The 57,671-nt window shown below is 65.0% G+C and carries 42 protein-coding genes, 1 tRNA gene and 1 pseudogene (1 of these 44 running past the window's edge); 24 read left to right on the top strand and 20 right to left on the bottom strand.

Annotated elements, in window-relative coordinates; genetic code table 11:
* The 9 genes from uxaC to kduD all read right to left on the bottom strand — a co-directional run.
* A protein-coding gene (gene uxaC, locus ACE191_RS14735) for a glucuronate isomerase (protein WP_400192998.1) crosses the window boundary here: on the bottom strand, positions 1-1,310 show its 5' portion. 133 nt of this gene lie to the left of the window's left edge; the window shows 1,310 of its 1,443 coding nt (coding positions 1-1,310); the start codon lies at positions 1,308-1,310; the stop codon falls past the left edge of the window.
* 103 nt (positions 1,311-1,413) lie between these two features.
* Complete coding sequence (locus ACE191_RS14730; RefSeq protein ID WP_400192997.1) at positions 1,414-3,066, bottom strand: UxaA family hydrolase; 1,653 nt, start codon at positions 3,064-3,066, stop codon at positions 1,414-1,416.
* Entirely contained in the window at positions 3,063-4,589 is a 1,527-nt protein-coding gene (locus ACE191_RS14725) for a tagaturonate reductase (RefSeq protein ID WP_400192996.1), read from the bottom strand. Before ACE191_RS14725 ends, ACE191_RS14730 begins: the two co-directional genes overlap by 4 nt.
* Positions 4,590-4,599: 10 nt before the next feature.
* A complete protein-coding gene (gene pelA / locus ACE191_RS14720; RefSeq protein WP_400192995.1) occupies positions 4,600-6,654 on the bottom strand; it encodes a pectate lyase in 2,055 nt (684 codons plus the stop codon).
* Positions 6,655-6,689: 35 nt separating this feature from the next.
* Entirely contained in the window at positions 6,690-7,034 is a 345-nt protein-coding gene (locus ACE191_RS14715; RefSeq protein ID WP_400192994.1) for a cupin domain-containing protein, read from the bottom strand.
* A gap of 4 nt (positions 7,035-7,038) precedes the next feature.
* A complete protein-coding gene (locus ACE191_RS14710; RefSeq protein WP_400192993.1) occupies positions 7,039-8,895 on the bottom strand; it encodes a RagB/SusD family nutrient uptake outer membrane protein in 1,857 nt (618 codons plus the stop codon).
* A 22-nt stretch (positions 8,896-8,917) separates the two neighbouring features.
* Positions 8,918-12,181 (bottom strand): SusC/RagA family TonB-linked outer membrane protein, encoded by a 3,264-nt coding sequence (locus ACE191_RS14705; protein WP_400192992.1) that lies wholly within the window; start codon positions 12,179-12,181, stop codon positions 8,918-8,920.
* A gap of 54 nt (positions 12,182-12,235) precedes the next feature.
* Positions 12,236-13,054 (bottom strand): 5-dehydro-4-deoxy-D-glucuronate isomerase, encoded by an 819-nt coding sequence (kduI, locus tag ACE191_RS14700; RefSeq protein ID WP_400192991.1) that lies wholly within the window; start codon positions 13,052-13,054, stop codon positions 12,236-12,238.
* Positions 13,055-13,164: 110 nt separating this feature from the next.
* Positions 13,165-13,935: a 2-dehydro-3-deoxy-D-gluconate 5-dehydrogenase KduD gene (gene kduD, locus ACE191_RS14695; protein WP_400192990.1), complete on the bottom strand. Its 771-nt coding sequence runs from the start codon at positions 13,933-13,935 to the stop codon at positions 13,165-13,167.
* Between the two features lie 285 nt (positions 13,936-14,220).
* On the opposite strand from kduD, the gene ACE191_RS14690 reads away from it, so the two are divergent.
* Positions 14,221-15,234 (top strand): LacI family DNA-binding transcriptional regulator, encoded by a 1,014-nt coding sequence (locus tag ACE191_RS14690; RefSeq protein WP_400192989.1) that lies wholly within the window; start codon positions 14,221-14,223, stop codon positions 15,232-15,234.
* Positions 15,235-15,453: 219 nt separating this feature from the next.
* Here ACE191_RS14690 and ACE191_RS14685 read toward each other — a convergent pair whose 3' ends face one another.
* The 5 genes from ACE191_RS14685 to ACE191_RS14665 all read right to left on the bottom strand — a co-directional run bounded on the left by ACE191_RS14685 (position 15,454) and on the right by ACE191_RS14665 (position 23,428).
* Entirely contained in the window at positions 15,454-17,103 is a 1,650-nt protein-coding gene (locus ACE191_RS14685) for a glycoside hydrolase 43 family protein (RefSeq protein WP_400192988.1), read from the bottom strand.
* Between the two features lie 66 nt (positions 17,104-17,169).
* On the bottom strand, positions 17,170-19,023 hold the full coding sequence (locus ACE191_RS14680) for a glycoside hydrolase family 88 protein (RefSeq protein ID WP_400193418.1): 1,854 nt from the start codon (positions 19,021-19,023) through the stop codon (positions 17,170-17,172).
* A gap of 121 nt (positions 19,024-19,144) precedes the next feature.
* Positions 19,145-20,791, bottom strand: coding sequence for a glycoside hydrolase family 28 protein (locus ACE191_RS14675; protein WP_400192987.1), 1,647 nt, complete (start codon positions 20,789-20,791; stop codon positions 19,145-19,147).
* 237 nt (positions 20,792-21,028) lie between these two features.
* Positions 21,029-21,706, bottom strand: coding sequence for a response regulator transcription factor (locus tag ACE191_RS14670; RefSeq protein WP_400192986.1), 678 nt, complete (start codon positions 21,704-21,706; stop codon positions 21,029-21,031).
* 261 nt (positions 21,707-21,967) lie between these two features.
* Positions 21,968-23,428, bottom strand: coding sequence for a sensor histidine kinase (locus ACE191_RS14665; protein WP_400192985.1), 1,461 nt, complete (start codon positions 23,426-23,428; stop codon positions 21,968-21,970).
* A 145-nt stretch (positions 23,429-23,573) separates the two neighbouring features.
* Between ACE191_RS14665 and ACE191_RS14660 the strand changes: the two genes are divergently transcribed.
* The 4 genes and pseudogenes from ACE191_RS14660 (at position 23,574) to ACE191_RS14645 (ending at position 34,366) form a co-directional block, all read left to right on the top strand.
* The gene (locus tag ACE191_RS14660; protein WP_400192984.1) at positions 23,574-24,362 is read left to right on the top strand and encodes a GLPGLI family protein; all 789 of its coding nucleotides are present in this window, start codon (positions 23,574-23,576) and stop codon (positions 24,360-24,362) included.
* Between the two features lie 11 nt (positions 24,363-24,373).
* Positions 24,374-27,205, top strand: a complete 2,832-nt coding sequence (locus tag ACE191_RS14655; protein WP_400192983.1) for an outer membrane beta-barrel protein — start codon at positions 24,374-24,376, stop codon at positions 27,203-27,205.
* Positions 27,206-27,445: 240 nt separating this feature from the next.
* Positions 27,446-28,675: pseudogene (locus ACE191_RS14650) on the top strand (reprolysin-like metallopeptidase); the annotation flags it as partial.
* Positions 28,676-32,281: 3,606 nt separating this feature from the next.
* Positions 32,282-34,366, top strand: coding sequence for an ATP-binding protein (locus ACE191_RS14645; protein ID WP_400192982.1), 2,085 nt, complete (start codon positions 32,282-32,284; stop codon positions 34,364-34,366).
* Between the two features lie 109 nt (positions 34,367-34,475).
* On the opposite strand, the gene fbaA is transcribed toward ACE191_RS14645, so the two are convergent.
* From fbaA to ACE191_RS14630, 3 genes are all read right to left on the bottom strand, one after another.
* Positions 34,476-35,558 carry a class II fructose-bisphosphate aldolase gene (fbaA, locus tag ACE191_RS14640; protein ID WP_400192981.1) on the bottom strand — a complete coding sequence of 361 codons (1,083 nt, stop codon included), beginning with the start codon at positions 35,556-35,558 and terminating at the stop codon, positions 34,476-34,478.
* Positions 35,559-35,758: 200 nt separating this feature from the next.
* Positions 35,759-35,831 (bottom strand) — tRNA-Met (locus ACE191_RS14635).
* A 174-nt stretch (positions 35,832-36,005) separates the two neighbouring features.
* The gene (locus tag ACE191_RS14630) at positions 36,006-37,874 is read right to left on the bottom strand and encodes a POTRA domain-containing protein (RefSeq protein WP_400192980.1); all 1,869 of its coding nucleotides are present in this window, start codon (positions 37,872-37,874) and stop codon (positions 36,006-36,008) included.
* A gap of 138 nt (positions 37,875-38,012) precedes the next feature.
* On the opposite strand from ACE191_RS14630, the gene hemW reads away from it, so the two are divergent.
* The 5 genes from hemW (at position 38,013) to ACE191_RS14605 (ending at position 42,718) form a co-directional block, all read left to right on the top strand.
* Positions 38,013-39,167 (top strand): radical SAM family heme chaperone HemW, encoded by a 1,155-nt coding sequence (gene hemW / locus ACE191_RS14625; RefSeq protein ID WP_400192979.1) that lies wholly within the window; start codon positions 38,013-38,015, stop codon positions 39,165-39,167.
* Positions 39,168-39,745: 578 nt separating this feature from the next.
* Entirely contained in the window at positions 39,746-40,309 is a 564-nt protein-coding gene (locus ACE191_RS14620; RefSeq protein WP_400192978.1) for a carboxypeptidase-like regulatory domain-containing protein, read from the top strand.
* A gap of 335 nt (positions 40,310-40,644) precedes the next feature.
* The gene (locus ACE191_RS14615) at positions 40,645-41,142 is read left to right on the top strand and encodes a hypothetical protein (RefSeq protein ID WP_400192977.1); all 498 of its coding nucleotides are present in this window, start codon (positions 40,645-40,647) and stop codon (positions 41,140-41,142) included.
* Complete coding sequence (locus ACE191_RS14610; RefSeq protein ID WP_400192976.1) at positions 41,135-41,824, top strand: alpha/beta fold hydrolase; 690 nt, start codon at positions 41,135-41,137, stop codon at positions 41,822-41,824. Before ACE191_RS14615 ends, ACE191_RS14610 begins: the two co-directional genes overlap by 8 nt.
* A gap of 102 nt (positions 41,825-41,926) precedes the next feature.
* On the top strand, positions 41,927-42,718 hold the full coding sequence (locus tag ACE191_RS14605) for a cyclase family protein (protein ID WP_400192975.1): 792 nt from the start codon (positions 41,927-41,929) through the stop codon (positions 42,716-42,718).
* Positions 42,719-42,798: 80 nt separating this feature from the next.
* On the opposite strand, the gene rpmA is transcribed toward ACE191_RS14605, so the two are convergent.
* Positions 42,799-43,077, bottom strand: coding sequence for a 50S ribosomal protein L27 (gene rpmA / locus ACE191_RS14600; protein WP_400192974.1), 279 nt, complete (start codon positions 43,075-43,077; stop codon positions 42,799-42,801).
* Between the two features lie 101 nt (positions 43,078-43,178).
* Complete coding sequence (gene rplU, locus ACE191_RS14595; protein ID WP_400192973.1) at positions 43,179-43,487, bottom strand: 50S ribosomal protein L21; 309 nt, start codon at positions 43,485-43,487, stop codon at positions 43,179-43,181.
* 467 nt (positions 43,488-43,954) lie between these two features.
* Between rplU and ACE191_RS14590 the strand changes: the two genes are divergently transcribed.
* The 13 genes from ACE191_RS14590 (at position 43,955) to ACE191_RS14530 (ending at position 56,430) form a co-directional block, all read left to right on the top strand.
* On the top strand, positions 43,955-44,914 hold the full coding sequence (locus ACE191_RS14590) for a ribonucleoside-diphosphate reductase small subunit (protein WP_400192972.1): 960 nt from the start codon (positions 43,955-43,957) through the stop codon (positions 44,912-44,914).
* Positions 44,915-44,929: 15 nt separating this feature from the next.
* Positions 44,930-45,226, top strand: coding sequence for a hypothetical protein (locus tag ACE191_RS14585; protein ID WP_400192971.1), 297 nt, complete (start codon positions 44,930-44,932; stop codon positions 45,224-45,226).
* 121 nt (positions 45,227-45,347) lie between these two features.
* The gene (locus ACE191_RS14580; RefSeq protein WP_400192970.1) at positions 45,348-46,274 is read left to right on the top strand and encodes a DUF6624 domain-containing protein; all 927 of its coding nucleotides are present in this window, start codon (positions 45,348-45,350) and stop codon (positions 46,272-46,274) included.
* 182 nt (positions 46,275-46,456) lie between these two features.
* On the top strand, positions 46,457-46,834 hold the full coding sequence (locus ACE191_RS14575) for an endonuclease domain-containing protein (protein ID WP_400192969.1): 378 nt from the start codon (positions 46,457-46,459) through the stop codon (positions 46,832-46,834).
* 434 nt (positions 46,835-47,268) lie between these two features.
* Complete coding sequence (locus ACE191_RS14570; protein ID WP_400192968.1) at positions 47,269-49,647, top strand: ribonucleoside-diphosphate reductase subunit alpha; 2,379 nt, start codon at positions 47,269-47,271, stop codon at positions 49,645-49,647.
* Positions 49,648-49,705: 58 nt separating this feature from the next.
* Positions 49,706-49,957, top strand: a complete 252-nt coding sequence (locus tag ACE191_RS14565) for a hypothetical protein (RefSeq protein WP_400192967.1) — start codon at positions 49,706-49,708, stop codon at positions 49,955-49,957.
* Positions 49,958-50,175: 218 nt separating this feature from the next.
* Positions 50,176-50,502, top strand: coding sequence for a hypothetical protein (locus tag ACE191_RS14560; RefSeq protein WP_400192966.1), 327 nt, complete (start codon positions 50,176-50,178; stop codon positions 50,500-50,502).
* Positions 50,503-50,529: 27 nt separating this feature from the next.
* A complete protein-coding gene (locus tag ACE191_RS14555; protein ID WP_400192965.1) occupies positions 50,530-50,982 on the top strand; it encodes an SUKH-3 domain-containing protein in 453 nt (150 codons plus the stop codon).
* 240 nt (positions 50,983-51,222) lie between these two features.
* Entirely contained in the window at positions 51,223-51,657 is a 435-nt protein-coding gene (locus tag ACE191_RS14550) for a hypothetical protein (protein WP_400192964.1), read from the top strand.
* Between the two features lie 225 nt (positions 51,658-51,882).
* Positions 51,883-52,200 (top strand): hypothetical protein, encoded by a 318-nt coding sequence (locus ACE191_RS14545; protein WP_400192963.1) that lies wholly within the window; start codon positions 51,883-51,885, stop codon positions 52,198-52,200.
* A 328-nt stretch (positions 52,201-52,528) separates the two neighbouring features.
* On the top strand, positions 52,529-53,233 hold the full coding sequence (locus tag ACE191_RS14540) for a hypothetical protein (protein WP_400192962.1): 705 nt from the start codon (positions 52,529-52,531) through the stop codon (positions 53,231-53,233).
* 383 nt (positions 53,234-53,616) lie between these two features.
* Entirely contained in the window at positions 53,617-56,097 is a 2,481-nt protein-coding gene (locus ACE191_RS14535; protein ID WP_400192961.1) for a TonB-dependent receptor domain-containing protein, read from the top strand.
* A gap of 162 nt (positions 56,098-56,259) precedes the next feature.
* Positions 56,260-56,430, top strand: coding sequence for a hypothetical protein (locus tag ACE191_RS14530; protein WP_400192960.1), 171 nt, complete (start codon positions 56,260-56,262; stop codon positions 56,428-56,430).
* Positions 56,431-56,518: 88 nt separating this feature from the next.
* Here the strand turns inward: ACE191_RS14530 and ACE191_RS14525 are convergent, their stop codons facing one another.
* Positions 56,519-56,947 carry a hypothetical protein gene (locus ACE191_RS14525; protein WP_400192959.1) on the bottom strand — a complete coding sequence of 143 codons (429 nt, stop codon included), beginning with the start codon at positions 56,945-56,947 and terminating at the stop codon, positions 56,519-56,521.
* Between the two features lie 254 nt (positions 56,948-57,201).
* Between ACE191_RS14525 and ACE191_RS14520 the strand changes: the two genes are divergently transcribed.
* Positions 57,202-57,606 carry a hypothetical protein gene (locus ACE191_RS14520; protein ID WP_400192958.1) on the top strand — a complete coding sequence of 135 codons (405 nt, stop codon included), beginning with the start codon at positions 57,202-57,204 and terminating at the stop codon, positions 57,604-57,606.
* The last annotated feature ends 65 nt before the right edge of the window (positions 57,607-57,671 follow it).

Genomic DNA, 57,671 nt, shown 5'->3' with positions numbered 1-57,671 from the left:
TCCACGTCGCGGCCGAAGACGTTGCACAGTATGCGACGGAAGTACTCGTGGCGCGGGTACGAGAGGAAGCTGCGCGAATCGGTGAGCATGCCCACGAAGCGGCTCAGCAAACCCATGTTGGAAAGGGCGTTGATCTGCCGCTCCATGCCGTCTTTCTGGTCGAGAAACCACCAGCCCGAACCGAACTGCATCTTGCCCGCCACCGAGCCGTCCTGGAAGTTGCCGATCATGGTGGCGAACAGCTCGTTGTCGGCGGGGTTGAGGTTGTAGAGAATGGTCTTGGCCAGCTTGTCCTGGGTGTCGAGCCGGTCCAGAAACTTCGACAGCGCCGGGGCCTGCGCGAAGTCGCCGATGGAGTCCCAGCCGGTGTCGGGGCCGAGCTGGCGCAGCATGCGGGCGTTGTTGTTGCGCAGCGCGCCCAGGTGAAACTGCTGGGTCCAGCCTTTCTCCCAGTCCATTTCAGCCAGCAGCACCAGCACGGCCGACTTGAACTGCAGGATTTCCGCCGGCGCCAGCGCCTGCCCGCCCCGCACCTTGGCGAAGATGGCGTGGATTTCCGCGTCGGTGTAGTCAGCGGCGTACATCTGCTCCAGGCCGTGGTCGGAGAGGCGGCAGCCCAGGGCGGCAAAGTAGTCGTGGCGCACGCGCAGGGCGGTTTCCAGGTCGGGGAAGCTCACGATGTCGACCGCGGCGGCGGCGCCCAGCTTATCCAGGTAGGCGTTGTAGGCAGCCGGGTCTTCGGGCGACATGGCTTTGTCGGCGCGGAAGGTGGGCAGCACCTGCACGCCGAACGGATTGGCCGCAATAGCGCGGTGGTGCTCCAGCGAGTCGGCCGGGTCGTCGGTGGTGCAGAGGGTCTGCACGTTCATCTTCTTCAGCAGGTTCTGTACCGAGTACTCGGGCGTGCGCAGCAGCTGGGAGCAGTGGTCGTAGATGCGGCGGGCCGACTCCTTGCTGAGCAGCTCCGTCACGCCGAAGTAGCGCTGCAGCTCCAGGTGGGTCCAGTGGTAAAGCGGGTTGCGCAGGGTCTGGGGCACGGTTTCGGCCCACTTCTCAAACTTCTCCCAGTCCGAGGCGTCGCCGGTGATAAACCGCTCGTCTACCCCGTTGGTGCGCATGGCCCGCCACTTGTAATGGTCGCCGTAGAGCCAGATCTGCGTCAGGTTCTCAAACTGCTTATCCTCGGCAATCTGGTCGGGCAGCAGGTGGTTGTGGTAATCGATGATGGGCATGGGCTGCGCGTACTCGTGGTAGAGCACGCGCGCCGTTTCGGTTTGCAGCAGAAAGTCGGGGCCGAGGAAGGGCTTCATGGCTTGGTTTATCGTTTTTGGTTGTTGGTTTTTGGGCGATTAAGCGGGCGGTTGCGCGGTCTTTGTTTGGCCAAAAACCAACAACCAATCACCAAAAACCAGCCTACAGGCTCACGCCGCGCTTCCAGGGAATGAAGTCGGTCTGGCCGTGGCGCACGGCGGCCACTTCCTCGCCGCTGGCCACGCGGATGACGTACTCCAGAATCCGCTCGCCGGCCTGCTCAATGGTCTCCTCGCCATCGATGACGGTGCCGGTGTTCAGGTCGATGATGTCGGGCATGCGCCGGGCCAGCGGGGTGTTGGTGGCAATCTTCACCACCGGGGCAATGGGGTTGCCGGTGGGCGTGCCCAGGCCGGTGGTGAACAGCACCACGTTGGCGCCCGAACCGACTTCTGCCGTGGTCGATTCCACGTCGTTGCCGGGGGTGCAGAGCAGGTTCAGGCCGGGCTTGGTTACCGGCTCGGGGTAGTCCAGCACCGCCACCACCGGCGACGAGCCGCCCTTGCGGGCCGCGCCGGCCGACTTCATGGCGTCGGTAATCAGCCCGTCGCGGATGTTGCCGGGCGAGGGGTTCATGTCGAAGCCCGAGCCCACGGCTACGGCCGAGTCGCCGTAGGCCTTCATCAGGGAGCTGAAGCGCCGGGCCGTTTCCTCGTCCACCGAGCGGTCGACCAGCTCCTGCTCCACCCCGCACAGCTCGGGGAATTCGGCCAGAATAACCGAGCCGCCCAGGGCCACTACCAGGTCGGAGACGTGGCCCACGGCGGGGTTGGCCGAGATGCCCGAGAAGCCATCGGAGCCGCCGCACTCCAGCCCGATGCAAAGCTTGCTCAAGGGGGCCGGCTCGCGGTGCTGAGCGTTGGCCTGCATCAGGCCCGCAAACGTCTGGCGCAGGGCCGTGCTGATGAGGGCTTCCTCGGTGCCGATTTTCTGCTGCTCCAGGATGTAGAGCGGCTTGAGAAACTGCGGGCTGCGCTTGTTGATTTCGTCCTGCAGCATCGACACCTGCGCGTTCTGGCAGCCCAGGCTGAGCACCGTGGCGCCGGCCACGTTGGGGTGGGTGATGTAGCCGGCCAGCAGCCCGCACAGCGTCTGGGCATCCTGCCGAATGCCGCCGCAGCCGCCCTCGTGGGTGAGAAAGCGCACGCCATCCACGTTTGGAAACAGCCGCGGCTTGGCCTGCCCGTCGAGGGCCGTTTGCAAGTCGGCCTGCAGAATTTCCTCCACCGATTTGCCGGCCCGCATCAGCTGGATCAGCTCCTGGGTCTGGGGCTGGTAGCTTTTGCGGCGGCCGTAGCCCAGGTCGTCGACCAGGGCTTCTTCCAGCACTTGAATGTTGCGGTTTTCGCAGAATACCAAGGGAATTACCAACCAGTAGTTGGCGGTGCCCACGCGGCCGTCGGCGCGGTGAAAGCCCAGGAAGGTGCGCTCCTGCCACCGGCCCACGTCGGGCCGGGGCCAGTCGAGGCGGCGGGTGCCGGTCTGCTCAAACGAGTCGGTAGCGTGCTGGATGTTGGCCGTGGTGAGCAGGCCGCCCAGCGGAATCCGCTCGCGCACCTTGCCCACCAGCACCCCGTACATGTGCACCAGGTCGCCGGGCTCCAGGTCGCGGGTGGCTACTTTGTGCTTGGCCGGAATGGCCTGGGTGGTAGTAATCATACCGCCGTTCCAGGGCACGGGCGTACCCACGGGCAGGTCGGTGAGGGCGACCAGCACGTTGTCCTGGGGGTGAATCTGGGCTACGAGATGTTTCATTTGTCGAGAAAGACCTTTTCGTTGAGGTAGGCGCCCACCGTGGCGTACACACCCTGGGCCAGCATCTGCCGCAGGTAGGTGGCCACCTGCGCGGCGAAGCCCGGCAGCAGGGTCAGGTCGTGGCCCCACAGGGCGTGGCTTTGCAGCACAGTGCGGGTGAGTTCCTCGGGCTGCAGGCGCTGCCAGAGGTCGGCGAAGTAGCCGGCCTTGTCGTCCTGAATGGGGTAGGTTTCGCCGTTCGACTGCCCGTACCAGGTGCCGTTTTCCTCCTGCACGCCGCGCATGAACAGCAGGTAGGCCGCAAAGCCCAGGCTGATGTACTGGGGCACCACCACCAGCTGCTGGTAGTAGTGCAGCAGCGTGGGCACGTTGCGCATCTGCATCTTGGCCGAGTAGTTCATGGTAATCGACAGCCAGCGGTGGTCGATGTAGGGGTTGCGGAACCGGTCGAGCACCTGCCCGCCGAAGCGGTGGGCCAGCGTGGCGTCGACGGGGTAGGGAATGCCGGGCAGCAAATCGGCCAGCATCAGGTTGCTGATGAAGGCGGCCAGCGCGTCGTCTTCCATGGCGGCGCGCACCGTCTCGAAGCCGCTCAGGAAGGCCAGCCCGCAGCTGAGCGTGTGCGTGCCGTTGAGCAGGCGCAGCTTCAGCTCCCGAAACTCGTTGATGTCGGGCTGAATGATTACGCCTTCGTCGGCCTGGGCAAACGAGAGCACCCGGCGCACGTGCTCGTCGCCCTCGATGGCCCAGAGGCGGAACGACTCGGAGATGGTCAGCAGCTCGTCTTCGTAGCCCAGTTGCCCGGTCAGGGCGTTGCGCGTGGCCGCGTCGGGCCGGCCCGGCACGATGCGGTCGACCAGGGAGTTGCAGACCTGGTTGGCCGATTCGAGCCACTCCAGGAAGTCGGTGTCGAGGTCGTTGCGGTGGGCCAGCTCCAGCAGAATGCCTTCGAGCTTGCGGCCGTTGTCGGGCACCAGCTCGGTGGGCACAATCACCAGGCCCTTGGTTTTGTCGCCGCCAAAGGCCTGGTAGCGGGCGTAGAGAAAGGCCAGCAGCTTGCCGGGAAACGATACCGGCGGGCTTTGCCGGATGTCGTCGGCCACCAGCTGAATGCCCACTTCGGTGGTGTTGCTGATGACCACCGTCAGCTCGGGGTTGGCAGCGCACCGGAGAATTTCCGCCCACTGGCTTTTGGCCGACAGCACCCGGCTGATGGCCGCGCACACCACGTTTTCCTCGATGGTCTGCTCGTCTTCGACGCCGCGGATGCAGAGCGTGTACAGCCCGTCCTGGCGCTCGAAGGCCGAAATGTCGCCGCCGTCGGTGCTTTTCACCACCACGATGCGGCCGTTGAACAGGCCCTGGCGGTTGGCTTTGTCGATGAAGTAGTCGGGCAGGCCGCGCAGCAGCACGCCGGTGCCAAACTGCAGCACTTTTTCGGGCAAAGCCAGCAGCTGCGCGTCGGGCAGGCTGGCGGCCGGACTGGCAGCGGCCAGCGCGACGGTACGAGACAAGTAGCTCATGACAGGGTTCTTATAATCCGCTCTTTCCGTTCTCCCACTTTTTTTGCCACTTGGGATACTCCGTGGCTAATAGCTTGGCGGGCCAGGTGCCGGCGTAGGCGTAGCCGGCCCGTCGTTCGTTTTCGATGTCGGCCAAGGCGGCCTTTTTTTCACCGGCGCGCCCCACGTAAATGGGCTGGTTGGTGTCGAGGTCGTAGAAGCGCGCCCACAAGGTGGCGCCGGCCTCGGCCACAACTATCCTGTCCCGTCCTGTAGGCTGGCTGGGGTCCTGAATTTCTTTTATTGCGTAGCCCGGCATTTTCACCGCCTCGAGCCAGGCCACGGCGGCGGCAATGGCCGCGCGCACTTCGGGGCCGGGGTTTTCCACGCCCATCAGAAAGCGCACGATGCCCACGGTTTCCATGCCGCTGAGCGAAGGCAGCTCGAAGGCCCGGGCCTTGCAGGGCAGCAGGGTGCGGCGGTCGTGCTGGGCGCCCCAGGCCGTGAGGCGGCCGCGCTGCACGTACTGGGTGCGCAGCATGCACTGCACGCCGCGCGCCACGGCCTGCTTGGCCGGCTCCACCAGGGTGTGGTCGAGCAGGGCAAAGTCGCCCTGCTTGCCGGCCACCTCGCGCAGCACCTGCAGGGCGCGCACCATCGCGTCGTCGTTGTAGGTAATCTGCCCGCGGTAGCCGCTGCTGTCGGGGTAGAACTGCGGGAAGCCGCCGCTTTTGAGCTGCATCTGCAGCAGGTAGCGCACCCCGCGCTCGGCGGCCTGGCGGTAGGCCGGGTTGCTGGTGCGCTTGAAGGCTTCCGTCAGGTAGCGGATTTCGCGGGTGGTGGCGTTGTTGTCGATGGTGGCGTCGCGGCGCCCGGCATCGGCGCGGGTGGCGGCGCGCTGGGCCCGGCTCAGCGGCTGCTCGTAGTTCACCTTCACCTCGCCCACGGCCTTGGGCCAGCCGCCGATGGCGCGCTGAAACACCAGCATGTGCTCGGCCACGCTGTCGAGGGCCACGGCTACCCGAGCCAGGGGCGTGCCGGCCGGGGCCTCGGGGTTCCAGCGCCCGCCGAAGGTCCAGGCGGCGGTAATCTGCCGGGCCTGCGGGGCACCCTCGGCCGAAGCCAGGTTGTCCTGCATCCAGGCGAAGTTGCCGCCCTTGCGGCGCGCCTTGGCGTAGTACACGCGGCGGCCCCAGGCGGGCGTGCCCGGACCTGAGGGGGCGTGGTAGATGTCGGCGTCGGCCATGTTGCGCGGGAAGCGGCAGCCCACCAGGTAAAACTGCGACTCGCGGTGGTAGCGACCGAGCTTGAACTGGTCTTCGCCCTCGAACGAGCAGTTCTTGAGCACCGTCTTGGAGTCGCGGTGGCCCGAGCCGTCGTGCCAGATGGCGGCCGAGCGGTTGTGGCAGATGAAGCGCACGTTTTCGGCGTAGGCCCAGCCGCGCGGGCAGTAGAAGTCTACCCCGCCCTCCATGGTGCAGTCCTTGAAGTAGTACATGCCGCCCTCGGTATCCCAGGGGCTCACCGTGTCGCCGCCCAGGGCGCGGAAGGTGCAGCGGCGCACCATCAGGCGGGTGGTGCCGGCGAAGGTGCGCAGGGCCATCTGGTGGCCGGTTTTGCTGACCACCTTCTGCCCCCGCGGGTCACTGGGGCAAGGCAGGGTCTGGTCGCCCGCGGCCTCGAAGCCGTAGCTGTTGACTACCGTCAGGTTTTCCAGGGTGATGTCGGGGGCGTTGCGTAGGTTCACGGTGGCCACGCCCCAGTCGTCGGTGTTGCCGGCGCAGCGGGCCGCGTCGCGGGCCAGGGCGAAGGTCACCACGGTGCCTTTCTCGCTTTCGCCGCGCAGGGTAATGTGGTTTTTGCCGTCGATGAACAGCTGCTCGCGGTAGGTGCCTTTCCTGATCAGGATGATGCGCGGCCGGTCGGCGTGGTCGGGCAACGAGGCAATAGCGGCCTGGATGGTCCGGAACTCGCCCGAACCATCCGCCGCTACGCTCACCTGCTGGGCATTCACGGAGGAAGCATTTCCCCAAATCCCCACCGTGAGCAGGAGAGCGACCTTCTTAAACCACTTCCACTTCATCATCTGCACTATCAGCTGGTGCGCCCGAAAAAGGCGCGCTATACAAAGTCTTCGCGCATGGGCGTGAACACGTCAATTAGCTCGCCGGCCTGCCGGCACACTACCCCGTGCCACTCATTGGCGGGCACGTGAAAGGTGTCGCCGCCGCGCAGCTCGCGGGTTTCCTCACCGATGCTGACCGCGAACACTCCGCTGGCCACGTAGCAGGCCTGGGTGTGCGGGTGCTGGTGGCGGGTTCCCACGGCGCCGGCCTCGAAGGCCACCTTCACCATCATCAGGGCCGCGTCGTAGGTCAGCACCTGGCGGCGCACGCCGGGGGCCACGGTTTCCCAGGGCCGGTCGGGGCCCTGGGAAAACCAGTGGGAAGCAGAAGCCGTGGGCATGGGGCTAGTAACCGAAGTTCTGTTGGATGTTGCGGTTCACGTCGACCGAGCCGGCCGGGTAGGGCAGCAGCTCCTTGCCGCGGCCGGGCTGGTACTCGGCGGCCACGCCGCTGCCGTTGCTGGTCAGGCGCTGGGTGCCGAAGGTTTCGCTGGTGCCGTTGGGTTTGGTGTTGAGCACGTAGGCGTTGTTCACGGCCTGGCGCCAGTTGATCAGCGTAGTGCCGCTGGGCCGCGAGGCCGGGCTGGGGCGGTAGAACGAGCGCGCCCACTGAATTTTGCCGCTCACCACGCGGTAGTACATCACGCGCGGCACCTTGCTGTACACGCCGGTGCTGTCGCGCAGGTCGCGGATCTGGGCTTTCACCTCGTTGAGCTTGGCTTCGAGCAGGTTCCAGCGCAGCAAATCAAACTTGCGGATGCCCTCGCCGCCGAACTCCAGGAACCGCTCTTGCACAATGGCGTTGAACATGTCGGCCTTGCTGCCGGTGGCGCCCAGCGTAGCCGCGGCGCGGGCCGAGTTGCCGCCGAAGCCGCGGGTGCGCACTTCCATCAGGGCGCTCAGAGCAGCTGCGGTGGGGCCGTTCACTTCGTTCTCGGCCTCGGCAAACATCAGCAGCACGTCGGCGAAGCGGATGATGGGCCAGCTGTAGCCCAGGTAGTTGCTGGTGCCGGGCAGGGCCGGGGTACGCCAGTCGCGTCGGAACTTGCCGTCGTAGATGCTGATGAGCGTGGTGGCCGCCTGGTTGTTGTTGGCCGCAATGGTGTAGGGCGCCAGGGTGATGTCGCGGCGCACGTCCAGCGAGTCGAAAGCGTAGAAGTAAGTGGGCGTGGCCGTGACGGCGCCCTGGGTGGTGCCGTAGGTGGTCGAGTTGTTCAGGCGCGGGCCGTTGTAGTAGCCCAGCTTGCTGTCCGAGAGGGCCGTGCTGCCGCCCATGCCTACCTCGAAGATGATTTCGTTGGCCGACTCACGGCGCAGTTCGTTGATGCTCTTGAAGGTTTCGGCGAAGCTCGGGTTCAGGTTATGCTCGCCGCGGTGGGCCATCAGCTCCAGGCATTCCTGCCGGGCAATTTCGTAGTAGGTCAGGTAGTCGCTGGGGCGCTCCATCTGGCCGGTGCGCGGGTTGGCCGACCAGCCGCCGCGGGCCAAAGCCAGGCGGGCGCGCAGGGCTTTCACGGCCCCCTTGGTAATCCGTTCGCTGTTGGTGCCGGCGGCGCTGCGCCAGGGCACCAGCTTGGCGGCCGTGGCCAGGTCGGCCAGCAGCCGCTCGTAGGTGGCGTGGCGGGGCGCGTTGCCGGGGTTCAGGTTGTTTTCCAGGGCCAGCAGCGCGGCCGGCTCCCACTGGGTGGGCACGTCGCCCCAGTTCCGAATCAGCTCGTGGTAGAACTGGGCGCGCAGCGTCAGGGCCTCGCCGTGCAGGCGGTGCAGAGTGGCCGTGTCGGCAGGCGTGCCGCCGTTGTAGAGGGCCATGCGCGGAATGTTGTAGATGCACACGTTGGCGCGCTCAATGCCCTGGTAGAGGTTATTGAACGGGTTGGTGATGTCGCCGTTGGTGGGCAGGGCGCGGTAGCGGCCAATGCCGCGGCGGCCCGAGTCGAAGGTGCCGCTGCTGCCCTGCATCTCGTCCGTGTCGTAGGGGAAATACAGGCTGATGCGGATGCCGTAGGTTTGGTCGCCCGAGAGCAGGTCGTAGGCGCCGAGCACGGCCGTGGTGGCGCCGGCCGCCGTGCCGAACACGTCTTCGGTGGTGGAGTAGGCGTCGGGGGTTACTTCCAGGAAGTTCTCGCAGGAGGAGAGGGTGCCGGCCAGGCCGGCGACGGTGGCCGTGGCCCACACAGCCCGGCGAAGTGCATTGCGTTTCATATGCGGAGGAAAGCTGGGTGGGTTACAGGGAAAGGTTCACGCCGAACAGGAAGGCGCGGCTGCGCGGGTAGGCGGCGTAGTCGACGCCGGGCGTGAGCGGGGAGCCGCGGCGGGTGTTGGCCTCGGGGTCGTAGCCGGTGTACTTGGTGAAGGTGTACACGTTGTTGGCCGTGGCGTAGAAGCGCACCTGGGTCATCTTCACCCGGGCAATCAGCGCCTTGGGCAGCGAGTAGCCCAGGGTGAGGTTGTTGATGCGCAGGAACGAGCCGTCTTCGATGGCCCAGGAGTGCAGGAACAGCTGGCGGGTAGGCTGCCAGATGCGCGCGTTCTGGTTGGCGGCGCGGGCCGCTTCGGCGTTGGCGAAGCGCTGGCCGTTGGCGTCGAGGGTGCGCCACCGCTCGTTCATCACGTCGAGCATGTTGCTCACCGGGTTGATGGCCGAGGTAAACTCAATCTTGTTGGCGTTGTACACGTCGTTGCCCACCACCCAGTTCAGGAAGATGCTCGCGTCGAAGCCCTTGTAGGCAAACTGCTGGTTGAGGCCGCCCACAAACTTGGGATTGGCGTTGCCGATGACGGTGCGGTCGGCGTCGGTTACGGCGCCGTCGCCGTTCACGTCCTTGAGCTTGATGACGCCCGGCTCGAGGCGCGGCGCGCCCACAATGTTCAGGTTCGATACCAGCCCGGTTTTGGGCACCCAGGTGTTGGTGGCGGGGTTGTAGCTCTCGAAGTCGTCGACGGTGTAGAAGCCCTGGCGGCCGTTGTCGAAGTCGGTCACGTAGCCGTACATCAACCCCACCGGGTCGCCCACCCGCGCCAGGTAGTCCTGGGCAATGTTGTTGGTGCCGGCCCAGCCCGACGAGATGCCCGTGATTTCGTTGATCGGGCCCAGGCTTTCAATTTTGCCGCGGTTAAACGAGGTGTTGGCCGAGGCCGTCCAGGTAAAGTCGGTGGTTTGCAGCACGGTGCCGCTGAGCTGCAGCTCCAGGCCGCGGTTGCTGGTCGAGCCCACGTTCTGCAGCTGGCGCAAAAAGCCCGAGGTGGGCGACACCGGAACGTTCACCAGCAGGTCGCGGGTGGTGTTGTAGTACACGTCGGCGGTGAACTGCAGGCGGTTCTGGAACATGCCCAGATCCACGCCCAGGTTGCGCGAGACGGTGGTTTCCCACTTCAGGAAGGGGTTGGGCAGCACGTCGGCCACGGTGGCGCCGTAGCGCACGTGGTTGAGGTAGTACTCGCTGCCGCCCACCTGAAAGAGTTGCTCGCCCAGGAAGTCGGCAATGCGGTTGTTGCCGGCCAGGCCGTAGCTCAGGCGCAGCTTCAGGTCCGAAATAACGGCCACCGGCTTCAGGAAGTCTTCCTGCGAGATGCGCCAGGCCAGCGAGCCGGCCGGGAAGTAGCCCCACTGGTTGCCGGGCCGGAACTTCGACGAGCCGTCGGCGCGGAAGGTGAACGTGGCCAGGTACTTGTCGGCCAGCGCGTAGTTGAGGCGGCCGAAGCCCGAGAGCAGGGTGGACTTGCTGGGCTGCCCGGTGCTGGGCAGCACCGGCTGCGCGCTCACGCCGGGGGGCAGCACGCCCTGGTTGATGTTGGCAATGGCGCGCTCGGGCGTGATGTTCAGGGGCAGAAAGTTCGTCTGGATGTACTGCGTGGTGCTGTTCTGCTGGTACACCTCCTGGCCCAGCAGCGCGTCGAAGCGGTGCAGGCCCTTCTCCAGCGAGTAGGTCAGCACGTTCGAGTTGTTGAAGGTGGTTTGCAGGCCCGTGGTGAGCGAGGCAAACGGCAGGTTCTGGAAGCCGCCGGCGGGCTGGCGGATGGTGGGCGAGTAGCGCCCGTTGAAGGTTTCCACCCGCTGGTCGTTCAAATCGACGCCGGCCGTGGAGCGCAGCACCAGGTTTTTGCGGAAGCTGAAGCTGGCGTTGCCGGCCAGGTTCAGGGTGCGGCGCCGGTCGCGGCGGTACTCGCTGTCGATGGCCAGCACCGGGTTTACCAGGCTGGAGTTGGTGTAGAATTCCTCGTCGAACACGTTCGGGTCGAAGGCGCCCGGGAAGGGCACGGTCAGGGGCTGAAACTGCACCGCGTTGCGCAGGCGCGAGGTCACCGACGAGCCGGCCGTGGACGTGCCCGCGCCGTTGGACACCTGGTTGTTGAAGCGGGTGTTGAAGCCGAAGCGGAACTTCTCGCTCACGGTGTTGTCGAAGCGGAAGTTGATCAGCTGGCGGCTGTAGTCGGAGCCGCGCTGAATGCCCTGCTCCTCGTTGTCGGTCAGGCTCAGGGCAAACGTCGAGCCCTTGGTGCCGCCGCTCAGCGAGAGGTTATGGGTTTGCTGAAACGCGTCGCGGCCGAACACGCGGTCCTGCCAGTCGATAAAGGGCGCGTTGCGGCTGGCGTTGAGCGTGTCGCCGCCGAAGTTGCGAGTGCTGAACACGTCCTCGAAGGTTTCCAGGCCGCCGTTGCCGCCCGCGCCGATGTTGGCGGCGCGCTCGTACTGGTAGTTCACGTAGTCGGCGGGCTGCATCAGATCCAGCTTGCGGGCCAGGCGACGGAAGCCGGCAAAGCCGTTGTAGCTGATGACGGTTTTGCCCTCGCGGCCGCCCTTGGTGGTGATGATGACCACGCCGTTGGCGCCGCGGGCCCCGTAAATGGCCGTGGCCGAAGCGTCCTTGAGCACGTCGACCGAGGCAATATCCTGGGGCGAAATCACCGACAGCGCGTTTTCCACCTGAATGCCGTCGACCACGTACAGCGGCGAGTTGTCCTGGGTAACCGAACCGCCGCCGCGCACCCGGATCTGCACGTTCTGGTTGCCGGGCGTGCCCTCGGCCGAAGTCAGCTGCACGCCGGCCAGGCGGCCGGTCAGTGCCTCGGCGGCCGAGTTCACCGGAATGTCCTTGATCTGCTGGGCGTTTACCGACGACACCGAGCCGGTCACGTCGCGGCGCTGCACCTCCTGGTAGCCGATAACGACCACGTCGCTGAGAGTCTTGGCGTCTTCCTTCAGGCTCACGTTCACCTCGCTGCGGCCGCTCACGGCCACGTCCTGCGGCTCGAAGCCGATGGAGCTGATGCGCAGCGTGACCTCGCCGGCCGGCACGTTCAGGCGGAAGCGCCCGTCGGGGTCGGTGGTGGCGCCAATGGTAGTTCCCTTCACCACGACCGTCACGCCGGGCAATGGTTCCGATTTGTCGGCGGAGCGCACGGTGCCTTGCACCGGGCGCTGCTCCTGCGCCGAAGCTACCAGCGAGATGCTGGCCAGCGGCAGAAGCAGTAGTAAGGGTCGTTTCATGTGGGAAGGGGGTTGTGGTGTGGGAATCCTGAAGGGGGAGGAAGAAGCGGCGCGCTAGCGCAGCTGGGCAATGCCCACCGCGTCCATGTCGGTGTATTCGCGGTTTTCGCCGGCCATGCCCCAGATGAAGGCGTAGCTGCTGGTGCCGCAGCCGCTGTGCACCGACCAGGGCGGCGAGAGAATGGCCTGCTCGTTGGCCACCCACAGCGGGCGGGTTTCGGTGGGCTCGCCCATCAGGTGCAGCACGCGGTGCTCGGCGGGCAGGTTGAAGTACAGGTAGGCCTCCATGCGCCGGTCGTGGGTGTGGGCGGGCATGGTGTTCCACACGCTGCCGGGCTGCAGCTGCGTCAGGCCCATCACCAGCTGGCAGCTCTGAATGCCCTCCGAGTAGATGTACTTGTAGATGGTGCGGCGGTTGGCCGTTTCCAGGGCGCCCATCTCCACCGGCGTGGCCTCGGCCTGGGTGCGCAGCGTGGTGGGGTGGGCGTGGTGGGCCGGGGCGCTGAGCAGGTAGTAGCGCGCGCCTTCGCCGGCAAACTCCACCGCTTGCGCGCCGCGGCCCACGTACAGGCAGTCCTGGTGGCCCAGCTCGTACACCGCGCCGTCGACGGTCACCTGACCGGCCGTGCCCACGTTCAGGATGCCCAGCTCGCGGCGCTCGAGGAAGTACTCGGCTTTGAGGCTGGCGGGATTGGGCAAGCTCAGCGGCGCCGCGCCGGGCGTGGCGCCGCCCACAATCATGCGGTCGTAGTGGGTGTACACCAGCTCGATCTGGCCGGGCACAAATACCTGCTCAATGAGAAAATGCTCCCGCAGCTGGGCGGTGTTCATCTGGGCGGTTTCGCGCGGGCTGCTGGCGTATCGTTGAAGCATGAGGTCTTGTTCGTTTTTTCGTGGTTGGTTTTTGGTTGTCGTCTCTGGCTGCCGGCCATCCGCAGGACCTGGCAACTGTCAACTCGCAACTGGCAACTGATAACTGCCAGCTACCGCCCCATCCAGCCGCCGTCGACGGTGAGGATGGTGCCGTGCACGTAGTCGGCCGCGGCCGAGGCCAGGAACACGGTGGGGCCTTTGAAGTCGTCGGGACGGCCCCAGCGGCCAGCCGGAATGCGCGCCAGGATGCTTTGGGAGCGGTCGGGGTCGTTGCGCAGGGCCTCGGTGTTGTCGGTGGCGATGTAGCCGGGGGCAATGGCGTTGACGTTGACGCCGCGGCCGGCCCACTCGTTGGCCAGGGCCTTCACCAGGCTGCCGATGGCGCCCTTGCTGGCCGCGTAGCCCGGCACCGTCACGCCGCCCTGAAAGGTGAGCAGCGAGGCGGTGAAGATGATTTTGCCCGCGCCCTGCGCGAGCATGCGGCCGCCGATGGCACGGGCCAGCCGGAACGGGGCGTCGAGGTTGATGGTGAGCACCTCGTCCCAGTAGGCGTCGGAGTGCTCGGCGGCGGGCTGGCGGCGGATGGTGCCCGCGTTGTTGATCAGGATGTCGATGCGCGGAAAGTCCTGCTGCACCCGCTCGATAAAGGCATCGACCTGGGCGCGCTGGCTGAAGTCGGCCTGGTAGGCCGTAAACGCGCGGCCCAGGGCCCGCACCCGCTGCTCGGTGTCGCTGCCGCTCAGCGCCAGGGAGGCCGACACGCCGATGATGTCCGCCCCGGCTTCGGCCAAACCCAGGGCCATTGCCTGGCCAATGCCTTTATTGCAGCCCGTAACCAGGGCGACCTTGCCGGTCAGACTAAACGAGGTGGGGTGGCTCATGGGCAAAACGGAGGACGGGGTTTGGTAACTTTCCGGTAAAACCCCGGGATTTTTGGTAGACTTGACCCGGGCTGAGGTTTGTTAAATTTCATAGCCCGGGCCACAAACCAACGAGTAGCACAATCTTTATTTGTGCAATCGTTATCGGGAACGTTGCCACCGGGCCGAAATGCTTGATTTCAAGCGTTTGTTGGTTGTCGATTCCGAAAAATCCGTCCTGCACCCACCTGCCAAAGCGCCCCTGCTCCTACCACCTTCAATTGCACTCAACTAAGCTTTCCGCTCTTGGATACCGTCACCATCAAAGACATTGCCCGCGCCCTGAACCTGTCGACCTCCACCGTGTCGCGGGCGTTGCGGGGCAGCTACGAGATTAACCCCGAGACCAAGCGGCTGGTGATGGAGTACGCCGAGCGGCTCAATTACCGCCCCAACCCCATTGCCCTGAGTTTGAAGGGCAGCAGCAGCCGCGCCATCGGCGTGATTGTGCCGCAGATTGCCAACTACTTTTTCTCGCAGGCCATCAACGGCATCGAGGCCATTGCCTACAACCGCGGCTACCACGTCATCATCTTCCAGACCCACGAGTCGTACGAGCGCGAAGTGGCCAACGTGCAGCAGGCCGCGGCCCGCAAGGTCGACGGGCTGCTGATTTCGCTTTCGAGCGAAACCTCCGACGTGAGCCACCTGAAGGAAATGCAGCAGAAAAACCTGCCGCTGGTGCTGTTCGACCGCGTGTCGGACGAGCTAGAAGCCACGCAGGTGGTGGCCGACAACTTCGGCGGGGCCTTCGCCGCCACCGAGCACCTCATTCAGCAGGGCCGCCGCCGCATTGCCCACCTCACCATTCCGCCCTGGCTCAGCATCACGCAGGAGCGCCTGGCCGGCTACCGCGCCGCCCTCGAAAAATACGGCCTGCCCTTCGACGATAACCTGGTGCGCTACGGCACCTTCGGCCCCGACGAGGCCGGGCAGATGGTGGACAGCCTGATGGCCCTGGAGCCGCGCCCCGACGCCTTCTTCACCGCCTCCGACCGGCTGGCCCTGGGCTGCCTGGCCGCCCTGCAGCAGCGCCACGTAGCCATTCCCGAAGAGGTGTCGCTGATCGGCTTCACCAACCTGAACGTGGCCGATCTGCTGTCCCCCTCGCTGAGCACCGTGGTGCAGCCGGCCCAGGAAATCGGGCAGGTGGCTGCCGAGCGCCTCATCGAGCTCATTGAGCGCAAGCAGCGCGCTACTCCCATCGGCACCGTGCGCATTCCCACCGAAATGGTCATCCGCGAATCCACGCGACGGTAGTTGGTTTTTCGTTTTTGGTTGTTGGTTTTTGGTTGTCTGTCATCCTGAGCCAAAGGCGAACCGCAGGTCGACGAAGTCAAGGACCTTGCCCCGCGTGAACGACGCCGTAACAACGACTCGGCCTGAAGTGGTAAGGTCCTTCGGCTACGCCTCAGGATGACAGTTCTGAAACCACCGACCCTAACGACCAAAAACCAACAACCAAAAACCAAAAACCAGTTACTCTACCCGGAACCAGTCCACGTCGGCGCTGCCGGAGTCGTTGAACTTGCTGGGGCGGGAGCAGAACAAGCCCATTTTGGCGCCGATCCACTTGCCCTCGCGGGCCTGAAACTCCGCGCCCAGGGGCTGAAACGTCTGACCGTCGTAGCTGTAGCTGAACTGGCACCGGGCACCGGCTTTCACCGCCACGCGTAAATAAAGCGGCTCTTTGGCTTGAGCAGCGGGCACTTCCACGGGCGCGGTGCTGGTTTCGGGGCCCAGCTTGTCGGCGTTGCGGCACACGCTCTGGCCGAGCAGCAGCTTGCCGCCCTGGTAGGTGAGCGAGAGGTAGGCGTAGTCGAGGCCCATCATGATCAGCCCTAGCTTCTCCCCTTCCACCCGCGGCGAAAACGTGAGCTTGGTGGTGGCGGTGAAGGTTTCGGCGGGCAGCTTTTGCAGCAGCAGGTTGGGCGCCTGCCAGAGGTTGCGGAAACCCTCGGGCAGCAGCACCGAGTACAGGCGCAGGTAGCCCTGCGGGCCGTTGGGGTAGGCCCAGTAATCCTGCGCATTGGCGTGCCACTGCCACTGCAAACCCAGGCGGTTGCCGCTGAACTCGTCGGAAGTAGCGGGCGTGGCCAACGGCTGGGCTTTTCCTTTCACGCGGGGCTTGGCGTAGGTCAGCACCGGTTCGCCCTTGCCGTCCCCGTCGGGGTCGTGGCCGATGACGGGCCAGTCGTTTTTCCAGCTCATGGGCTGCAAATGCACCACCCGGCCGTAGGCTCCCTGGTCCTGGAAGTGCAGAAACCAGTCTTCGCCGGTGTTGGTGTCGATCCAGGCGCCCTGGTGCGGCCCGTTGACGGCGGTGCGGCCCTGGTCCATTACGATGCGGTCTTCGTAGGGGCCGAGCACGCTGCGGCTGCGCAGCACCGTTTGCCAGCCCGTACTCACGCCGCCGCCGGGCGCAAAGATGTAGTAGTAGCCGTTGCGCTTATAGAACTTCGGGCCTTCCAGCGTGGGGTGCCGGGCGTGCCCGTCGAACACCAGCACGTCGTCGCCGATGAGGCTCAATCCGTCGGGCGCCATGGGACTTACGGCCAGCACGCTCTTGATGCCCGCCCGTGAGCCGGCGAAGCCGTGCACCAGGTAGGCGCGGCCATCTTCGTCCCACAGCGGGCAGGGGTCAATCCAGCCCTTGGCTTCCTTCACGCACACCGGCGCCGACCACGGCCCGGCCGGGTTTTTGGCCTTGGTCACAAAGATACCCAGGTCGGGGTCGGGGTAGTAGATGTAGAACTCGCCGCGGTGAAAGCGGATGGCCGGGGCCCACACCCCGTTGCCGTGCTGCACCTCACGGTAGCGCGCCAGCGGGGGCTGCTGCTGAAACACCGCCCCGATGATGCGCCAGTTTACCAGGTCACGCGAGTGCAGAATCTGCAGGCCCGGCACGGCATTGAAGCTCGACGAGGTCAGGTAGTAGTCGGCGCCCACGCGCACCACGTCGGGGTCGGAGTAGTCGGCGTAGAGCACCGGGTTCTGGTAGCGGCCGTCGCCCAGATCGGGCACCCACACTTTCGAAAGGTCCGAAGACTGGGCCGCTGCCAGCCCGGGCAGCGCCAGGCCAGCGGCTAGGAGCAGGGTTTTCAGGGGGCGACGGAGGAAGTGAAGCATGAGCAAAACGGGGTGTAAAAAAGCGGCGCGGACAAGCTGCCCGCGCCGCCTTCGGCTGAAGTGTTCTTACCGGCGCTTACCCGCTGATTTGCTGCCGGTCTGCTCGAGCAGCCAGTTGGCCACGTCGCGGCCGGCCTGGAAGTTTTCGTATTCGGCCGGAATCTTGCGGCCGTCGGTGTACTCGTTGTAGAGCCACGGGTCGCCGATGGCCAGCACTGCGCCCTTGCCCAGGGTGGCCGTGGCCAGAATCACGTGCTCCCCTTTCTTCACCAGCGGCTTGGTCGGGCCGCTCAGTGCCAGCGTCGACAGCTCCTTCACGTAAGCCGTGCGGCCGGTTTTGAACACGCTCGAGCCGCCGGTCAAATCCACCTTGCCTTGCTCAAACTGGTCCTTCTGCACCATGTTCAGGCTGGTGTCGGTGAAGCGGATGCCGAAGGCCTGGGCCAGCTGGTTGAAGTGCCGGATGTCGCAGTTCGAGGTATCGTTGGCCATGAGCATGAGCACGCCACCGGCCTTCACCCAGTCGGTTACGGCCTGCACGTCGGCGGCCTGCACGAAGTTGGGCTTGGCGGTTTCCTTCTTGCTGTCGGGGTCGACGATGATGTACACGTCGAGGCCCTTCAGCGAAGCCGCCGTGGGGGCCGTGGGCACCGCAACGGTGGTGGCGCCCAGCTCGCGAAACTGCTGGCCCCAGAGCCAGAAGCCGCCGTGGCTGCGGTCTTCCCAGGTGTAGTGGAAGCGTTCCTGCTGGCCGGTGAGGTTGCTTTTGCGGTACTCGTTGTTGAAGTAGTAGTCGAGGCCCACGGTTTTGCCCCGACCGGGCGCGGGCGCAGCGGCTAGCTCCATTTCCAGGCTGGCCAGGATGAACGGTCCTACGCCCTTCAAATCGTTTTTGCGCAGCGGCTCCGAGAGGTAGTACTCAAAGCTGCCGTCGCGGTAGGGCTTGCCGCCCAGGCCGCCCACGCTCACCGTGCCGTTGAAGGCCAGCGCGCCGTTTTCCTCGGCCACGAACTGCTTCAGCAGACCCTCGTAGCCCTTCTTGGCCACGGCCGCGTACTTCCGGTCGAGGTAGCCCAGGCGGGCGCCTTTCTGCAGAAAGTACACGAACATGCTCGAGCCCGAAGCCTCCTGGTAGTTGCCTTTCCGGCTGGCCTGGTCGACTACCAGCGCCCAGGTGCCGGTTTTGGGGTCTTGGTACTTGGCCAGCACCGGAGCCAGCCGCTGGGCGTACTTGATCAGATTTTCACGCTCGGGGTGGTTCGGCGGGAAGTAGTCGAGCACGTCCACCAGGGCCATGGCGTACCAGCCCATGCCCCGGTCCCAGAAGTTAGGCGATTGACCCGTGGTTTTATTGGCCCACTGCTGCTGGCGGCTTTCGTCGTAGCCGTGGTACATCAGCCCGGTTTTGGGGTCGACGAGGTGCTTTTCGATCAGCGCAAACTGCTTGGCTACGTCATCGAAGCCGGCGGGCTGGTTGAATACCTGGCTGTACTCGGCGTAGAAGGGCTCGGCCATGTAGAGGCCGTCGAGCCACATCTGGTTGGGGTAAATCTTCTTGTGCCAGAAGCCGCCAGCCTTGGTGCGCGGCTGACCTTCCAGCTGCTTGCGCAGCAGGTGCGCGGCCTTGGCGTACTTCTCGGGCTTGGGCACCGACATCTGGCTCAGCGTGAGCAAGGCGTGGCCGGTGGTCAGGTTGTCGAGGTTATAGTCTTCCAGCTTGTAGGTGCGGATGCTGCCGTCTTCGCGCACAAACTGGTCGATGTCCTGCTTGAGGTAGGTGAAGTAGCGGGCGTCGCCGGTGCGCTGCCACACCCGCTCCAGGGCCTTCAGCATCAGCCCCTGCTCGTAGTCCCAGCGGGCCGTTTTGCGGTTGCCGATCAGGATGGAGTCGGGGTGCCAGGAAATGAACGCGTCGCTCATGCGCTGCGACAGGGGCTTGGCAGCCGCGGGGGCCGTTTGGGCCTGCACCGGGGCGCTCAGCAGGCCGGCGGCCAGCAGCAGGCCGAGGGAGAAACGGGTGGCTTTCTGCACGGGCACGGGCTTAGCGCTGCGAAACGGTTACGGTTTTCTTCGACACCTTGTCGCCGAACTCCACGGCCTTTTTGGCCTGCTTGGTGTCGGTGTTGGTCAGCTTCACGTCCTTGGCCCGGTCGCCGGTTACGCGCATCAGCAGCTCGGCGCCGGGCGTGTATTTGATGCCGTCGAGGCTGATGTTCTTGCTGTTCTGCACTTCCATCACCGGCATGGTGTGCTTAGCCAGCAAGGTCACGTTCTTGAGCCTGATGTTCTCGGCTTCGATGCACACCAGGCCCTTGTCGCTCTGCAGCACGGCGTTTTCGATGCTGATGTCCTTGATGGCCATTTCGGGCAGGCCGCGCACCAGAATGGCGGTTTCGGCGCCGTTGCAGGTCACGTTGCGGATCTGAATCTTGCGGAACTGCGGGGTGCCCTCGTTTAGCGGCTTGGCCTCGATGACGGGCGGCGCGGTCGATTCGCCGGCCAGCGGCACCGGGTCCTTGGCCATGTAGTACATGTCGAAAATGATGGCCTGGCCCACGATGTTGCGCATGTCCACGTTCTCGATGAAGATGTTTTCCACCACCCCGCCGCGGCCGCGGGTGGTCTTGAAGCGCAGGCCCACGTCGGTGCCGATGAAGTTCAGGTTCGACACGTAGATGTTGCGCGCCCCGCCTGACATTTCGGAGCCCACCACGAAGCCGCCGTGGGCGTGGTACACCGTGGTGTTGCGGATGATGAAGTTCTCGGTGGGCATGCCCCGCTCGCGGCCCTGCTCGTCGCGGCCGCTCTTGATGCAGATGGCGTCGTCGCCCACGTCAAACAGGCAGTCTTCCACGATGCCGTTCCGGCACGACTCCAGATCCAGCGCGTCGGTGTTCTGGCCGTACTCGGGGTTCAGGGCCGTCACCCGGCGCACGATGATGTCTTCCGACATGAGCGGGTGAATGGTCCAGGCCGGGGAGTTCTGGAAGGTGACGCCCTCCAGCAGAATGCGCTTGGAGCGGGCAAACACCAGCATGTCGGGCCGCAGGAAGTCGCGGATGTCCTCGTAGTCCTTCACCTCCTTGCCCGGCCGCAGGTAGAAGGCCTCCGGAATGGTGGAGCCCTTCAGCGACGAAGCCGAGGGGTACCAGATGTCTTTCTTGTCGTTGAGCACGCCGCCCGAGGCTACCAGGCGCTTCCACTCGGTTTCGGTCAGCTTGCTTTTCTTCACCGAGCGCCACACCTCGCCGGCGCCGTCGAAGATGCCGTGGCCGGTAATGGCAATGTTTTCCAGGTCCTGGCCGTAGATCTGGGCCTGGTTGCGCACGGCCGCCACGCCCTCCCAGTTGGTTTTGATGAGGCGGTAGTCGGCGCGGTTGGCCGAGAACTGCACCAGGGCCCCTTTGGCCAGGTGCAGGTTCACGTTGGAGCGCATCTCGATGGGGCCCGTGAGCCAGTGGCCGCGCGGCACCAGCACCACGCCCCCGCCCTTCTGGCTCACGGCATCGATGGTTTGCTGAATGGCGCGGGTGTTGGGCGTCACGCCGTCGGCCACGGCGCCGTTTTTCACGATGGAGAGCGTGTCGGCGCGAAACGCGGTGGTTTTGACGGCCGGCAGGTTGGGAACCTGGGCCAGGGCGGGGCCGGCAAGCAGCGCGGCAAGGCCGGCGAAAAACGATGCTTTCATGGGGAAACGGGAACGGTCCGCCCCACGGAAAGCGGGCGGACAGGCGGGCACCGAAAACGCCTCACCGACACCATTTGTGCCAGCCCGGCCGCTGAACGGCCGGGGCTTTCGGTATCTGATATTAGCCCCCAGCCGCCGCGCCGGGGTTATCGAAACCCGCTTTTATTTGCGCAATCGTTATCGGGAACGTTCCCAGCAGCGGCGCTTTAACGGGGTTTTAACCGCCTCGCCCGCGGCCTACACCATCAGCTTGTAGCCCACGCCGCGCACGTTCACAATCTGCACCTGCGGGTCTTCTTTCACGTGGCGGCGCAGGCGGGTGATGAATACGTCGAGGCTGCGGCCGTTGAAAAAGCTGTCGTCGCCCCACAGCTCGCGCAGCACCTCGGAACGGCTCAGCACCTGGTTGCGCTGGTCGTAGAGGCGCTTGAGCAGCTCGGCCTCGCGGTGCGAGAGGTCGGCCGGGCGGCCGTCGAGCAGCAGCTGCTGCCGGGGGTAGTCGAAGCGGTAGCGGCCGATGGGCAGCGGGCCAGCCGGCGCGGCGGGCGCGGGGGCCGCCCGGCTGAGCTGGGCCTTGATGCGCACGATCAGCTCGTCCATGCTGAAGGGCTTCTTCAGGTAGTCGTTGCCGCCCAGCTCGAAGCCGCGCACCACGTCGGCGGGCTGCGAGCGGGCCGTGAGGAACAGGATGGGCACCCCGGCATTTTCGCGGCGAATCTGCTCGGCCAGGGAAAAACCGTCGAGTCGGGGCATCATCACGTCGGCCACCACGATGTCGGGCGCCTGCTCCCGGAACAGGCGCAGCCCTTCCTCGCCGTCGGCGGCGTAGCGCACCGCAAAGCCGCGCACCTCCAGGCTGTCCTTCACAATGAGCCCCAGCGAGGCTTCGTCTTCGATGAGCAGTACGGTAGGCATTGGGGTGATGAGGTGACAGGTGACAGGTGACAGGTGACAGGTGACAGGTGACAGGTTGGTACTGGCCCTGTGGTATTGGGTTCTGCTTACCCCGTTCAGCCGTGTGGTAAATTTTTGGGGTTGGTAATTTTTTACCACACCGGCCCCGGGGAATTGTGTGGTAATCTTTTCGGAAAGGCAAGAATTTACCACAAGCCTGGCCGGGGATATCTAGGTCCGTGGCGCGTGTTACCTGTCACCTGTCACCTCATCACTTGTTACCTACTTCGGCAGCCACAACGAAAACTCGCTTCCCTGGCCCGGTTCGCTGCGCACGCTGATGCGGCCGCCGTGGCGCTCCACCACCTGCCGCACGTAGTAGAGGCCCAGGCCGAAGCCCTTAACCGGGTGCAGGTTGCCGGTGGGCACGCGGAAGAACCGGTCGAAGATGGCCTCCTGGTAGCTGCGCGGAATGCCCAGGCCGTCGTCGCGCACGGTCAGGTGCCAGCCGCCCGCTTCCTGCCGGCCCCAAATGGCAATGGTGACCTGCTCGCGCGAGTACTTGATGGCGTTGTCGATGAGGTTGTTGAGCACGCCGGCCACGTGCACCGGGTCGAAGCGCGCCACGTCGGCCGCCGGCACGTCGACCTCGAAGCGCACCGGCTTGGGCGCTTTCAGCTGGTGGCGGGCCACCAGCTCGCTCACCAGGGCGGCGGGCTGCACCGGCTCGGGGTGCAGCTCCAGGGCCTGCCGCTCTTCCACGGCCATGTTCAGCACCTTTTCCACCAGCTCGGAGAGGCGCTGCAGCTCGGTGCGCGAAATGTTCAGGTAGGTCTGGGTTTTCTGCGGGTCGTCGAGGGCCCCGAAGTGCTGCAGCGCTTCCACGGCCGCCGACGCCGTGGCCAGCGGGGTTTTCAGCTCGTGGGTCATGTTGTTGATGAAGTCGTTCTTGACCTCGGAGAGCTTTTTCTGGCGCAGAATGGTGGAAAGCATCAGCAGAAAGCAGCCCGTGGTGAGGCCCAGCAAAGCCACCGAGCCGGCCAGCAGCCCGCCCATCTGCCGCAGGATGTAGCTGGTGGGCGCGGGAAAGGCGGCCTGCACGTACAAATCGCGCAGCGGGTTCAGCGGCAGCGGCGGCGTCTGCACCGGGTAGCCGGCGCGCGTGGAGCTGTCGGCAAACTGCACCAGGCTGACCTGCCCGCGCACAGGCGCGATGGTGAGCGTGTCGAGCACGAAGGGCGTCTCAACCTGGCGCAGGCGCAGCTCGGCCCGGTAGGCGCGGCTCAGGCGGCCCAGGTCGGGGCTGCGGCTGCCGGCCCAGTCGCGGATGAGCAGGCGACCCAGGTTCCGGGCCAGCGTGTCGGGCACGCCGCGGCGGCCCGGGCCGGGAGAGTCGAGGCGGGCGCTGAAGCGCAGCTGGCGGGTGCGGCCGCGCACCACGCGCAGGGTGTCGGCGCGGCCGTGGGCGTCGGGCAGTACCACAATGCGGTTGGCGCCGGGCTGCTCCGAGTCGAACTGCCGGAACACCACCCGCCCCAGCTGCCCGTCGCGGGAGCTGAGCAGCTGGCGGGCGTAGGCCAGCTGCTGCTGCTGGAGCACGGCGGCCAGCGCCTCGCGCACGGTGCGCCCAAACTGGGTGGCCGTGAGCTGGTAGGTACTCCAGAGCCAGTAGCCCTGAAAGCCGTTGATGCCCAGAATGCAGAGGGTCATCAGCCAGAAGATGGAGCGAATGCGCCGTTTCATGCACGCCGGGGCCAAGGTTCGAAGGCGAAAATAGCCGGTAATGAGGGGTTTTGGGGGCGCGTTAACACTGTTTAACACAGTATAACAGTGCTTAACACCGCCGCGCCGGTGCTTTGGGGCATTCATTCTCCTTTTCCGCAGCCCCATGAAAAAGCTTCTGCTCCTGCTCGCCGCCGCCGGCGTCTGCCAACTCGCCGCCGCCCAACCCTCCTCCGGCCGCATTCAGTACGAAGTCACCCAGAAGGTCGACGCCTCCCGCATGCGCGTCGTCATGAACGGCCAGGAAGTGCGACCCGGCAGCCCCGACTTTCCCGCCGACATTCCCGACGTGCGCACCTTTGGTATGACGCTGAGCTTTGCCGGCGGCTACGCCAAGGAAGAGCGCGAAAACAACGCCGTGCGCACCATCGTCACGGCCGACGGCGCCGGGGGCGCCGCCAGCGCCCCGCAGACCACCAGCCTGGGCCGCCCCTTCGACGAAGCCGTGTACACCGACCTGACCAAGCGCACCTTCAGCACACTGCTCACGGTGAAAAAAGACGACGTGGCTACCACCTACCGCGCCGACGAGCCCTTTCCGCAGCCCAGCGGCTGGCAGCTGAGCGAGCAAACCAAGAAGATTGCCGGCTACACCTGCCGCAAGGCCACCGTGCCCTTCCGCAAGGAAACCTACACGGTGTGGTACACCACCGACCTGCCCTTCACCTACTCGCCCATCAAGGAGCTGGTGCCCGAAAAAGGCGTGGTGCTGGCCGTGGAAGGCAGCCGCGAGCAGTTTCGCGCCTCGAAAGTCGATGCCAAGCCGGTCGCCGAAAGCGAGGTGCGGCCCAGCGCCCAGGCCCGGCAGGTGTCGGTAGCCGAGCTGCAGGAAGTGCGCGAAAAGGCCCGCGCCGACTTCCGCCAGCGCATGCTCGACAACCTGGGCAACCGCTAAGCCCCCGCTCCATGCGTTATCAGTACCTGCTTTTCGGCTTGCTGACGGGCCTGCTGGGCTTGCTCGCCGCCCTTTCGGCCCAGGCCCAGCCGCCGGCAGCGCGGACCGCCGGCAAAGCCACGCTCACCGGCACCGTGCTCGACTCGGCCAGCGGCCAGCCCCTGCGCGAGGCTTCGGTGTCGCTGCTGGCGGCCCGTGACTCGTCGTACGTGATGTTTTCCATCACCGATGGCGACGGGAAGTTTGCCCTGCGCAACGTGGCACCCGGCCGCTACTACCTGCTGCTCACGTTTCTGGGCTACCGCAACCGCCTGCCCCCGGTGCTGGTGGCAGCCGGCCAGCCCACCGTGGCCGTGGGCGAGCTGCGGCTTCGGGCGCAGTCGCACACCCTGGGCGAGGTGATCATTCAGCAGGAGCGCGCCCCGGTGAGTTTGCAGGGCGACACGCTGGCCTTTAGCGCCCGGGCCTTCAAAACCCAGCCCAACGCGGCGGTGGAAAGCCTGCTCAAGAAGCTGCCGGGCGTGGAGGTCGACCGCGACGGCACCATCCGGGCGCAGGGCCAGGCCGTAAACCGGGTGCTGGTCGACGGCAAGCCCTTTTTCGGCGACGACCCCCGAATGGCTACCCGCAACCTGCCGGCCGACATCATCGACCAGGTGCAGCTGTTCAACCAGCAGAGCGACCAGGCTGCCTTCAACGGCATCGACGACGGCCAGCAGCAGCGCACCATCAACCTGGTAACCAAGCGCGACAAGCGCAAGGGCTACTTCGGGCAGAACAGCGTGGCCGCCGGCACCGACGGCCGTTACCAGACGCGGCTGGGCGTGAACCGCTTCAACAACGGCCGGCAGCTGTCGGCGCTGGGCATGGCCAACAACGTGAACCAGCAGGGCTTTGCCGACAACGGGGGCCCTGCCGCCGACAACGGCCCGGCCCCCGGCATGCTGGGCGGCCCGGGCGGCGGCGGGGGCATGGTAATGCGCGCCCCGGGCGAGCGGCGCAACGCCCCGGCCGCCAACCAGCCCGCCAGCAGCATCAGCGAGTCGGCCGCGCTGGGCCTGAACTACCGCGACGCCTGGGGCAAGCGCACGGAGGTGGCCACCAGCTACCTGGCCAGCCGCAACACCGTGGTGACCGACCAGCAAAGCCGGCGCGAAACCGTGGCCCCGCCCGGCGCCCCCGGCGAAGCGGTGCAGCCCCTGGTTACCGCGCAGGACGCCTACGACCGCACCCGCACCAGCAGCCACCGCTTCAACCTGCGCCTCGACTACCGGCTGGACTCGCTCACCTCCCTGCGCGCCACGCCCTACCTGTCGTGGCAAACCACCGCGCCGCAGCGCCGCCTCAGCCAGCAGGCAAGCGTGGGCGCGCAGCTGCTGAACCAGGGCCAGAGCCAGTACCGCGGCACCGACCGCAGCTGGGCCGGGGCGGGCAGCCTGCTGCTCATGCGCAAGTTCCGGCGCGACGGGCGCAGCATCTCGGCCAACCTGAGCCCCAGCCTCAGCGACCAGACCGCCGAAGCGCGCAACGAGGCCACCAACGCGTTTTTCGGCCCCGACGGCAGCGCCACCACGCGCGGCCTCCACCAGCAGCTCGACCAGCAGGCCGAGGGGCGCAGCTACCAGCTGAACCTGGCCTACACCGAGCCGCTGAGCTTGCGCAGCAAGCTGGAGCTGCGCGCCAGCCACCGCCAGAACGGCAACTACGCCAACCGCGCCGTGCGCGACTACAACGACGCCACCGGCCGCTTCGAGGAGCTGAACCCGGTCCTGAGCAACCGCTTCCGCGGCGACTTCGTGGCTCAGCGGGCGGGCCTCACCCTGCAGACGCGCCGGCTGCGCTACACCTACAGCCTGGGTTTCGACGCCCAGCAAACCACGCTGCGGGTGCGCAACTACTCGGCCGACACCTTGCTGAGCCGGCGCTTTACCCACCTGCTACCCAACGCGCTGCTCACCTACAACGGCAGCCGCAACCGCAGCCTGCGCCTGAACTACCGCAGCCGGCTAACTGCGCCCACTACCGAGCAGCTGCAGCCCGTGGCCGACAACAGCAACCCCCTGAACGTACAGCTGGGCAACCCCGCCCTGCGGCCCGAGCGCAGCCACAACCTGGTGGCCACCTACAACCAGTTCAATGCCCGCAACAACCGCAGCGTGTTTCTGCTGCTGAACGCGCTGCAGGTGCAGGACCGCATTGCGGCCGCTACCACCATTGGGGCGGGCGGCGCACAAACCACCCGCCCGGTAAACGCCGACGGCTACCGCAACCTCACCGGCTTTCTGTCGCTGGGCCAGCGCCTGCCCGCCCGCCAGCTCAACCTAAACCTGACTTCCAACGGCAGTTACAGCCAGGGACCCAGCTTCGTGAACGGGCAGGCCAACGAGACGCGCAGCTGGACGCTGGGTCAGGGCGCCAGCGTGAACTCGACCTTCAACGAGAAGCTGGAGTTTGGGCTGAGCGCCAACGTGAGCTACCAGGCCGTCCGCTACGCGCTCCTGCCCGCCCAGAACGCCGCATTTCTGTCCCAGACGCTCACCGCCGACGTGTACTACCACCTCACGCCGCGACTGATCATCAGCAGCGACTTGTGGTACCGGCGCAACACCGGCCGCGCGGCGGGCTTCAACCAGCCGGTGGCGCTGTGGAACCTGGCCCTGGCCCGGCAGCTGTTCCGCAACCAGCAGGGCGAGTTGAAGGTGCAAGCCTATGACCTGCTGGGCCAGAACCGCAGCCTGGTGCGCAACGTGACCGATACCTACCTGGAGGACGTGCGCAGCCGGGTGCTCACCCGCTACTTCCTGCTGAGCTTCAGCTACCAGCTGCGCCGCTTCGGGGTGTAGGCCAGGGGCGGGCGCGGTGTTTGCCGGATCTTTTATTTGGCCCCACGCCGCTCTGGTCTCGCAGGCTGGAGCGGCGGTTGCGTTATGGGGTGAGCCAAGCAATATTTTATTTTAATATAGTTTTAACCACAAATGATTTCACTTTATTAGCATACAAAACCGCTGCCGCTCCGCGACGTGCCGGTTATCCGGTACCCGTTGGGCGGCAGTGAGGCCCTTCATTTCCTACCAACTACTCGTATGCGGCACCTGTACTTTTGGTGGCGGCTTTCGTCGCTGTGTTTATTGGGCGGCCTGCTGGCCGGCCCGGCCCTGGGCCAGCAGCGCCCGGCCTCCTCGCCCTGGCAGGCCGACGCGGCTGCCCAGACCGCGGGCCGCCGCAGCGCGCTGGCCGCAATGCTGTACCGCTACCAGGCCCTGACGGTGAACGTGGCCGCGTTGCGGGCTACGCTGGCAGCCGCGCCCGCCGAGGGCTCGGGCCAGAGCGCGCCGGTACTCACCCTGCCCCTGCCCGACGGCGGCAGCGCCCGGTTCCGCCTGAGCGAAGCCCCGGTGATGGCGCCCGAGCTGGCCGCCCGCTTTCCCGAAATCCGCACCTACACCGGCGTAGGCCTCGACGACGCTACCGCCACGCTACGCTGCGACTTCACGCCGCGGGGCTTTCATGCCCAGGTGTTGTCGCCCGTTACGGGCAGCTTCTTCATCGACCCGGTGAGCTCCGACGATCCGCAGCACTACCTGAGCTACTACAAGCGCGACCTGAACCGCGCCGCCCGCCCGGGCCTGAACTGCGGATTTCAACCCACGCCCCAGCAGGCCGCCGCGCCGCTGCCCAGCCTCAACCCCAGCCTTCCGGCCACGGCCGGCCGCTCGGCCGCGGGAAGCGGGGCCACCCTGCGCACCTACCGCCTGGCCGTGGCCGCCACAGGCGAGTACACCACCGCCCGGGGCGGCACGGTAGCCAGCGCCCTGGCCTCCATTGTGACGACCGTAAACCGCGTGGTGGGTGTATACGAGAAGGAACTGGCCGTGCGCATGACGTTGATCGGCAACAACAACAGCATCATTTACACCAACGGCAGCACCGACCCCTACACCAATAACAACGGGGAAGCCATGCTGACTCAGAACCAGACCACGCTGACCAGCGTGATTGGCGCGGCCAACTACGACATCGGCCACGTGTTCAGCACCGGCGGTGGGGGCATTGCCTACCTGCAAAGCGTGTGCAACGCCAGTCTTAAGGCGGGTGGCGTAACCGGCTCGCCCAACCCCACCGGCGACGCCTTTGACATCGACTACGTGGCCCATGAGATGGGCCACCAGTTCGGCGGCCGCCACACCTTCAACAGCACCAGCGGCAGCTGCAGCGGCAACCGCAGCAGCGCCACGGCCTTCGAGCCGGGCTCGGGCTCCACCATTCAGGCCTACGCCGGCATCTGCGACTCCGACGACCTGCAAAACAACTCCGACGCGTACTTCCACAGCGGCTCGTTTGAGGAAATGCGCGCCTTTATTGCCTCGACCAGCTGCGGCACCAGCACCAACACCAGCAACACCCCGCCGGTGGTCAGCGCCCCGGCCAACGGCAAAACCATTCCGGCCAATACGCCCTTCAAGCTCACCGCTTCGGCCACCGACGCCGAGGGCGACGCGCTGACGTACTGCTGGGAGCAGATGGACCTGGGCCCGGCCGCGGCCCTGACCACTGCGCAGGTGGCTAACTCGACGGTGCCCCTGTTCCGCTCGTTTACGCCCGTAACCAGCCCCACGCGCTACTTCCCCCGGCTGGCCAACATTCTCAGCCCACCCGCTGCCAACAGCATCAGCGCGCTATCGGAGCGGCTGCCCACGGTAACGCGCAGCCTGAAGTTCCGCTGCACGGCCCGCGACCAGCACGACAGTGGCGGCACGCTGGGCGTTATCGGCGGCGTGGACTACAGTCCCTACGTGACGCTGAACGTGGTGAGCACCGCCGGCCCGTTTGTGGTGACGGCGCCGAACACGGCCGTAACCTGGGCCGGCAACTCCACCCAGACGGTAACCTGGAACGTGGCCAACACCAACGCGGCCCCGGTGAGCTGCGCCACCGTGAACGTGCGCCTCTCGACCGATGGCGGGCAAACCTACCCCACCTTGCTGGCCGCCGGCGTACCCAACAACGGCTCGACCACCGTAACGCTGCCCAACACGCCCACCACCCAGGCCCGCCTGATGGTGGAAGCCGCCGACAACTATTTCTTCGACCTGTCCGACGCCAACTTCACCATCACGGCCGCCCCGGGCACTTTGTCGGTTACCAGCTTCTCGCCCGTCAGCGGCCCGGCCGGCACGGTGGTTACCATCACCGGCACGGGCTTCACCGCCGGGACTGGCACCCTGGCCGTAAGCTTTAACGGCACCGCGGCCCCTACCCTGGCGAACATCACCGCCACCAGCTTTCAGGTAACGGTGCCGGCCGGCGCCACCACCGGCCAGCTGGTGGTAACCAAGGGCAGCAGTACCGCCAACGCCGGCATTTTCACCGTGACGCTGGTGGCTACGGCCGCCGCCAACGGCCCCATCTGCGCCGGCAGCACGCTTAACCTGAGCGCCGGCGGCGGCGGGAGCTACAGCTGGACGGGCCCCAACGGATTCAGCAGCACTCAGCAGAACCCCAGCATTCCGAACGCTACCCTGGCGGCCAGCGGCACCTACACCGTGACGGTAACCAGCGGCAGCAGCAGCGGACAGGCCAGCGTGGCGGTGCAGGTAAATTCCTCGCCGGGCGTGGTCAGCATCACGCCTTCGTCGGCCACTACCTGCCCCGGGGGACCGGTTTCGCTCACGGCCAGCGTGCCGGCCCTCAGCACTACGTTGCTGAGTGAAAACTTCGACGCGGCAACTCTACCCGCCAGCTGGACCGTAGCCAGCAACGGTACCCCGACGCCGGCTACTACCGAATGGAAAATCCGCAACACGAACTACAGCCATAACCCCGGCGCAGGACTGCCTCGCCTCAACAATTTCGAGTTCAATAACTCCCGCTTTATTCTGGCCAACAGCGACGCGGGCGGCTCGGGCTCCGTTACCAGCACCACGCTCACCTCACCGGCATTCAGCACCGTGGGCTACAGCGCCGCGCAGCTCAGTTTCCAGCATTTGTTTGAGTACTACACCGACAGCCAGGGCTTCGTGGAAATTTCCACCGACGGTGGCACCACCTGGACTCCCCTGGCTACCTACACCAGCACGCAGGGCACCACTACCACGCCCGCCACGCCCACGCTCAGCCTGAGTGCTTACCTGAATAAGTCCAGCGTGCGGCTGCGCTGGCGCTACGAAGCGCCCTGGGGTTACTGGTGGGGACTCGAAAACGTGTCGGTTACGGGTACGCCCACCCCCATTTCCTATGCCTGGACGCTGGTGAGCGGCAACGGTCTGCCGGCCACTGTCAACACCGCCGGCCTTTCGGTGAGCCCCACTGCTACCTCGACTTATCAGGTTACGGCCAGCAACGGCGGCAGCTGCACCAGCACCGGCACGGTGACGGTAACCGTAGTCACCGAAAGCGTGTGGACGGGGGCCGTTTCCACCGATTGGTTTGCGGCGGGCAATTGGGTGGGCTGCGTACCCAGCGCCGCGATTGACGCCCGCATCCCGGCCAGCCGGCCGCGCTACCCCAGCCTCACGGCCACCGCTGCGGCGCGCACGCTCACCATCGAAAACGGCGGGGCCCTGACGGTGGGCACCCGCACCCTGCAGCTAGCCGGCAGCTTCGTCAACCAGAGTGCTACGGCCTACACCGCCACCGGCACGCTGGTTCTGCAAGGCACCAACCCGCAGCTCAGCGGCGTCAGCTCGGTTAACAACCTGACCCTGGAACTGAGCAGCGGCGCCGTAACCCTGCCCGCCGACCTGACCGTGAACGGCGCCCTGACCCTGACCAGCGGCCGGCTGAACACCGGCCCGCGCACCGTTACCCTGGGCACCACCGCCACCATCGCCGAAACCGAAACCAGCTACGTAACGGGCACGGTGCAAGCCACCCGGGCCCTGGCGGCCGGCACGGCCAACAGCTTTGGGGGCCTGGGCCTCACCCTCACCCCGGCCGCCGGCTCGGTAGCCCCGGGCAGTACTCTGGTGATTCGCAGCACCGGCACGGCCGTAACGGGGGAGGGCAACACCGGCATCGAGCGGTACTTCGACATCCGGCCGGCCACCAACGCAGGGCTGAACGTAACGCTGGCTTTCCGCTACTTCGACCACGAGCTGAACGGCGCCCACGAAACCGACCTGACCCTGTTCCGCTCGGTGAGCGGCCCGGCCGGTCCCTGGCAACCTCAGGGACAGAACGGCCGCAACGCGGGCACCAACACCGTCACCAAAACCGGCATTGCGGCCTTTTCGATCTGGACGCTGGGCGACGCCACCCGCCCGCTGCCCGTAACGCTGACGTCCTTCACGGCCGAGCGGCAAAACACCGGGGTGCAGCTCGGCTGGATTACTGCCGCGGAGCAGGACAACGCCTATTTCGCCGTGGAGCGCAGCCCCGACGGGCTGACGTTTACGGAGCTGGGCCGCGTGGCAGGCCAGGGCACCAGGGCCACTGCCCATTCTTACACCTGGCGCGACGAGCGGCTGCCCGCTGGCACGACCACTCTGCACTACCGCCTGCGCCAGGTCGACCACGACGGCACCAGCAGCTACTCGCCGCCGCGCCTGGTGACGCTGCCGCTCACGGCTCGCTTCGCCGTGTTTCCCACCACCATTGTCGACGGGCAGCTGCGCTATGAGTACCAGGGGCCGGCCGCCGAAGCCGTGCTCGACGTGTACAGCGTAACCGGTCAGCACCTGCGCCGCGTGGCCGGTGAGATTGGGGTCGGAGGGGCACTGCCGGTTCACGAGCTGCCCGCGGGCTGGTACGTGCTCAAGCTGATTACCGCCCAGGGCCACCACACCGCCCGCTTCTACCGGCCATAGATTCCTCCGCGACCGTTCCCCGCTACGAGGGCTGGTCCACTGCCGGATCAGCCCTCGTTCTGTAGTCGGGTCGGCGGCCCGGGCGCCCCACAGGCCAGCTTGCTACCTTCGCCCATGCTTTCACGCATTTTCCTGCTGCTTCCGTTGCTGGCCCTGCTGACGGCCCCGGCCCGGGCGCAAAGTCCGCAGACGCCCGGGCTGCGCCGGGCCCTGCACCTGGCCCGCCACGACACCACCCGGGTGCTGCTGCTGGCCGACCTGAGCGCGTCGTTCCGCTACTCGCATTTCGACTCGGTGCAGTGGTACGCGCAGCGGGGCCTGCGGCTGGCGCGGCAAATCGGCTACCGCAAGGGCGAAGGGCGCTGCCTCTCGCGCCTGGCCATCCTGATGAGCGAGCGGGGCAACCTGCCCCAGGCCCTGCGCATCGATCTGGCCGCGCTGCGGCTCAACGAAGCCAGTGGCGACCGGGAAGGCATGGCGCGCACCCTCAACCAGATCGGCCTGCTCTACCAGGCCCTCGAAGACTACCGGCCCGCGCTGTCGTACTACTTCCGGGCCCGGGCCATCTACGAGCACGAGGAGGTGGGCGACGACTCGCAGCTGGTGAGCGTGCTCACCAACATCGGCGCCACCTACGAAGGCCGGCAGCAGCTCGATTCGGCCGTGCGCTACCTCAACCGCGCCTACCAGCTCACGCGCGAGTCGCGCACCGTGGGCCGGAGCTGCTGGGGCAACCCGCTGCCCTACGTGCTGCGCGAGCTGGGCCTGCTGCAGGCCTCCCTGGGCCATCCGGCCGCCGCCCTCGCCTACTACCGTCGCAGCGCCCAGGCCGCAGTGCCCGAAAACGACGTGCGTAGCGCCTGCCGCGCCTTTCAGTACCTGGCCGAGCTGTACCACCGCAGCGGGCAGACCGATTCGAGCGTGCACTACGCCCGCCGGGCGCTGGCCCTGGGCCAGGGGCTGCCCTACATCATTGGGGTAGTACGCACCAGTCAGCTGCTGTCCGCCACTTTTCAGCAGCAAGGGCAGCGCGACAGCACGCTCAAGTACCTGCGCATTATGGTAGCGGCCCAAGATAGTCTCTACAACCCGCAGCGCATCAAGCAGCTCGACGCCATCGGCTTTGCCGAGCAGCAGCGCCTGCGCGAGCTGGAAGACGAGCGCGCCCAGTATGCCGACCGCCTGCGCACCTATGGTCTGCTCACCGGCCTGGCCGGGGCCTTGCTGATTGCGCTGCTGCTGTGGCGCAGCAACCGCCTGCAGCAGCGCGCCAACGTTCGCCTGCGCGCCCTGCACACCGAGATGCTGGGCCAGAAGCAGGAACTCACCGACCAGCGCGACAGCCTGGGCCGCATGCTGCACGAGCTGAAGGCCACCCAGAGCCAGCTGGTGCTACGCGAGAAAATGGCCTCCCTGGGGCAGCTGATGGCCGGAGTAGCCCACGAGATTCAGCACCCGGTGAGCCACGTGCGCAACTTTGCCGGCATCAGCGCCGAGCTGAGTCAGGAGGTGGAAAAGGAGCTGGCATCGGTGCCCATGAGTTACGATAGCCGCGAATACCTGGCCGAGATGCTGGGCAACCTGCGCCAGAATCAGGTGCGCATTGCCCAGTACGCCCAGCGGGCCGACGGCATCGTGCGCGGCATGCTGGAATACTCCCACGGCAGCCCGGGGCCCCGGCAGGAAACCGAGCTGAACGCCTTCGTAGAAGACTATCTGCGCCTGACCTACCACGACGCCCGCGCCAAAAACCGCCAGTTTCACGCCGCCCTGCTCCCTCGCCTCGACCCGCAGGTGGGCACCGTGGAGGTGGTGCGCCACGACCTGGGCCGGGCGCTAATCAGCCTGTTCACCAACGCCTTCTACGCCGTGCAGCAGCGCCAGCAGGCCGGCGAAGACGACTACGTGCCGCAGGTAAAGGTGAGCACCCACCAGGGCGAAGGCCAGGTGGAAATCCGGGTGCGCGACAACGGCCCAGGCATTCCGGCCGCCGCGCTGCCCAACGTGTTCGAGCGGTTCTTCACCACCAAGCCGCCGCACGAAGGCACCGGCCTGGGTTTGGCCCTCACCTACGAGCTTATTACCAAGGGCCACGGCGGCACACTCACGGTTGCCACCGAGGAAGGTGCTTTCACCGAGTTTACCATTTCCCTGCCCCTCAAGCCCCAGCCGGCCGGTGCGCCGGTTGCTGCGGGCTGAAGCCACTGCGGGCTGCAGTTGATAGTTCCCAAAACTAGCCCCGGGGTCATCGGCAGCTGCCAATGACCCCGGGGCAAACTTGCTTCTGAGCTAGGAGGCCGCGACCGGACTAGTAGCGGCGGTTCAGGGCGTTCAGGTCGTCGAAGGCGTGCTTGAGACGGCCCACAAAGGCCTTTTCGCCGTCGCGCAGCCACACGCGCGGGTCGTAGTACTTCTTGTTGGGCGAGTCGGGGCCCGAGGGGTTACCGATCTGGCCCTGCAGGAAGGCTTCGTTCTTGACGTAGTAGTCCTTGATGCCCTCCCAGAATGCCCACTGCAGGTCGGTGTCGATGTTCATCTTGATGGCCCCGTAGCTGATGGCCTCGCGGATTTCCTCGCGGCTGGAGCCCGAACCGCCGTGGAACACGAAGTCGATGGGCTGGGGGCCGGTGTGGAAGTGCTCCTGCACGTACTGCTGCGAGTTTTTCAGGATGATGGGCTGCAGCTTCACGTTGCCGGGCTTGTACACGCCGTGCACGTTGCCGAAGGCGGCGGCCACGGTGAAGCGCGGGCTCACCTTCATCAGCTCCTCGTAGGCGTAAGCCACTTCCGAGGGCTGGGTGTACAGTTTGCTAGAGTCCACGTCGGAGTTGTCGACGCCGTCTTCCTCGCCGCCGGTCACGCCCAGCTCGATTTCCAGGGTCATGCCGATTTTGCTCATGCGCTCCAGGTAGCGCTTGCAGATGTCGATGTTCTCCTCAATGGGTTCCTCGGAGAGGTCGAGCATGTGCGAGCTGTAGAGCGGCTGGCCGTACTGGGCATAGTGCTTTTCGCCGGCGGCCAGCAGCCCATCGATCCAGGGCAGCAGCTTTTTGGCGGCGTGGTCGGTGTGCAGAATCACCGGCACGTTGTAGAGCTCGGCCATCAGGTGCACGTGCTGGGCGCCCGAGATGGCGCCGGCAATGCTGGCCTGCTGCTTATCGTTGGCCACGCCCTTGCCGGCGAAGAACTGCGCCCCGCCGTTGGAAAACTGAATGATGACCGGCGAGTTGACTTCCCGGGCCGTTTCCAGCACGGCGTTGACGGTGTTGGAGCCGGTTACGTTCACGGCCGGCAGCGCGTAGCCTTCGGCCTTGGCGTGCTGAAACAGGGATTGAACTTCGTCGCCGTGCAGGACGCCGGCGCGCAGGGAAGAGGAGGGAGATTCCGCCATGAACAAAAGTGCTTGGGTTCAGCCGATAGAAACGGCGGGCAAGATACTCCATCGGCTTCGCTCGCGGGCGGCCCCAGGCGGAATTAAAAGCCGGCACCTCATTCGGCAAGCCTCAGCCGCTGCCTCAGCCGCTCACAAACCGCCGGACCGGAAATGAAAAATCCTCAGCAAGAGCAAGTCTTACTGAGGATTTTTGGAGGTAGCGGGGACAGGACTCGAACCTGTGACCTTTGGGTTATGAGCCCAACGAGCTACCAACTGCTCCACCCCGCACTGTTTGGTTCTGCAAATGTAAGAGGCTTTTTCGGAAAAGCACGCCCCCGGGTCACACTTTCCCACCCAAAGTGGCTTGCCGGCTGATAATCAACCGGTAAAATTTTCACTTCTCCGCTTTCCCCGCACCGCCAGCCTGCCCCGTCGCTCTGCTTATGCCCCCGGCCCGGCGCTTTAGAAGCGGCTGGTGATGCCGAAGTGAATCTTGGAGGCGTTGAGGGCGAAGCGCTGGGTGCTGGTGCGGCCGGTGGAGTACACGAACTGAAATACGCCCGCCCCGGTCCGAAAGCTCAAGCCCGCGCCCAGGCCCGTCGGGGCATCTTCGCCGGTCTGGCCGGGCAGGCCCCGGCGCAGGTAGGCTTGGTCGGCAAACACGAATACGTAGGCTTCGGGGCCGGTGAACTGGCGTAGTTCCACGGTGCCCACGCCGTACTGCCCGGCATAGAAATCCAGCTCGTTGAAGCCCCGCAGCGTACTCAGTCCACCCAGGCGAAACAAATCGTTCAGGAACAGCCGCTGGTTGAGCAAAGCCTCGCCGCGCACCCGGGCCAGAATGACGCCCTGCTTGCCCAGCCGGAAGTACCGCTCGAGGCGGCTGCTCAAGCTGATCTGCGTGGAGCGCAGCGGCAGGCCCTCGTAGAGCTCGGGCTTGAGTTCGGGGTTTTTGCTGATGGTTTTGTTGCCCACCGCGCCCTGGGCCAGCAGCAGCCAGCCCTGCCGGGGAAAGTAGGGGTCGTCGAGCGAGCTGAGGGCATAGTCGAGGCCGTAGGCGGTGTAGCGCGAGTCGATGTTGCTGGGCAGCGCGGTGCGGGTGCGGAAGGTGCTGTCGGCCAGCAAGCGGGAGTTGCGCTGCTCCAGAAACAAGCTCAGCCGCCCGGCGCGGGGCGTGGCGTAGCCCACCTGCAGGCGCGGGCGCAGGGTGAGGAAGTCGTTGTTTTGCTTGAACAGGTTGAAGGTGGCGCCCACGTCGAGCGGGGAGCCCAGGAAGTTGGGGTGCTGGTAGCCGGCGTCGAGCAGCTGCGAGGCCACGTCGACCTTGCGCCACTGCACGCCCAGCTGCTTGCCACTGCCGCCGAGGTTGCGCAAATTCAGCGTCACGTCGCCCGTAAGCTGCACTTTCTTCTGGCCCACGGTAGGCGAAGGGTTGGGCAGTACGCCCACGATGGCGTCGAACTGGTTGGCGTTGCGGTCGTCGAGCAGCAGAAACAGGCGGGCCCGGCCGCGGGCAAAGCGCACCTCGGGCTCGGCGCGCAGCTGCAGGTAGGGCAGCTGGCGCAGCAGCCGGTCGGCCCCCTCCACGCGCTGCTGGCTGTAGGGCTGGTTGGGCTCGATCTGCAGGTAGCGGGTGAGAAAGCGCTTGCGCGTCTTGGTGTTGCCCACAATCTGAATGGAGTCGAACACCACCACCGGGCCGCGGTCGAGCACCAGGGTGGCGGCCACCTCCGAGCCGGTGAGCTGCACCGAGTCGAGGCGCACCTGGGCGAAGGGGTAGCCCTCGTTTTCGGCCGTCGTAAGGATGCGCTGCTGCAGGCGGGCCAGGTCGGCGGGGCTCATGGTCTGGCCGCGGTACACCCGCTCGCGGAAGCCGCTGCGGCTCAGCAAATCGTCGCCCACGTTGCCGGGCTGCAGCCGCGCCCAGCGAAACCGCTCGCCCACGTAGAGCTGGGCAAGCAGGGTGTCGCCGCGCCAGCGCAGCTCGTCGGCCGAGGCCGTGAGGTAGGCGTCGGCCTGCAGGGCCAGCACCAGCTCGCGCACCGTGCGCAGCGCCGCCAGGGTATCGGCCGCCACGGGGCGCAGGCGGTAGCGGCGCAGCACGGGCTGGTCGGCGGCTTCGGTGGCGAGGCGGATGTACTTGGGGCGGCCGGCGGGCAGACGCTTGGCCGTAGCGGCCGGAGTGGGCGCCGGCACCGGGGCCGGTGGGGCGGCGGTGGGCGGCAGGTTGGGGGTGGCTACCGGCGAGGTGGTTTGCGCCCACGCCGCGGCGGGCCGGCCGGTGGCCAGCACGGCAATCAACCCCAGAAACAGCAGCGGGCGGGTGTACATTTGCAGGCTCGTAACGCAAGTAGCGTCGTTTTCATTTCCCGCGCCGCTTCGGCCGGCTTTTCTCGGTGCGCCGGGCCGCGGCGAACTACCCGCGCCCGGCGGCTGTTGCCCCATCCGTACCTTCCTTTTCCCGCGGCCGTGGCCGGACTCTACCTCCACATTCCCTTCTGCAAGCAGGCCTGCCACTACTGCGACTTCCACTTCAGCACCGCGCTGGGCCGCAAGGGGCAGGTGGTGGCGGCGCTGGAGCGGGAAATGGCCCTGCGCCACGACTACCTCGGCGGGGCCGAAATCGGCACCATCTACTTCGGCGGCGGCACGCCGTCGCTGCTCACGGCGGCCGAGCTGACCACGCTGTTTGAGGCCATTTACCGCTACTTCCCGGTGGCCGCCGGGGCCGAAATTACCCTCGAAGCCAACCCCGACGACCTCACGGCCGACAAGCTGCGCGAGCTGGCGGCCTCCCCGGTCAACCGCCTCAGCATCGGCCTGCAAAGCTTCCACGAGCCCCACCTGCGCCTGATGAACCGCGCCCACTCGGCCGAGGAGTCGCGGCGGGCGGTGCTGCTGGCCCAGGACGCGGGCCTGGCCAACCTCAGCATCGACCTGATTTACGGCGTGCCCACCGACCCCGCCGGCGACCACGCCATCTGGCAGCGCGACCTGGACCAGGCCCTGGCGCTGGGGGTGCCGCACCTCTCCTGCTACGCCCTCACCGTGGAGCCCCAAACGGTGTTTGGCCGCCGGCAGCGCCAGGGCCTGTTCCGCCCCGCCCCCGACGAGTTTGTGGCCCGGCAATTTGAGTTGCTGCTCGAGGCCACCGCCGCCCACGGCTACGAGCAGTACGAAATCAGCAACTTCGCCCAACCCGGTGGCTACTCGCGCCACAACTCCAGCTACTGGCAGGGCGTGCCCTACCTGGGCCTGGGCCCCAGCGCCCACTCCTTCGACGGGCTGAGCCGCCAGTACACCGTGGCCAGCAATGCCCAGTACGTGCAGGGCCTGCTGGAGCGCGGCGAGCTGCCCGCCACCCGCGAGGAACTCAGCCCCACCGACCGCGCCAACGAGTACCTGATGACCAGCCTGCGCACCGCCGCCGGCTGCAATCTCCGCTACCTGCGCCAGCACCTGGGCGTGGACCTGGCCACCCGGCACGCCGCCTACCTTGCCGAGCTGCAGCAGCAGGGCTGGGCCACCCTCGCCGCCGACACGCTGCGCCTCACCGACCGCGGCAAGCTGCTGGCCGACCAGATTACCCTGGAACTGTTTCTCGAAGCCCCGAGCGCGGACTAAACCGGTAGCGACCAGCACTACAAAGCCAAGGGGCCGTATCCAAAGGCGTTTCTGGTCTTCGCTAAGACCATTTCGGTGTTAGCTAACACTATTTTGGTCTTAGCGAAGGCTGTTTCGGTCCTGGTTAAGACCATTTCGGTCTTACTAACACCGATTCGGTCTTGATTAAGGCTGTTTTGGTCTTACCTATGGCTGAATTGCTACTGGCCAATGCAGAATCACCCTAACGAAGGCCGTTTCGATGCTGTCCAAAATAACATCGCGCTAGCAAAGGTGGCGTTGGTAGCACCTAATTGCTTATTCCCAATTGTATATACCGTCAACATGAAGATTTACCTGTTCCGAAAAAAGATTGAGCACAACCGGGTCACAGAACTATTTAGAGGATATTTTTGCCCTCTGAATCAATATCATATCACATTCAGATTTTATTCTTCAGCCGCGCTGCGCTGAGCTTATCACTCACTTTAATCTTCTTAGCCGGCTGCGGCAAGGATGAGGCTAAACCCACCGCTTCCTACAGCGGGTCCGTCCGTCTCTACAAGCGCAATACTACGCTTGCCTCTGAGCACGGTCACGTGCAAGTGCAGGTAGACGGCCGATCTGTTACGGCCGAAACCGACGCGGCCGGCAACTTTACCTTGACAGGGTTACCCATCGGTTCACCTACCCTGCAATTTAACCGCCCCGGGTACGGCCGCTTCGTGCAGACGGTTGAGGTGACGAAGGATAACACGCCGGCGCCCCCGGTGCGACTGGGCGAGCTGCCCACCACAGTTTTCAGCACGTTCGACATTACCCCTTACGGCGCTTCTATCGTAGTGCACGGCACCATCAGTCCGCGCCTGACCCAACCTCAAGCACACCGCCTGTTTGTGGGCTCGGACTTCCGCACCCTGAGCAACACCAACTACCTGCTGAGCGTGGGCTTTACTGCCCCAGCCGGGGCTGATCGGTTCCAGGACACGATCAGCAGTACCGTCCTGCGCGGAGCCGGTTTGCAGAGTTTTGCGTTGGTCTACATTACGGCCTACGCCGATAATCCTATGGCTGACACCTACATTGATGCCACCTCAGGCCGGCGCATTTACCCGGCTACGGCCCCACCGTCTCTGGGTAGCACCTTCGTAAACCTGCCCTAGGCTCTCTGCATCAGGCATATCCTTAGCTTTTATTAAACCCCGCAACACTCCCAAAGCCGTACAGGCTGGTCTGTTGCGGGGTTTGGTCGTGTATAGCAGCATCACCCCGTGAAATATAGTGGCGCTACGCCTGCTGGTCATGCGGGATATTTCGACCGTACCCACTCCTACTCGTACTCTACTCAACGCTACTGCGGTGGGTATCAGGCTCGCGGCTTCGAGGGGCAAACGGACGGCCGCCGAGGCGCGTAGAGCCGGGGCAGGGGGGCGGGTTGCGGCTTCGGTCCCGTTGCGTAACTTGTCGTCAGCCCCCTTCCCACGCGTAGTTTTCCTGCATGCAGCGCCTCATTGATGCCGTCGAATACGGCGCCGATTTTTTTGTCGAGGAAATCCTCATCCGGGCCATCGTGTTCGACAACTCCGATGACGTGACCGTGTGGGCCACCACCGTGTTCGACCAGCAGCTGTACTTCTTTCACCTGGGTTTGCCCTTCGCCAGCCTCGACGTGCTGCTGCGCCAGGCCGCTACCCGCGCCAGCGCCCTGCAGGAGGAGGTAGCCGATGCCCTGGCCAACGGCCCCCGCCCCTGCCTGCTGGAATACACCTCCGAAGAGGCGCCGCCCATTGACCTGCCCGGCGTGGCCCTGAAGCTATCCTTCACCTACCCCGTGGAAGACGAGGACGCCGAAGGTCTGGAAGACCTGGAGAACCTAGCCGGCGCCCTGGGCGAGGAGGAAGAAGAGGAGCGCGAGGGGGAAGACGAAGAGGAAGAAGCCGCCGCCTCCGACAACGTGTTTTACCTCGAAGGCATCTTCCGCCGCCTCGATGCCTGACGCCACCGCTGAACCCCGGTTTTACCTGATTCCCGGCCTGGGCGCCGACGAGCGGATCTTCAGCCGCCTCACGCTGCGCGGCCGGGTGCGGGTGCTGCCCTGGCTGCCGCCCCTCGACCCCGACGAGCCCCTGCCCGCCTACGCCGCCCGCATGGCCGAGCAGGTGCCCCTGGACGAGCGGTGCTGGCTGGTGGGCGTGTCGTTTGGCGGCACGGTGGCCCTGGAAATTGCCCGGCTAAGGCCCCTGGCCCTGGTGGCTCTGGTGTCGAGCATTCCCGAAGCCGGGGCGCTGCCGCCGCTGCTGCGCTTCGTGCGGGCTACCGGCGCGCAGCACTGGGTGCCGCCGCAGGTGCTCAAGTGGTTTCCGCGGGTGGGCCAGTGGTACTTCGGCGTAAACGACGGCGAGGAGTACGCCCTGTTCAAGCAGATTCTGCGGGAGCAGGAGCCGCGCTACACCCGCTGGGCCATTCGCAGCCTGTTTCGCTGGGACAGCCGCGGCGTGGGCCCCTGCGTGCAGATTCTGGGTACCCGCGACCGAATATTTCCGCCCGGCCCCAGCAAGGTGGAATACCTCATCGAAGGCGGCACCCACTTCATGGTGTACAGCCACGCCGCCGAAGTCAGCCGCATCCTCAACCAGCTCGCCGCCGACTTCGCCACCGAACCGCCCGTGGTGCCGTAACTGGTTGTTGGCTAAGGCCTATGTTTAATGCGTCGTTGAACGCGGCGTCTTCTGCGCAATCTTCCGCGTTTTCTGCGGGCACCCCGCACTATTCATCCGCTCATGCTCACTGCCACGCTCACCTACCACGGCCGTACCTACCGCTTCAACCCGGCTGCTCCGCTGGACATTGCCCTGCCGCTCGCGCCGGGGGCCGATCAGGTGAACTGCTTCTGGGCCGAGCCGGTAGCCATTGATGTCATTCGGGTGGGCGACTTCGTGGGCTCGGTGGCCGCGGGCGGCAGCACCAACTACCAGCGAGTGCACCTCACGCCCCACGGCAACGGCACCCACACCGAGTGCTACGGCCACATCAGCCCCGACCCCGCGGCCACGCTGCCGCGCTGTCTCACCCGCTTCCTGTTCGTGGCCCAACTGATTTCGGTGGCCCCCACCCTACGCGCCGACGGCGACTACGTGGTGGAGCTGGCCGACGTGCAGCCCCTGCTCGAAGCCGCCACGGCCCCGCCCGAAGCCCTGGTGCTGCGCACCCTGCCCAACGACGAGGCCAAGCGCCACCGGCAGTACTCGGGCAGCAACCCGCCCTACATCAGTGCGGAGCTGGCCGAGTACCTCGTGGCCCAGGGCATCGAGCACCTGCTGCTGGACTTGCCCAGCGTGGACAGAGAGCTGGACAACGGTGCGCTGGCGGCGCACCACGCCTTCTGGCAGTACCCCGCCCCGCTGCGCCCCCAGGCCACCATCACCGAGCTCATCTTCGTGCCCGACTCCGTGGCCGACGGCCTGTACCTGCTCAACCTGCAGGTAACCATGCTGGAGCTCGACGCCAGCCCCAGCCGCCCCGTGCTCTATACCCTGGAATCCGCCGAGGCTGATAACTGGGCCGGCCACTGAAGGTTGGTGCTGGGCTGCCAGAATGCAAAAAAGCCCGCCGGGAAGGCGGGCTTTTTGGTTGCTTAAAGTGCAGGGGCCTACTAGGCAGCCGCTTCTACTTCTTCCGTTGCCGGAACAACCGTTACGAACGAGCGGTCTTTGCGGCCCTTGCGGAACTGCACGGTGCCGTCGATCATCGCGAACAGGGTGTGGTCTTTGCCGATACCCACGTTCTGGCCGGGGTGGTGCTTGGTGCCCCGCTGACGCACGATGATGTTGCCGGAAATAACCGACTGACCACCGTAAATTTTCACGCCCAAGCGCTTGGAATGCGACTCGCGGCCGTTGTTGGAAGAGCCTACGCCTTTCTTGTGTGCCATGGTATTTGGAAGAGTTGTCGGGTTGCTAGTTGTCGGTTGTCAGCTTGCTGTATCAGCGCCTCCAGGGCCCTGCCAACTGACAACTCAATACGGACAACTACTTAGCCGATGCTGTTGATCATTACTTTGGTGTAGTCCTGGCGGTGCGTGTTGAGCTTCTTGTAGCCCTTACGACGCTTCTTCTTGAAGACAATCGTCTTGTCGCCCCGAACGTGCGCCAGGATGGTGCCCGTTACTTTGACGTCCGACAGAAACGGGGCGCCCACGCTCAGGGTGCCGTTGTTGTCGGTCAGCAGTACATTGCCCAGCTCTACTTCGTCGCCGACGTTGCCGGCCAGCTTGTGGGCGTACACAAATTTATTGGCTTCGACTTTCGTCTGCTTGCCGGCTATGTCTACGATTGCGTACATCAGTTCTCCGCGGGTTTTCTGAAAATGGAAGGCAAAAGTACAAGACCTATTCCACATACGCAAGCCTAACGCGCTAATCATCACTTACTCGGCCCGAAAAATCGCTGAATGCCTACAGGCAGGAACGCGTACGCCGTGCACACGCATAGTATTTTTGTGGACAACTTTCATTTTCCACACACGAAATGTGGACAACTTTTCGTAAACGTTGGCTTTTCCGCCGAATGATTGGCTTTTCAGGGGAAATTTTCGGTTTAGCGGGCTGGGGCGGCATAGCAAAAACTTAACGCATAAAAAAGCCGGACGGGGCGGCATTGGTAGCGGCGGCCGGGCTATCTTTGGTCTTCGGCCGGCCCCACTTGGTAGCTGCGTCGAGCCCAACATTTGCTGCTGAACCGGGGTTGGCAGCCCGCACCCAACCGGCCGACCGCCGGCTTTTTCGTCTTTTTTCCTTTCGTTGCCCGCTTATGGAACCGCTTCTTGTAGAGAATCCCAACCGCTTCGTGCTGTTCCCCATCCAGAACAACGACGTGTGGCAGATGTACAAAAAGGCCGAGGCCTCGTTCTGGACGGCCGAGGAAATCGACCTGAGCCAAGACCAGAAAGACTGGGACGGCCTCAACGACAACGAGCGGCACTTCATCTCGCACGTGCTGGCCTTCTTCGCGGCCTCCGACGGCATCGTGAACGAGAACTTGGCCGTGAACTTCATGCAGGAAGTGCAGATGCCCGAGGCGCGCTGCTTCTACGGTTTCCAGATCATGATGGAAAACATCCACTCGGAAACCTACTCCCTGCTGATCGACACCTACATCAAAAACCCCCAGGAGAAGGACCGGCTCTTCAATGCGCTGGAAACCGTGCCCTGCGTGAAGAAAAAGGGCGAGTGGGCCCTGAAGTGGATCAACTCCGAAAACTTCGCCGAGCGCATCATTGCCTTCGCGGCGGTGGAAGGCATCTTCTTCTCGGGCTCGTTCTGCTCCATCTTCTGGCTGAAAAAGCGCGGCCTGATGCCGGGCCTGACCTTCAGCAACGAGCTGATCTCGCGCGACGAGGGCCTGCACTGCGACTTTGCCTGCCTGCTCTACAGCTACCTGCAAAACAAGCTGAGCGAGGAGCGCGTGCACGAAATCATCCGCGACGCGGTGCAGATCGAGCAGGAGTTCGTGACCGACGCGCTGCCGGTAAACCTCATTGGCATGAACGCCAAGGCCATGAGCCAGTACATCGAGTTTGTGGCCGACCGCCTGCTGGTGAGCCTGGGCTACCGCAAGATCTACAACGCCGCCAACCCCTTCGACTTCATGGAAATGATTTCGCTGCAGGGCAAAACCAACTTCTTCGAGAAGCGCGTGGCCGAGTACCAGAAGGCCGGCGTAATGAGCGAGCGGACCGAAAACGCCTTCTCGCTCGACGAGGACTTTTAATCGGCACCGGCTAGCATGACCGCCTTTCCGGCTGTTCTAACCGACCGTGTCAATGCTGCTCTGGCACAGCATCTGGGCCTTTGGCTGAGCGAAGAAAAGTGTGCTGCCATCCAGGGCAGTTATGGCTTCGAGACGAGCCTGCTGGTCAAGCAGGTCTACGAAACGGCGGTGAGTGTAACGGTGGATTGGTCTACACAAACTATGATCGAGGCAGTAGCCAATGTTCGTCACACATTGCAGCACGCTTATCCTTGGCTGGAAGAGAGTAGTATCCAACGCTTAACATCCTGCTTTGCTTACGCCTGGAAGTGAGGCCCACAAAAAGCCCGCGGCTTCGGCCGTGGGCTTTTTCTTTGCGCCCACCGCGGGCGCGACAACCCTACCGGGGTACCAGCACTTGGGGCGCCGCCAAACCGCTATACTTTCAGCTACCATGCGCAAACCGCTACTGCTCGCCGCAGCCCTGCTGCTTACCGCCTCGCTGGCCCACGGCCAAATCTCCTTTGCCACCCTGAACGGCCAGGCTGCAGGGGCTTACCAGGCCAAGCGCTACGCCGAATCGGGCAAGCTCTACGACCGGGCCTTCAAAGCGAAACAGGCCCGGCCCACCGCCGGCGACTACTACAACGCCGCCTGCAGTTGGGCCCTGGCCGGCAACCCACGTCAGGCTTTCCGCTACCTCGACCAGGCCACCGAAGCGGGCTGGGAAAACCTGGCGCACCTGCAGCAGGACCCGGACCTGGCTTCCCTGCACGCTGACAAGCGCTGGGCCCCGATGCTGACCAAGCTACAAGCCGCGGCGACCCGGCGCGAGGCCAACTACAACCGCCCCCTGAAGCAGCAACTGGATTCCATCTACGCCTTGGATCAGGGCGGCCGGCAGCGCTACGGAATCATCCTCAACAAATACGGGCAGAAATCCCCGCAGATGGATTCCCTTATTCAGGCCATGGACGTTATCGACGCCCGCAACCTGCGGCGCATCACGGCCCTGCTCGACGCGCACGGCTGGCCGAGCAAAGCCGCGGTGGGCAACACGGGCACGCAGACGGTGTTCCTGGTACTGCAACACTCGGACCTGCCGACCCTGCAAAAATACTTTCCCCTGGCCCAGCAGGCTGCCGAGCAGGGCAACTTGGCCAAGTCGGAGCTGGCGCTGATGCAGGACCGGCTGCTGATGTGGCAGGGCAAGGGGCAGCTGTACGGTAGCCAGGTGGTGCGGAACCCCAATACCGGCAAGCTGGAGTTTGCGCCCATCGAGGACGAGACCCGCGTAGACGAGCGCCGCGCTACTGTGGGCCTGGGTCCCCTGGCCGATTATGCCAAACGGTTCGGCTTCGAGTACACGCCCAAGAAGTAACGAGGGCTTCCACCCTCGGCAGCCCGCGGCTCCGGCTGCGGGCTTTTTCGTGGAATACAACGCAAAGCTCCCCTCCTTTTTGAAGGAGGGGACGCGGTGGCATTAGCCGCCGCTGGGGTGGTTGCGTCGTTGCTGACTGCCGCGCCGCTTGCAACATCAGGCCGGTTTAATAGCTTGGTTATATGCCGAACTCGTTCCGCCACAACCGCCAGGAAGTCAAGGCCCGACGCAAGGAGCTACGCGCCAACCTGACTCCGGCGGAAGCAGCCCTGTGGAGAGCCTTGCAGAATGGGCAGCTGGCGGGCCGAAAATTTCGCCGACAGCACAGCGTAGGGGCTTACGTGCTTGACTTCTACTGTCCGGGCGAACGGCTGGCGGTGGAGCTTGACGGGCAAGCTCATGTCGATGTGGTGGGGGCCGCGCACGACGTGGTACGTACTTCCTACCTGGAAAGCGTGGGGATTCGGGTAGTGCGGTTCGAGAACAAGCTCGTGTTTGAGCAGCTGGAATGGGTGTTGGCAGCTATTCAACGGGCGTTTCGCGGCAACGAGGCAGCCTGATTGGCCTGCCCAGGATCGGGCAACGTCAGCAACGACGGAACCACCCCAGCCACCGCAAAAGCGGCGGCGTCCCCTCCTTCAAAAAGGAGGGGAGCTTTGCGGCCGGGCACCGACTCTACGGCTTGCTGCGTGTGCTTTACGTCCACTCCTCCGGCTATGCAATCTGGCCCAAACCGGCAACCCGATTTTGCAGCCCGCAGGAACCATTTCGGTTCCGAAACAAACCCGGCAAAATCGGCCCGGGCGGGGGTGCCAGCGCATTGTGGAAAACTTTCTGCCCGCCGATTGATTCACCTGCAACCCGCGGCGGAGTATCTTCCGGACATCATCGGCGCGGGCCTGGGAGCGGAAGAAGCCTGCTGGGCTGCTGGCCGGCTTCTGTGCCCGCGCTGCCGCAACTTCTTCTACCCCACACCTTTTCGCCTCTACTGCCTATGTTGGTAATCAAACGCGACGGCCGGCGCGAGTCCGTCAAGTTCGACAAAGTCACGGCCCGCATCGAGAAGCTCTGCTACGGCCTGAACATGCTGTTCGTCTCGCCCATTGAGGTGGCCAAAAAGGTCATCGACGGCATCTACGACGGCGTCACTACCATCGAGCTGGACAACCTGGCGGCCGAAACCGCTGCCTCGCTCACCACCAAGCACCCCGACTACGCCATCCTGGCGGCGCGCATCGCGGTGAGCAACCTGCACAAGGTCACGAGCAAGTCGTTCTCGTCGACCATGAAGCGGCTCTACACCTACGAGGACCCCAAGACCGGGGAAAACGCCTCGCTCATTGCCCGCGACGTGTGGGAAATCGTGCACAAGCACGCCGCCCAGCTCGACTCGGCCATCATCTACGACCGCGACTACAACTACGACTACTTCGGCTTCAAGACGCTGGAGCGAAGCTACCTGCTGCGCCTCGACGGCAAGGTGGTGGAACGCCCCCAGCACATGCTGATGCGCGTGGCCGTGGGCATTCACAAGGAAGACATCGAGCAGGCCATCGAGACCTACAACCTGATGTCGGAGCGCTGGTTCACGCACGCCACGCCCACGCTGTTCAACGCCGGCACGCCCAAGCCGCAGCTGTCCTCGTGCTTCCTGCTCACGATGAAGGACGACTCGATCGAGGGCATTTACGACACCCTGAAGAACTGCGCGCTCATCTCGCAGAGCGCCGGCGGCATCGGGCTGGCCGTGCACAACGTGCGCGCCACTGGTAGCTACATCAAGGGCACCAACGGCACTTCCAACGGCTTGGTGCCCATGCTGAAGGTGTTCAACGACACGGCCCGCTACGTGGACCAGGGCGGCGGCAAGCGCAAGGGCGCCTTCGCCATCTACATCGAACCCTGGCACGCCGACATCTTCGAGTGGCTCGACCTGAAGAAAAACCACGGCAAGGAGGAGATGCGCGCCCGCGACCTGTTCTTCGCCCTGTGGGTGAACGACCTGTTCATGAAGCGCGTGGAAGCCAACGGCGACTGGACGCTGATGTGCCCCAACGAGTGCCCGGGCCTCGACGAGTGCTGGGGCGACGACTTCGAGAAGCTCTACCAGAAGTACGAGCGCGAGGGCCGCGGCCGCCGCACCATCAAGGCGCAGGATTTGTGGTTTGCCATCCTGGAAAGCCAGACCGAGACCGGCACCCCCTACATGCTGTTCAAGGACGCGGCCAACCGCAAATCCAACCAGCAGAACCTGGGCACCATCAAGAGCTCGAACCTGTGCACCGAAATCATTGAGTACACCGACGCCAACGAGGTAGCGGTGTGCAACCTGGCTTCGCTGGCTTTGCCGCGCTTTATCCGCGAAGAGAACGGCAAGATCTTCTTCGACCACCAGAAGTTGTTTGAGGTGACCTACCACGCCACCAAGAACCTCAACAAGGTCATCGACATCAACTACTACCCCGTGGTGGAGGCCGAACGCTCGAACCTGCGCCACCGCCCCATCGGGCTGGGCGTGCAGGGGCTGGCCGATACCTTCATTGCCCTGCGCATGCCCTTCGAGAGCGACGAGGCGGCCGGGCTGAACAAGGACATCTTCGAGACCATCTACTTCGCCGCCGTTACGGCCTCGAAGGACCTGGCCAAGAAGCACGGCCCCTACGAAACCTACGCCGGCTCGCCCATCAGCCAGGGCAAGTTCCAGTTCGACCTCTGGGGCGTCACGCCCGAGTCGGGCCGCTGGGACTGGGACGCGCTGCGGGCCGAGGTGCTGGAGCACGGCGTGCGCAACTCGCTGCTGGTAGCCCCCATGCCCACCGCCTCCACGGCGCAAATTCTGGGCAACAACGAGTCGTTTGAGCCCTACACCTCCAACATCTACGTGCGCCGCGTGCTCTCGGGGGAGTTTATGGTGGTGAACAAGCACCTGCTCAAGGACCTGGTGAAGCTGGGCCTCTGGAACGAGCAGATGAAGAACGACATCATTGCCGCCAACGGCTCGGTGCAGAACATTCCGGCCATTCCCCAGCACATCAAGGACCTCTACAAGACCGTCTGGGAAATCTCGCAGCGCCGCATCATCGACATGTCGGCCGACCGGGGCGCCTACATCTGCCAGAGCCAGAGCCTGAACCTGCACGTGCAGAACGTGAACTTCGGCAAGCTCACCAGCATGCACTTCCACAGCTGGAAGAGCGGCCTGAAAACCGGTATGTACTACCTGCGCACCAAAGCCGCCGCCGACGCCATCAAGTTCACGGTGCAGAAGCAAGCCGCCGAGACCCTGGAGCCGCTCAACGTATCGGCCCAGAACGCCGCCGATATGGCCTGCTCCCTGGATAATCCGGAGGCCTGCGAGGCTTGCGGGTCATAGGATGTTCGAGGACCATGAGGTTGATTTCGGTAAAGTCAACCGGTTCTATTGCCGCGGTATGAGCATTGAAGAGGAGGAAATGGAGGAATTGCTGAAATTTCCTCCTCCTCATGTGCAGTACTACCGCAAGGAGGGTGGAGCTTACGAAGTTGTTGGCTACACCAAACAACGGAAGTTTCTTTCGGTTACTTTTACGTTAGAGGATGCCCGCCTCGTCATAGAAGACGTAAATTTGCCGAGCTATGAAACCATCCAAGACGTCATCCTCCGCCAACTCGCAGCCGGTGGCTCCCCTTTCCATGACCGGTAAGACGGTAGCAGAGTACGAAGGCTCCCGCATTAGCGGGCCGCTTTCCCAGCAGCAGTTCCTGGCCTTCTTGCGTGATAGAGGCCAAACCGCCCGCTAAACTGACTTTGATAAATTGAAGGCCCCAACCAAGCGGTTGGGGCTTTTTGTTTAGGCTTCATCGGAGGCTTTCATCTCTACGTCCTCCCTACCGCTACAGGCAGCGCTTAAACTTTCCCTGTATGGACAAAAACCTAGAGGCTACCCTCGATTATATCGTAGCAAATCTGGTAGCGGGTAACTACCAACGCTTGCTTGTCGAAAGCCAGGTAAGACGAATGGAGCCAGAAGACATACAGGCGGCTATTGCTGAACATGGTCAGCTTACTCTCCCGCCGGCCAAAGGCAAGAAAGAGGTGTACGTTACCGAGGTTCGAGGTAGCAACGAGGTGCATATCGATTATTTCCTCTGGGTAGATGGCAGTCTGAGTGATTTAATGGTACGAATAGTCGCGTATCAGCCTTTGTCCGAAGGCAAGTTTAGCTTGTGGGACATTTACGCCCCCTGATGCCTCCGCGGCCCCCTTCAAAAACCTATGTTTACCTTCTCCGACGCTACCGCAGCCGTACTAGCCGCGGCGGGTTGGCACCCCGGCCGCTCCATCATTACGCTGTACTACCGGCTTAGCCTGTGGCTGGCGGGCTACCCGTGGCTTCTGGCCGTCGAGCAGTTCTTGCGGGAATACGGCGGCCTGCGCCTCACCTTCCCCAGCAAGAGCGCCCGCACCGATACCCTGCACTTAAACCCCAACCAAGCCGCCGCCGGGCGTGATGCCTGCTGGATTCGGGAGAACTACGCCCGACGCCTCGGCAACCACCTGCTGTGCCCTATCGGCGAGGCCTACACCGACCACCTGATCCTGTTCATGGACGACGCCGGCAAAGTGTACGGCGGCTACGACGAGTTTCTGTGCTTTATTGCCGACAGCGGCGCGGCCGCCCTTGAAGCTATTTGCCAGGGGCAGCCGATGCCAGAGATTCCCGAGTAAGGCAGTCCATTTCCATGCTTTCCTCCTACTGTTGGGCAGTGTCAGTGTCTGTAGGCAGACCGATGACCGCACCGTTCGGTCAGTAACTCATAGCCAGACTACCTGAAAGCCTGCGAAACGGGGGCCGGCGCGTGCCAGCCACGGCGGCGGCTTTTTGCATTTTGATCCAATGAAACAATATGCCTTGCTAGTCGCATACGGTACCTTCGAAGCCACCCTTTCGCTCTGATTAATTAGGATATGCGCTTTCGATTTATGCCGCTGGAAAAGCGGGATGGGGCCTGGCAAGTGAATTTCTTACCCCTGGCCATTTGCGTGTCCCTCCTTAATCTACTATTCATGGCCTTGGTGTACTGGTGGCCTGAAAGCTCTTCAGTAAAATTACGGCGGGTGCCGGCACGCGCGATGAAACACCCGGTAGTTGTAATCAGCCAGAGCGCTGCGCTGCGGGAAGCGGCAGATGATGCAGCCAAACAGCTTAAAACTTTGCACAAGGGCGACACCGTGGACCTTTACGTGGCGCAGCCGGATGGGTGGTACTTCATTACCTCGCCCAACCCTCAGCCTGCAACCTACGCTCTGCCTGGGTATAATGGCGGGGTAGCGGGCTATTTACGACACCAAGACCTACAAGTACCTGACTCCACTCTACTTAATATCAACCGACAACAATAGCATTGTGTATTCTTGTTAAAAGCCCATTCTTCCAGCGTATTTGGCATAGTTTAACAAATCAACTGGCTGAAAGGAGCTGCAGTCACAGCCTTGGCAGGCTTAGATATGTATACCCCACCTAGTGCGAGTTACACTCGCGCCAAGCCCGTGCCGCATTGCGGTAACTTGCCAGCCCATTGCCCCTACCCCATGCCCCGCCCCGCCTTCCTCCTTTCGCTTCTGCTTTTGCTGACCGCCCCCAGCGCCTTTGCCCAAACCGGCAAGCCCGCCCCGAAGAAGCCCAGCGCCGCCCAGCTGCGGCAGCGGCTGCAGGGCACCTGGCTGGAAAGCCCGCAGAGCGGCCCCGTGTACCAGGTGCGCGGCAAGGCCCTGTATTACCCCGAGTTTCCCACGGTGCCGGTGCGCTACACCCTCACCCCCAGCACCCTTACCATCCACAACGAGGGCGTGGCCTTCGTGTGCCACCTCCACCAGCTCTCGACCGACAGCCTGGTGTACGTCAACCAGTTCGGCCACCGCACGCGGCTCTACAAGCAGCGGTAGCGGCGGGGGCCGAGGGAGTAGTATTCACTTCGGCGCCTACCACCCGGGCCAGCCCCGGTAACTTCTCCAGGGCCCGGAAACAATAGTTTTCGAGCTCTGGAGAAGTTCCAGCTCGTTCCTCACATCGTAGTCAGGCGCTGGAACTTCTCCAGGGTCTTCCTACAATGGTTTCCGCCTTCTGGAACTTCTCCAGCTTGCTACTAGCATGGTTTCCGAACGCTGGGAAAGTTCCAGAGGACGGAAACCATATTTTTTTGTCCGCTGGAGAACCAGCCGACGGGACAATTATCTATATTCCAGCAGTAATACCATTTACCATTCCGTATCCATGTCAACTCCCTTAACTCCCGAGCCCGGCGCCAAGCCCACGGCTCCGGCCCCGGTGGTGCGCCGCGCCGCCCAACTCCCCCACAACCTGCCCGCCCTGCTGGCCGTGGCCGACAGCGTGGCCCGGCAGTGGCCGACCTCGGCGCTGCCCGAGTTGCTCTGGCTCAGCAAGGCCGAGTTTGCCGCCCAGGTAGCCGCCCTGGCCGGGGGCCACGCCGCCGCCGATGCGGCCGGCGACGCCCGCTCGCCCCAGGTCAAGCGCCTGGAGGCCCTCGACAAGCAGCTCAACAAGTCGCTACGCTACGTGAAGGGCTACCTGGCCGAAGCCTACGACGCGCCCGAGGCCTACTACGGCGAGTTCGGCATCGAGAAGCGTGGCAAAGTTTACGAGCTGCCCCGCGCCCGGCCCGAGCGCGTGCTGGCCCTGGGCAAGCTGGTGGCCGCCCTGCCCAGGCACGGCTTCGGCACCAAGAAGTTCGGCACCGCCCACTGGCAGCCCCTGGCCACCGAGTACGCCGCGCTGGTGCAGCAAACCACCGCCACCAGCGGCGACCGAAGCGGCAAGGTGAGCACCAAGGACCAGGGCGAGGCGCAGGTACGCAAAGCCCTGCGCGCCCTCATTCACCACGTAAAAGCCCACTACCCCGACACCTGGAAAGCCGAGCTGCGCGTGCTGGGCTTCCAGAAGGAATCGTACGGCAGCTGAGGCCCGACGACCCAGGTCGGGCAACCAACACCCGACGTTGTTTCAAGCCGACCGCGCTTCCCACACCCGCTTCCCGCCCTTCCCCGCACCGACCACCGTTCGCGAAAAGCCCGGCCCCTGGCCCGGGCTTTTTTTGTGCGCGGCCCGGCCGGCGCTGTGGGGGTGCGCGCCGGCAGAGCTGATGCCCAGCCGGTGAAGCGGAGGCGGTAGAGACGCCTAGTGGGCTCTGGCTATCAGCTTGCCTATTGGGGTGGCAACGCCTCAACGGGCGATAAATACGCTTCAACCGGCGGTAGGCACGCTTTGCCCCGGGCAGGCGCAGCCCGGCGGGCCGCCGCCGAATCTATGCAGGCAAAACCAGCGCGCCCTCTTCTTTTCCTGCTATGCGACACGTACTTCCCTTCGCCTGCCTGCTGCCGTTGCTGCTGGCGCCCGCCCCGACCGCGTGGGCCCAGTCTTCGCCCGCCGTGGCCCCCGCGGCCCGCGGCACCCTGCGGCTGCAGGGCCGGGTGCTGGACGCCCACACAAGCCAGCCCGTGCCCTTTGCCACCGTGGCGCTGCTGCCCGCCGGGGGCGGCCCCGCCCTCGACGGCGCGCTCTGCAACGAGCAGGGCCAGTTCAGCCTGGCCCGGCTGGCCGCCGGGCGCTACGAGCTGCACGTGAGCTTCCTGGGCTACGGCCGGCAGGTGCGCCCGGTAGCGCTGACGGCCGGCCAGCCGGAGCTGGATTTGGGCGTCATCAGCCTCCAACCCGAAGTGCGGCAGCTGAGCGAGGTAACCGTAACGGGCGAGCGGCCCGTGGTGGAAGCCCAGCCCGACCGCCTGGTGTACAACGCCGCCCAGGACGCGACCAACCGCGGCGGCACCGCCGCCGACGTGCTGCGCAAGGCCCCCATGGTGAGCGTGGACCCCGATGGCAACCTGCAGCTGCGCGGCGCCGCCAACGTGCAGGTGCTCATCAACGGCAAGCCCACGGCCGTGGCCGGGGGCGTGGGCGACTTGCTGCGCCAGCTGCCCGCCGACCAGATCAAGGCGGTGGAAGTCATTACCGCGCCCTCGGCCCGCTACGAGGGCGAAGGCTCGGCGGGCATCGTCAACATCGTGCTGACCAAGGCCACCCTGCGCGGCCTCAGCGGCACGGTGGGGGCGGCGGCCGGCACGCGCATCGGCAACCTGAACGTGGGCCTGAACCTGCGCCGCGAGCGGCTGACGCTGACCACGGCCCTGAACGGGCAGGGCTTCTGGATTCCGGGCCGGCAGCACGTAGACCGCACCGACCAGCTGCCCAACGGCGGCTGGGGCCGGCTCACCCAGCGCAACACCGGGCGCAGCGACGGCGGCCTGGGCAGCGGCCGCCTCAGCCTCGACTATGACCCCGCGCCCCACCACGCCCTGAACCTGACCTGGCAGGGCAGCACCTTCCAGAACCGCCTGCTCACCGATGCCGATACCCGCTACCAGGCCAGCAACCCCGACCTGGAGCAAGCGTTTCTGCGCAGCTTCGTGGACCGGGGGCGCCGCCTGAGCTACGACCTGACCGGCTCCTACGTGCGCACCTACCCCAACAGCCGCCGCGAATGGACCGTGCTGGCCCAGCACGCCCGCACCCAGACCCGCCGCCGCTACGACGTGGAGCAGTTTGCCGCCGAGCCCGGCGCGGGGCGGCCGTATTACGAGGAAGAAGGCGGCAACCTGGCCCGTAACGTCGAAAACACGCTGCAAACCGACTACGTGCAGCCGCTCGGCGAGCAGCAGACCGTGGAGCTGGGGGCCAAGCTGATTTTGCGCGAGGTGCACAGCGACTACCAGGCGGGCGTATTCGAGCAGGCCAGCGGCCGCTTCGTGCCCCAGGCGGCCCTCACCGGCGCGTTCGACTACGCGCAGCGCGTACTCGCCGGCTACGCCACCTGGGCCACGCCGCTGGGCAAGCGCTACAACCTGCGCCTGGGCGGCCGCCTGGAGCACACCGACGTGGCCGGCCGCTTCCAGGACCGCCCCGACCGCGTGCGGGATGCCTACTTCAACGCCCTGCCCAACGTGGCCCTGACGCGCAACCTAAAAAAGCCCGGCGCGGCCGTGCGCCTGAGCTACTCGCGCCGCCTCCAGCGCCCCGGCCTGTTTTACCTCAACCCCTTCGTCAACCGCCTCGACCCGCGCAACGTGCAAACCGGCACGCCGGCCCTGGCCGCCGAGGTAACCGACCAGGCCGAGCTGGGCTGGACTACGTTCGTGGGCGCTTCCACCATCAACCTGAGCCTGTACACCCGCCAGACCAACAACGCCATTGAGGGTGTGCGCGTCACCGACGCGCAGGGCGTGACCACGCTCACCTACCAGAACGCGGCCCGCAACCGCGCCGTGGGCCTGACTGCCTTCGGCGCGGTGAAGCCCCTGCCGAAGTGGGACCTGAGCGGCAACGTGAACGTGTACTACGCCCGCCTGCACAGCCGCTCCCTGGGCATTGCCAACGACGGGGTGGCGTATACGGCTTCGCTGAACTCGGGCTACAAATTCGACCGGGGCCTGAGCCTGCAGTTCTTCGGCCAGCTCAACTCGCCGCGGGTGCTGCTGCAGGGCCGCCTCTCGGCCTTTCCCTTCTACGCCCTGGGTTTGCGCAAGGAAGTGCTCAAAGGCAAAGCCGACCTCACGCTGAACGCCGATAACTTCCTGCGCCGCCGCTACCGCTTCGTCAACGACTTCGAAACGGCGCAGTCGGTGCAAACCAACCACTTGTTCATCTACAACCGCGGCGCGCGCCTGGCGTTCAGCTACCGCTTCGGCCAGCTCGACCACAAGCAGCCCCGCCGCCCCCGCCGCAGCCTGCGCAACGACGACGAAAAGCCGGCCGAGACGACGGGGCAGTAGCCGCGAAGCAGATGCCGTGGGGCGGGGCCGGGGCAGCGCCAAGCTGGGCAGCAACGCCCCGCCCTTAAAACCCTGGAACTGAGCGGCACCCTGCCGGTCGGCCAGGACCAGGCTTTCGTTGCTCCTAGTCTCCCCGACGCCAAAATCCTGAGCGTAACGGCCATGGTACCCGTGAATGCCGACCAGATTCCGCCGGGCTTCACCCTGAACCCGGGCGTGCTCTACGGGGTGTACATCTACAACGGCAGCGTGGTGCTGCAAACCGGCAACACCGGCAATTCCTCCGGCGTCTACGGCCGTCCGGCCCGCATCCTGATCATCTACAAGGAATAACCACCTGCGCAGCGCGAACGGAACCAGAGGTCGGCGCAGCCAACGCTTACGCTCTCATGCACCCCAGCCGAGGACTGCGCTAGACGGCCTAAGGCTGCGCGGGCTGCTCCAGCAGCCAGGCCACGGCCGCGTCGTTGGTTTCAAACGAGCAGTACACCAAGGGCAGGTTCTGGATGTGGGTGGTCACGTAGGCCGTGGCCAGGCGCACCATCACGTCGGGCGACACCAGCACTGCGCCGTAGCGGTAGCCAGCCACCCGCACGGCCTGCGGCAGCCACTCGGCGGCTATCCACTGCTGCTCGGCCCGCGAAAACGGCGGCATGTGGCGCTGGTCGATGAGGATGCGGCTCCACTGCTGCTGCTGCAGGGCCTGCGCCATGTGCGCGAACAATGCCTGGCTGTGACTGAGTAGCCGTTCCCCGCGGCTCCAGACCACGCGCAGGTACCCGGCGGGCTCGATCAGCAGCTGCCCCGCGGCATTTTCGAAGTAGACCGGGGGCCGTGGGGCATGTTTCATCGGCCGCAAATATAGCCCTCCGGTGGCCCCTAACCGCTTTTCCCATCCGATTCTATCCGGCCCGGGCTGCCCCCGGCAACGCCGCAATTGCATCCTGCTTGCCCGGCTTCACGCCGCTTATAATCAGGAAATTATATATATGACTTGGTGCAGCCAACGGCCTGAAAATGCCGAATTTCAGATACCGCTTTGGTAGCTGCCCCGCGGCAACGCTGGCAGTTAAGTGCTTTCCGTCCCGTTTACCTCTTTTTGCTATGAAAACGCCCACTGCCCTACTCCCTCGCCTCTGGCTGGCTTCGGCCTGCCTCGGCCTGGGACTCACCCTACCGGCGCAGGCCCAAAGTCCCCTTCGCCCCCAGCCGGTCACCGTCGACCAGGTAGCCGAGTCTACCTACCTGGTGCGCGTGAGCAACCCCCGGCAGCAGCGCGGGGAAGTGCGCGTCGTGCGCATGCGCGACAATGCGACCCTGTTCAGCCGCCAGACCACCAGCCACACCTTCGGCAACCGCCTGAACATGCGCGAGCTGCCCGACGGGCAGTATGCCTTCGTGGTGAAGGTGGGCAAGGACACCCATAACTACCTGCTCGACATTCACACCACGGTGCAGCGCACCACGCGCCTGGGCTCGGTTTCGATGGCCACGCTTACGCCTCAATAAACTAGGGGGCCGGAGGCCTGCTGGCTTCACCCGCCGCTTCTGCTGGCGCCGCTGCCCGGGGCAGC

It is taken from the genome of Hymenobacter sp. B81, from assembly GCF_044628455.1.
Taxonomy (GTDB): Bacteria; Bacteroidota; Bacteroidia; order Cytophagales; family Hymenobacteraceae; genus Solirubrum.
Note: the sequence above shows the minus strand (reverse complement) of the source record. Positions and strands in the feature narration are given on the sequence as shown.

What these genes read in the sequence shown, in the direction of transcription:
- ACE191_RS14540 (WP_400192962.1), top strand. Translation starts at nt 52,529, where the DNA reads ATGTCAACTCCCTTAACTCCCGAGCCCGGCGCCAAGCCCACGGCTCCG.
- ACE191_RS14645 (WP_400192982.1), top strand. Translation starts at nt 32,282, where the DNA reads ATGCTTTCACGCATTTTCCTGCTGCTTCCGTTGCTGGCCCTGCTGACG.
- ACE191_RS14685 (WP_400192988.1), bottom strand. Translation starts at nt 17,103, where the DNA reads ATGCTTCACTTCCTCCGTCGCCCCCTGAAAACCCTGCTCCTAGCCGCT.
- ACE191_RS14680 (WP_400193418.1), bottom strand. Translation starts at nt 19,023, where the DNA reads ATGAGCGACGCGTTCATTTCCTGGCACCCCGACTCCATCCTGATCGGC.
- ACE191_RS14560 (WP_400192966.1), top strand. Translation starts at nt 50,176, where the DNA reads ATGGACAAAAACCTAGAGGCTACCCTCGATTATATCGTAGCAAATCTG.
- ACE191_RS14675 (WP_400192987.1), bottom strand. Translation starts at nt 20,791, where the DNA reads ATGAAAGCATCGTTTTTCGCCGGCCTTGCCGCGCTGCTTGCCGGCCCC.
- ACE191_RS14525 (WP_400192959.1), bottom strand. Translation starts at nt 56,947, where the DNA reads ATGAAACATGCCCCACGGCCCCCGGTCTACTTCGAAAATGCCGCGGGG.
- rpmA (WP_400192974.1), bottom strand. Translation starts at nt 43,077, where the DNA reads ATGGCACACAAGAAAGGCGTAGGCTCTTCCAACAACGGCCGCGAGTCG.
- rplU (WP_400192973.1), bottom strand. Translation starts at nt 43,487, where the DNA reads ATGTACGCAATCGTAGACATAGCCGGCAAGCAGACGAAAGTCGAAGCC.
- kduI (WP_400192991.1), bottom strand. Translation starts at nt 13,054, where the DNA reads ATGCTTCAACGATACGCCAGCAGCCCGCGCGAAACCGCCCAGATGAAC.
- ACE191_RS14615 (WP_400192977.1), top strand. Translation starts at nt 40,645, where the DNA reads ATGCAGCGCCTCATTGATGCCGTCGAATACGGCGCCGATTTTTTTGTC.
- ACE191_RS14730 (WP_400192997.1), bottom strand. Translation starts at nt 3,066, where the DNA reads ATGAAACATCTCGTAGCCCAGATTCACCCCCAGGACAACGTGCTGGTC.
- ACE191_RS14665 (WP_400192985.1), bottom strand. Translation starts at nt 23,428, where the DNA reads ATGAAACGGCGCATTCGCTCCATCTTCTGGCTGATGACCCTCTGCATT.
- ACE191_RS14710 (WP_400192993.1), bottom strand. Translation starts at nt 8,895, where the DNA reads ATGAAACGCAATGCACTTCGCCGGGCTGTGTGGGCCACGGCCACCGTC.
- ACE191_RS14725 (WP_400192996.1), bottom strand. Translation starts at nt 4,589, where the DNA reads ATGAGCTACTTGTCTCGTACCGTCGCGCTGGCCGCTGCCAGTCCGGCC.
- ACE191_RS14565 (WP_400192967.1), top strand. Translation starts at nt 49,706, where the DNA reads ATGAGCATTGAAGAGGAGGAAATGGAGGAATTGCTGAAATTTCCTCCT.
- ACE191_RS14575 (WP_400192969.1), top strand. Translation starts at nt 46,457, where the DNA reads ATGCCGAACTCGTTCCGCCACAACCGCCAGGAAGTCAAGGCCCGACGC.
- ACE191_RS14535 (WP_400192961.1), top strand. Translation starts at nt 53,617, where the DNA reads ATGCGACACGTACTTCCCTTCGCCTGCCTGCTGCCGTTGCTGCTGGCG.
- ACE191_RS14715 (WP_400192994.1), bottom strand. Translation starts at nt 7,034, where the DNA reads ATGCCCACGGCTTCTGCTTCCCACTGGTTTTCCCAGGGCCCCGACCGG.
- pelA (WP_400192995.1), bottom strand. Translation starts at nt 6,654, where the DNA reads ATGATGAAGTGGAAGTGGTTTAAGAAGGTCGCTCTCCTGCTCACGGTG.
- ACE191_RS14530 (WP_400192960.1), top strand. Translation starts at nt 56,260, where the DNA reads ATGGTACCCGTGAATGCCGACCAGATTCCGCCGGGCTTCACCCTGAAC.
- ACE191_RS14705 (WP_400192992.1), bottom strand. Translation starts at nt 12,181, where the DNA reads ATGAAACGACCCTTACTACTGCTTCTGCCGCTGGCCAGCATCTCGCTG.
- ACE191_RS14550 (WP_400192964.1), top strand. Translation starts at nt 51,223, where the DNA reads ATGCGCTTTCGATTTATGCCGCTGGAAAAGCGGGATGGGGCCTGGCAA.
- ACE191_RS14585 (WP_400192971.1), top strand. Translation starts at nt 44,930, where the DNA reads ATGACCGCCTTTCCGGCTGTTCTAACCGACCGTGTCAATGCTGCTCTG.
- ACE191_RS14655 (WP_400192983.1), top strand. Translation starts at nt 24,374, where the DNA reads ATGCGTTATCAGTACCTGCTTTTCGGCTTGCTGACGGGCCTGCTGGGC.
- ACE191_RS14555 (WP_400192965.1), top strand. Translation starts at nt 50,530, where the DNA reads ATGTTTACCTTCTCCGACGCTACCGCAGCCGTACTAGCCGCGGCGGGT.
- ACE191_RS14605 (WP_400192975.1), top strand. Translation starts at nt 41,927, where the DNA reads ATGCTCACTGCCACGCTCACCTACCACGGCCGTACCTACCGCTTCAAC.
- ACE191_RS14670 (WP_400192986.1), bottom strand. Translation starts at nt 21,706, where the DNA reads ATGCCTACCGTACTGCTCATCGAAGACGAAGCCTCGCTGGGGCTCATT.
- ACE191_RS14630 (WP_400192980.1), bottom strand. Translation starts at nt 37,874, where the DNA reads ATGTACACCCGCCCGCTGCTGTTTCTGGGGTTGATTGCCGTGCTGGCC.
- ACE191_RS14570 (WP_400192968.1), top strand. Translation starts at nt 47,269, where the DNA reads ATGTTGGTAATCAAACGCGACGGCCGGCGCGAGTCCGTCAAGTTCGAC.
- ACE191_RS14520 (WP_400192958.1), top strand. Translation starts at nt 57,202, where the DNA reads ATGAAAACGCCCACTGCCCTACTCCCTCGCCTCTGGCTGGCTTCGGCC.
- ACE191_RS14610 (WP_400192976.1), top strand. Translation starts at nt 41,135, where the DNA reads ATGCCTGACGCCACCGCTGAACCCCGGTTTTACCTGATTCCCGGCCTG.
- ACE191_RS14580 (WP_400192970.1), top strand. Translation starts at nt 45,348, where the DNA reads ATGCGCAAACCGCTACTGCTCGCCGCAGCCCTGCTGCTTACCGCCTCG.
- ACE191_RS14660 (WP_400192984.1), top strand. Translation starts at nt 23,574, where the DNA reads ATGAAAAAGCTTCTGCTCCTGCTCGCCGCCGCCGGCGTCTGCCAACTC.
- fbaA (WP_400192981.1), bottom strand. Translation starts at nt 35,558, where the DNA reads ATGGCGGAATCTCCCTCCTCTTCCCTGCGCGCCGGCGTCCTGCACGGC.
- ACE191_RS14590 (WP_400192972.1), top strand. Translation starts at nt 43,955, where the DNA reads ATGGAACCGCTTCTTGTAGAGAATCCCAACCGCTTCGTGCTGTTCCCC.
- kduD (WP_400192990.1), bottom strand. Translation starts at nt 13,935, where the DNA reads ATGAGCCACCCCACCTCGTTTAGTCTGACCGGCAAGGTCGCCCTGGTT.